At 61.8% G+C, this 54,727-nt stretch carries 58 protein-coding genes and 1 pseudogene (1 of these 59 cut by a window edge); 33 read left to right on the forward strand and 26 right to left on the reverse strand.

Annotated features, from left to right (window positions below; all coding sequences use genetic code 11):
• Window positions 1-597: LysR substrate-binding domain-containing protein (locus tag PMI03_RS28885; RefSeq protein ID WP_007702676.1), on the forward strand; the 597-nt coding region annotated here is incomplete at its 5' end.
• 5 nt (window positions 598-602) lie between these two features.
• On the opposite strand, the gene PMI03_RS28890 is transcribed toward PMI03_RS28885, so the two are convergent.
• From PMI03_RS28890 to mutM, 5 genes are all read right to left on the reverse strand, one after another.
• Window positions 603-1,685 carry a saccharopine dehydrogenase family protein gene (locus tag PMI03_RS28890; RefSeq protein ID WP_007702679.1) on the reverse strand — a complete coding sequence of 361 codons (1,083 nt, stop codon included), beginning with the start codon at window positions 1,683-1,685 and terminating at the stop codon, window positions 603-605.
• A gap of 142 nt (window positions 1,686-1,827) precedes the next feature.
• Complete coding sequence (gene dnaA / locus PMI03_RS28895; protein ID WP_007702681.1) at window positions 1,828-3,378, reverse strand: chromosomal replication initiator protein DnaA; 1,551 nt, start codon at window positions 3,376-3,378, stop codon at window positions 1,828-1,830.
• A gap of 874 nt (window positions 3,379-4,252) precedes the next feature.
• On the reverse strand, window positions 4,253-4,528 hold the full coding sequence (rpsT, locus tag PMI03_RS28900) for a 30S ribosomal protein S20 (protein ID WP_007702696.1): 276 nt from the start codon (window positions 4,526-4,528) through the stop codon (window positions 4,253-4,255).
• Between the two features lie 192 nt (window positions 4,529-4,720).
• Window positions 4,721-5,494, reverse strand: coding sequence for an enoyl-CoA hydratase (locus PMI03_RS28905; protein ID WP_007702699.1), 774 nt, complete (start codon window positions 5,492-5,494; stop codon window positions 4,721-4,723).
• A gap of 33 nt (window positions 5,495-5,527) precedes the next feature.
• Window positions 5,528-6,418 (reverse strand): bifunctional DNA-formamidopyrimidine glycosylase/DNA-(apurinic or apyrimidinic site) lyase, encoded by an 891-nt coding sequence (gene mutM / locus PMI03_RS28910; RefSeq protein ID WP_007702702.1) that lies wholly within the window; start codon window positions 6,416-6,418, stop codon window positions 5,528-5,530.
• A 247-nt stretch (window positions 6,419-6,665) separates the two neighbouring features.
• Between mutM and ubiE the strand changes: the two genes are divergently transcribed.
• Together ubiE and ubiB are read left to right on the forward strand one after the other, a co-directional pair.
• On the forward strand, window positions 6,666-7,442 hold the full coding sequence (gene ubiE, locus PMI03_RS28915; RefSeq protein ID WP_007702705.1) for a bifunctional demethylmenaquinone methyltransferase/2-methoxy-6-polyprenyl-1,4-benzoquinol methylase UbiE: 777 nt from the start codon (window positions 6,666-6,668) through the stop codon (window positions 7,440-7,442).
• A 62-nt stretch (window positions 7,443-7,504) separates the two neighbouring features.
• The gene (gene ubiB, locus PMI03_RS28920; RefSeq protein WP_007702710.1) at window positions 7,505-9,079 is read left to right on the forward strand and encodes a 2-polyprenylphenol 6-hydroxylase; all 1,575 of its coding nucleotides are present in this window, start codon (window positions 7,505-7,507) and stop codon (window positions 9,077-9,079) included.
• A gap of 61 nt (window positions 9,080-9,140) precedes the next feature.
• Here ubiB and PMI03_RS28925 read toward each other — a convergent pair whose 3' ends face one another.
• Window positions 9,141-9,473 (reverse strand): DHCW motif cupin fold protein, encoded by a 333-nt coding sequence (locus PMI03_RS28925; protein WP_007702712.1) that lies wholly within the window; start codon window positions 9,471-9,473, stop codon window positions 9,141-9,143.
• 223 nt (window positions 9,474-9,696) lie between these two features.
• On the opposite strand from PMI03_RS28925, the gene PMI03_RS28930 reads away from it, so the two are divergent.
• From PMI03_RS28930 to PMI03_RS28970, 9 genes are all read left to right on the forward strand, one after another.
• Window positions 9,697-11,280 (forward strand): aromatic amino acid lyase, encoded by a 1,584-nt coding sequence (locus PMI03_RS28930; RefSeq protein WP_007702715.1) that lies wholly within the window; start codon window positions 9,697-9,699, stop codon window positions 11,278-11,280.
• Window positions 11,281-11,295: 15 nt separating this feature from the next.
• Window positions 11,296-12,693, forward strand: a complete 1,398-nt coding sequence (locus tag PMI03_RS28935) for a dihydroorotase family protein (RefSeq protein WP_007702719.1) — start codon at window positions 11,296-11,298, stop codon at window positions 12,691-12,693.
• On the forward strand, window positions 12,693-13,967 hold the full coding sequence (locus PMI03_RS28940) for a Zn-dependent hydrolase (protein WP_007702722.1): 1,275 nt from the start codon (window positions 12,693-12,695) through the stop codon (window positions 13,965-13,967). The genes PMI03_RS28935 and PMI03_RS28940 overlap by 1 nt, the downstream gene beginning before the upstream one ends.
• Before the next feature lie 4 nt (window positions 13,968-13,971).
• Window positions 13,972-15,072, forward strand: coding sequence for a DUF917 domain-containing protein (locus PMI03_RS28945; RefSeq protein WP_007702725.1), 1,101 nt, complete (start codon window positions 13,972-13,974; stop codon window positions 15,070-15,072).
• A gap of 15 nt (window positions 15,073-15,087) precedes the next feature.
• Window positions 15,088-15,417 (forward strand): TfoX/Sxy family protein, encoded by a 330-nt coding sequence (locus tag PMI03_RS28950; protein WP_007702728.1) that lies wholly within the window; start codon window positions 15,088-15,090, stop codon window positions 15,415-15,417.
• Between the two features lie 23 nt (window positions 15,418-15,440).
• The gene (locus tag PMI03_RS28955) at window positions 15,441-17,102 is read left to right on the forward strand and encodes a urocanate hydratase (protein ID WP_007702732.1); all 1,662 of its coding nucleotides are present in this window, start codon (window positions 15,441-15,443) and stop codon (window positions 17,100-17,102) included.
• A gap of 70 nt (window positions 17,103-17,172) precedes the next feature.
• Window positions 17,173-17,850 carry a spermidine synthase gene (locus PMI03_RS28960; protein WP_007702735.1) on the forward strand — a complete coding sequence of 226 codons (678 nt, stop codon included), beginning with the start codon at window positions 17,173-17,175 and terminating at the stop codon, window positions 17,848-17,850.
• A 68-nt stretch (window positions 17,851-17,918) separates the two neighbouring features.
• Window positions 17,919-18,161, forward strand: a complete 243-nt coding sequence (locus PMI03_RS28965; RefSeq protein ID WP_007702738.1) for an AbrB/MazE/SpoVT family DNA-binding domain-containing protein — start codon at window positions 17,919-17,921, stop codon at window positions 18,159-18,161.
• Entirely contained in the window at window positions 18,158-18,553 is a 396-nt protein-coding gene (locus PMI03_RS28970; RefSeq protein ID WP_007702741.1) for a type II toxin-antitoxin system VapC family toxin, read from the forward strand. The genes PMI03_RS28965 and PMI03_RS28970 overlap by 4 nt, the downstream gene beginning before the upstream one ends.
• Here PMI03_RS28970 and PMI03_RS28975 read toward each other — a convergent pair.
• Both PMI03_RS28975 and PMI03_RS28980 read right to left on the reverse strand, forming a co-directional pair.
• Window positions 18,550-18,951, reverse strand: a complete 402-nt coding sequence (locus PMI03_RS28975) for a VOC family protein (protein WP_007702743.1) — start codon at window positions 18,949-18,951, stop codon at window positions 18,550-18,552. The genes PMI03_RS28970 and PMI03_RS28975 overlap by 4 nt on opposite strands.
• Before the next feature lie 23 nt (window positions 18,952-18,974).
• Window positions 18,975-20,258 carry an MFS transporter gene (locus PMI03_RS28980; RefSeq protein ID WP_007702745.1) on the reverse strand — a complete coding sequence of 428 codons (1,284 nt, stop codon included), beginning with the start codon at window positions 20,256-20,258 and terminating at the stop codon, window positions 18,975-18,977.
• 97 nt (window positions 20,259-20,355) lie between these two features.
• On the opposite strand from PMI03_RS28980, the gene PMI03_RS28985 reads away from it, so the two are divergent.
• The gene (locus PMI03_RS28985) at window positions 20,356-21,231 is read left to right on the forward strand and encodes a LysR family transcriptional regulator (protein ID WP_007702747.1); all 876 of its coding nucleotides are present in this window, start codon (window positions 20,356-20,358) and stop codon (window positions 21,229-21,231) included.
• Here the strand turns inward: PMI03_RS28985 and PMI03_RS28990 are convergent, their stop codons facing one another.
• Complete coding sequence (locus PMI03_RS28990; RefSeq protein ID WP_007702748.1) at window positions 21,232-22,137, reverse strand: LysR family transcriptional regulator; 906 nt, start codon at window positions 22,135-22,137, stop codon at window positions 21,232-21,234.
• 119 nt (window positions 22,138-22,256) lie between these two features.
• Between PMI03_RS28990 and PMI03_RS28995 the strand changes: the two genes are divergently transcribed.
• Window positions 22,257-23,021 (forward strand): SDR family oxidoreductase, encoded by a 765-nt coding sequence (locus tag PMI03_RS28995; RefSeq protein ID WP_007702749.1) that lies wholly within the window; start codon window positions 22,257-22,259, stop codon window positions 23,019-23,021.
• Between the two features lie 62 nt (window positions 23,022-23,083).
• Here the strand turns inward: PMI03_RS28995 and PMI03_RS29000 are convergent, their stop codons facing one another.
• Entirely contained in the window at window positions 23,084-23,530 is a 447-nt protein-coding gene (locus tag PMI03_RS29000; protein WP_012650855.1) for an ester cyclase, read from the reverse strand.
• Between the two features lie 169 nt (window positions 23,531-23,699).
• Here PMI03_RS29000 and coaBC point away from each other — a divergent pair, with 169 nt between their 5' ends.
• Window positions 23,700-24,911 (forward strand): bifunctional phosphopantothenoylcysteine decarboxylase/phosphopantothenate--cysteine ligase CoaBC, encoded by a 1,212-nt coding sequence (gene coaBC / locus PMI03_RS29005; RefSeq protein ID WP_007702751.1) that lies wholly within the window; start codon window positions 23,700-23,702, stop codon window positions 24,909-24,911.
• Here coaBC and PMI03_RS29010 read toward each other — a convergent pair.
• Window positions 24,898-25,713 carry a class II glutamine amidotransferase gene (locus PMI03_RS29010; protein ID WP_007702753.1) on the reverse strand — a complete coding sequence of 272 codons (816 nt, stop codon included), beginning with the start codon at window positions 25,711-25,713 and terminating at the stop codon, window positions 24,898-24,900. The two genes, coaBC and PMI03_RS29010, sit on opposite strands and share 14 nt — an antisense overlap.
• A 620-nt stretch (window positions 25,714-26,333) precedes the next feature.
• Between PMI03_RS29010 and otsB the strand changes: the two genes are divergently transcribed.
• Together otsB and otsA are read left to right on the forward strand one after the other, a co-directional pair.
• Entirely contained in the window at window positions 26,334-27,128 is a 795-nt protein-coding gene (gene otsB, locus PMI03_RS29015) for a trehalose-phosphatase (protein ID WP_007702754.1), read from the forward strand.
• Window positions 27,129-27,173: 45 nt separating this feature from the next.
• Window positions 27,174-28,589, forward strand: a complete 1,416-nt coding sequence (gene otsA / locus PMI03_RS29020) for an alpha,alpha-trehalose-phosphate synthase (UDP-forming) (protein ID WP_007702755.1) — start codon at window positions 27,174-27,176, stop codon at window positions 28,587-28,589.
• Here otsA and PMI03_RS29025 read toward each other — a convergent pair.
• Complete coding sequence (locus PMI03_RS29025) at window positions 28,567-29,469, reverse strand: choline sulfate utilization transcriptional regulator (protein WP_007702756.1); 903 nt, start codon at window positions 29,467-29,469, stop codon at window positions 28,567-28,569. The genes otsA and PMI03_RS29025 overlap by 23 nt on opposite strands.
• A 139-nt stretch (window positions 29,470-29,608) precedes the next feature.
• On the opposite strand from PMI03_RS29025, the gene betC reads away from it, so the two are divergent.
• Complete coding sequence (betC, locus tag PMI03_RS29030) at window positions 29,609-31,123, forward strand: choline-sulfatase (RefSeq protein ID WP_007702757.1); 1,515 nt, start codon at window positions 29,609-29,611, stop codon at window positions 31,121-31,123.
• A gap of 65 nt (window positions 31,124-31,188) precedes the next feature.
• Entirely contained in the window at window positions 31,189-31,398 is a 210-nt protein-coding gene (locus PMI03_RS29035) for a molybdopterin-binding protein (RefSeq protein WP_007702758.1), read from the forward strand.
• On the opposite strand, the gene tsaA is transcribed toward PMI03_RS29035, so the two are convergent.
• Together tsaA and PMI03_RS29045 are read right to left on the reverse strand one after the other, a co-directional pair.
• Window positions 31,395-31,925, reverse strand: a complete 531-nt coding sequence (gene tsaA / locus PMI03_RS29040; RefSeq protein ID WP_007702762.1) for a tRNA (N6-threonylcarbamoyladenosine(37)-N6)-methyltransferase TrmO — start codon at window positions 31,923-31,925, stop codon at window positions 31,395-31,397. The genes PMI03_RS29035 and tsaA overlap by 4 nt on opposite strands.
• Window positions 31,909-32,859 carry a LysR family transcriptional regulator gene (locus tag PMI03_RS29045; protein WP_007702765.1) on the reverse strand — a complete coding sequence of 317 codons (951 nt, stop codon included), beginning with the start codon at window positions 32,857-32,859 and terminating at the stop codon, window positions 31,909-31,911. The genes tsaA and PMI03_RS29045 overlap by 17 nt, the downstream gene beginning before the upstream one ends.
• 96 nt (window positions 32,860-32,955) lie before the next feature.
• On the opposite strand from PMI03_RS29045, the gene PMI03_RS29050 reads away from it, so the two are divergent.
• Complete coding sequence (locus PMI03_RS29050) at window positions 32,956-33,834, forward strand: aldo/keto reductase family oxidoreductase (RefSeq protein WP_007702769.1); 879 nt, start codon at window positions 32,956-32,958, stop codon at window positions 33,832-33,834.
• 253 nt (window positions 33,835-34,087) lie between these two features.
• Here the strand turns inward: PMI03_RS29050 and PMI03_RS29055 are convergent, their stop codons facing one another.
• The gene (locus PMI03_RS29055) at window positions 34,088-34,546 is read right to left on the reverse strand and encodes an Rrf2 family transcriptional regulator (protein WP_007702772.1); all 459 of its coding nucleotides are present in this window, start codon (window positions 34,544-34,546) and stop codon (window positions 34,088-34,090) included.
• Window positions 34,547-34,719: 173 nt separating this feature from the next.
• Between PMI03_RS29055 and PMI03_RS29060 the strand changes: the two genes are divergently transcribed.
• The 3 genes from PMI03_RS29060 to PMI03_RS29070 all read left to right on the forward strand — a co-directional run bounded on the left by PMI03_RS29060 (window position 34,720) and on the right by PMI03_RS29070 (window position 37,091).
• Window positions 34,720-35,613 (forward strand): NAD(P)/FAD-dependent oxidoreductase, encoded by an 894-nt coding sequence (locus PMI03_RS29060; RefSeq protein ID WP_007702774.1) that lies wholly within the window; start codon window positions 34,720-34,722, stop codon window positions 35,611-35,613.
• A gap of 192 nt (window positions 35,614-35,805) precedes the next feature.
• Window positions 35,806-36,195 (forward strand): nuclear transport factor 2 family protein, encoded by a 390-nt coding sequence (locus PMI03_RS29065; RefSeq protein ID WP_007702775.1) that lies wholly within the window; start codon window positions 35,806-35,808, stop codon window positions 36,193-36,195.
• A gap of 98 nt (window positions 36,196-36,293) precedes the next feature.
• Entirely contained in the window at window positions 36,294-37,091 is a 798-nt protein-coding gene (locus PMI03_RS29070) for a helix-turn-helix domain-containing protein (protein ID WP_012650852.1), read from the forward strand.
• Window positions 37,092-37,122: 31 nt separating this feature from the next.
• On the opposite strand, the gene PMI03_RS29075 is transcribed toward PMI03_RS29070, so the two are convergent.
• Window positions 37,123-38,706: a peptide chain release factor 3 gene (locus PMI03_RS29075; protein ID WP_007702777.1), complete on the reverse strand. Its 1,584-nt coding sequence runs from the start codon at window positions 38,704-38,706 to the stop codon at window positions 37,123-37,125.
• Window positions 38,707-38,797: 91 nt separating this feature from the next.
• On the opposite strand from PMI03_RS29075, the gene dut reads away from it, so the two are divergent.
• Complete coding sequence (dut, locus tag PMI03_RS29080; RefSeq protein WP_007702778.1) at window positions 38,798-39,268, forward strand: dUTP diphosphatase; 471 nt, start codon at window positions 38,798-38,800, stop codon at window positions 39,266-39,268.
• A complete protein-coding gene (locus PMI03_RS29085; protein WP_007702779.1) occupies window positions 39,268-40,161 on the forward strand; it encodes a GNAT family N-acetyltransferase in 894 nt (297 codons plus the stop codon). The genes dut and PMI03_RS29085 overlap by 1 nt, the downstream gene beginning before the upstream one ends.
• On the opposite strand, the gene PMI03_RS29090 is transcribed toward PMI03_RS29085, so the two are convergent.
• On the reverse strand, window positions 40,158-40,622 hold the full coding sequence (locus PMI03_RS29090; RefSeq protein WP_007702781.1) for an Lrp/AsnC family transcriptional regulator: 465 nt from the start codon (window positions 40,620-40,622) through the stop codon (window positions 40,158-40,160). The two genes, PMI03_RS29085 and PMI03_RS29090, sit on opposite strands and share 4 nt — an antisense overlap.
• A gap of 108 nt (window positions 40,623-40,730) precedes the next feature.
• Between PMI03_RS29090 and PMI03_RS29095 the strand changes: the two genes are divergently transcribed.
• Together PMI03_RS29095 and PMI03_RS29100 are read left to right on the forward strand one after the other, a co-directional pair.
• Window positions 40,731-41,645: a DMT family transporter gene (locus PMI03_RS29095; protein ID WP_007702784.1), complete on the forward strand. Its 915-nt coding sequence runs from the start codon at window positions 40,731-40,733 to the stop codon at window positions 41,643-41,645.
• Window positions 41,642-41,944 (forward strand): NIPSNAP family protein, encoded by a 303-nt coding sequence (locus tag PMI03_RS29100; protein WP_007702785.1) that lies wholly within the window; start codon window positions 41,642-41,644, stop codon window positions 41,942-41,944. The genes PMI03_RS29095 and PMI03_RS29100 overlap by 4 nt, the downstream gene beginning before the upstream one ends.
• Before the next feature lie 115 nt (window positions 41,945-42,059).
• Here the strand turns inward: PMI03_RS29100 and PMI03_RS29105 are convergent, their stop codons facing one another.
• Genes PMI03_RS29105 through PMI03_RS29115 form a run of 3 tightly spaced genes read right to left on the reverse strand, consistent with a single transcriptional unit; the run spans window position 42,060 to window position 43,899 of the window.
• The gene (locus PMI03_RS29105) at window positions 42,060-42,686 is read right to left on the reverse strand and encodes a hypothetical protein (RefSeq protein ID WP_007702787.1); all 627 of its coding nucleotides are present in this window, start codon (window positions 42,684-42,686) and stop codon (window positions 42,060-42,062) included.
• Window positions 42,686-43,318, reverse strand: coding sequence for a LysE family translocator (locus PMI03_RS29110; protein WP_007702789.1), 633 nt, complete (start codon window positions 43,316-43,318; stop codon window positions 42,686-42,688). Before PMI03_RS29110 ends, PMI03_RS29105 begins: the two co-directional genes overlap by 1 nt.
• A 23-nt stretch (window positions 43,319-43,341) precedes the next feature.
• Window positions 43,342-43,899: a cysteine hydrolase family protein gene (locus PMI03_RS29115; RefSeq protein ID WP_007702790.1), complete on the reverse strand. Its 558-nt coding sequence runs from the start codon at window positions 43,897-43,899 to the stop codon at window positions 43,342-43,344.
• Window positions 43,900-44,043: 144 nt separating this feature from the next.
• Between PMI03_RS29115 and PMI03_RS29120 the strand changes: the two genes are divergently transcribed.
• Both PMI03_RS29120 and cysK read left to right on the forward strand, forming a co-directional pair.
• Window positions 44,044-44,661 (forward strand): LysE family translocator, encoded by a 618-nt coding sequence (locus tag PMI03_RS29120; protein ID WP_007702794.1) that lies wholly within the window; start codon window positions 44,044-44,046, stop codon window positions 44,659-44,661.
• A gap of 136 nt (window positions 44,662-44,797) precedes the next feature.
• Complete coding sequence (cysK, locus tag PMI03_RS29125) at window positions 44,798-45,766, forward strand: cysteine synthase A (protein WP_007702797.1); 969 nt, start codon at window positions 44,798-44,800, stop codon at window positions 45,764-45,766.
• 70 nt (window positions 45,767-45,836) lie between these two features.
• On the opposite strand, the pseudogene PMI03_RS29130 reads toward cysK, so the two are convergent.
• The 6 genes and pseudogenes from PMI03_RS29130 to rsmI form a co-directional block, all read right to left on the reverse strand.
• A pseudogene (locus PMI03_RS29130) lies at window positions 45,837-47,368 on the reverse strand (YifB family Mg chelatase-like AAA ATPase).
• 184 nt (window positions 47,369-47,552) lie between these two features.
• The gene (gene gshB / locus PMI03_RS29135) at window positions 47,553-48,500 is read right to left on the reverse strand and encodes a glutathione synthase (protein WP_007702805.1); all 948 of its coding nucleotides are present in this window, start codon (window positions 48,498-48,500) and stop codon (window positions 47,553-47,555) included.
• 72 nt (window positions 48,501-48,572) lie between these two features.
• On the reverse strand, window positions 48,573-49,076 hold the full coding sequence (locus PMI03_RS29140) for a cupin domain-containing protein (protein ID WP_174005621.1): 504 nt from the start codon (window positions 49,074-49,076) through the stop codon (window positions 48,573-48,575).
• A 96-nt stretch (window positions 49,077-49,172) separates the two neighbouring features.
• Complete coding sequence (locus PMI03_RS29145) at window positions 49,173-50,168, reverse strand: endonuclease/exonuclease/phosphatase family protein (RefSeq protein ID WP_007702810.1); 996 nt, start codon at window positions 50,166-50,168, stop codon at window positions 49,173-49,175.
• Between the two features lie 104 nt (window positions 50,169-50,272).
• Window positions 50,273-50,644: a YraN family protein gene (locus tag PMI03_RS29150; protein WP_007702813.1), complete on the reverse strand. Its 372-nt coding sequence runs from the start codon at window positions 50,642-50,644 to the stop codon at window positions 50,273-50,275.
• Window positions 50,645-50,650: 6 nt separating this feature from the next.
• Entirely contained in the window at window positions 50,651-51,559 is a 909-nt protein-coding gene (gene rsmI, locus PMI03_RS29155; protein WP_007702816.1) for a 16S rRNA (cytidine(1402)-2'-O)-methyltransferase, read from the reverse strand.
• A gap of 262 nt (window positions 51,560-51,821) precedes the next feature.
• Between rsmI and dnaN the strand changes: the two genes are divergently transcribed.
• From dnaN to pyrF, 4 genes are all read left to right on the forward strand, one after another.
• Window positions 51,822-52,940, forward strand: coding sequence for a DNA polymerase III subunit beta (gene dnaN, locus PMI03_RS29160; protein WP_007702819.1), 1,119 nt, complete (start codon window positions 51,822-51,824; stop codon window positions 52,938-52,940).
• Between the two features lie 164 nt (window positions 52,941-53,104).
• Window positions 53,105-53,698 carry a phospholipid N-methyltransferase PmtA gene (pmtA, locus tag PMI03_RS29165; protein WP_007702821.1) on the forward strand — a complete coding sequence of 198 codons (594 nt, stop codon included), beginning with the start codon at window positions 53,105-53,107 and terminating at the stop codon, window positions 53,696-53,698.
• Between the two features lie 89 nt (window positions 53,699-53,787).
• Window positions 53,788-54,375, forward strand: coding sequence for a histidine phosphatase family protein (locus PMI03_RS29170; RefSeq protein WP_007702831.1), 588 nt, complete (start codon window positions 53,788-53,790; stop codon window positions 54,373-54,375).
• 1 nt (window position 54,376) lies between these two features.
• Window positions 54,377-54,727, forward strand: partial view of an orotidine-5'-phosphate decarboxylase gene (pyrF, locus tag PMI03_RS29175; RefSeq protein ID WP_007702833.1) — the 5' portion only. Its footprint extends 342 nt past the window's final position; only the first 351 of its 693 coding nucleotides appear in the window; the start codon lies at window positions 54,377-54,379; the stop codon falls past the right edge of the window.

Consider the following 54,727-nt stretch of genomic DNA (forward strand, 5'->3'; position numbering starts at 1 on the left):
GCCGGCTTCCCCACCCACTGGCTGGTGCCGCGGCTCCTGCGTTTCGAGCAGGCCCATCCCGACATCGATCTGCGCATCAGCGCCTCGTATCGGACGATGGATTTCCAGCGCGACGGCATCGACATTGCCATTCGCCACGGCCTTGGCGGTTATGAAGGGCTGGCGAGCGAGAGGCTGCTCGACGACCAATATGTACCGGTGTGTACGCCCGAGATCGCAGCCGCCCTCGGCACCTCGCCTCCGGCCGATGCGCTGGCCAGCCTGACCTTGATCCATGACGTCTATCGGCGCGACTGGCAGCTCTGGCTGGAGGCGGCGGGCGCGACGAAAGTCGACGCCACGCGGGGTCCGATCTTCACCGACGGCATGGGCGCCTATCACGCCATGAAGGCCGGGCTTGGCATCGCGCTAATGCGCCGCTCCTTCATCGAACAGGAACTGGTTGACGGCACGCTTGTCGCGCCCTTCCCCATTGGGCTCGCAAGCACGCTGGCCTATCATCTGGTCTATCCGCCGGCGGCATTGGAACGGCCGGCCATCGCCGCCTTCCGCGCCTGGCTGTTTTCCGAGGTTTCGCGCACAACGCCGCCGGTATAGGCGTATCACCCGAGATGGGTGGCGCCGCCCTTGAACAAACTGCCGGTCCGCGTCTCCAAAAACATATCGAGCGGAATATGCTCCTGGTGCAGGAAGCCGGTCGAGGGCAGCCGGCCGGCACGCACCAGTTCGATAACGGCAACGACAGAGGCCGAGGTGGTCCAGGAAATGGCGGTACGGCTCTCGCCGGCGATCTCGATCGGATAATAGGCGCGCACGAACTCCTTGCGGCGCAGATTGCCGTTGATCGTGCCTTCCGCCGAGACGTGGACATAGACGACATCGTCATCGACCGGCGGCTTCGCCTCGGTCAGGATCTCGCCGGCAAGCTTGCGGCGGTCACGCATCAGCAGCTCGTGGAAGAAGAAATTCATCAGCTCCATATGGCCGGGATAGCGGATAGTCTTGTAATCGAGGTTTTCCACGCGACCGAGCATGGTGGCGCACATGGTCCCAAGGCCGCCCGAGGTGGTGAAGGCTTCAAGCTTGACGCCGTTGACATAGAGCGTCTCGTGCCACTCCATCGGCGAGACCAGCTTGCGCACGCCGCCCTCGATGACCTCGCAATCGTTCAGATATTCGTTGACCACGCCTTCCGGCGACCAGTTGAAGGCGTAGCCCAGCAATCCCGTCGGATTCTGCGGAAGCGCGCCGACCCGCATGCGGATCGAGCGGCAGCGATCGAAGCCATCGGCAAGGCTCGCGCCGACGATACCAATGAAACCGGGCGCGAGGCCACATTGCGGCGCCATCAGGCCACGAGCGCTCTTTGCAAGCTCGATGATGCCATTCGTGGTCGGCACGTCCTCTGTCAGGTCAAAATAGTGAATGCCAGCGTCATGGGCCAGCTTCGCCAACGCGGCGTTCAGGTGAAAGGGCAGGCAGGAGAGCACGGCATCGACGCGGGAAAAGAGATTGCCGATCAGTGCCGGATCGGAGACATCGCCGGTTTCGCAGGCAAAAGGCAGAGTTTCCGCAGGCAGGCGCGCATCGACACCGGTGACGGCAAAGCCGCTTTCATGCAGCAATGTGGCGGCAAGCCGCCCAACCTTGCCGAGACCGAGAACGGCAATTCTGTCAAAGCCCATCGATACGCTCCCCCTTGGCATCGCCGGCCGCCGGAAGCCGGGCATCCGACTCAGCATTTCAGATATTTATAGAATAAAGGCCGCATAAATGAAAACGGCCGGCGATGAAGCCGGCCGTCTATCAATCGCTCGATATCGCGAACTATTCGTTGATCAGGCGCTTCAGCAGCTCGATCTCATGCGACAGCTTGCTGTCGCCCGAAATCAGCTCCTCGATCTTGCGCACGGCATGCAGAACCGTCGTGTGGTCGCGACCGCCGAAGCGACGGCCAATCTCCGGGAAGGAGCGCGGCGTCAGCGTCTTCGACAGATACATGGCGATCTGGCGCGGCTTGACGATGACGCGGGTACGGCGGTTGGAAACCAGCTCCTGGCGCGAGACGTTGTAGTGACGTGCCACGATGCGCTGGATGTCCTCGATGCGGACGCGACGCGGCTCGCCGGAGCCGACCAGATGGGCCAGCAGCTCGTCGACGCGCTCGACCGTCAGGTTGGGCTCGAAAGAGCGGCGGAAGATCAGCTGGTTGAAGGCGCCTTCCAGCTCACGACCGCTTGCCGTGACGTTGCGGGCGACATGCGAGAGGAGTTCGGCCGGGATTTCCAGCGACGGATCCTCCAGACGGGCAGCCTCCAGACGGCGCTTGAGGATTTCAAGACGCATCTCATAGTCCGGCGCCTCGACTTCGATGGCGACGCCGCCTTGAAGGCGCGAGCGAACGCGCGGATCGAGCGATTCCAGCTCCCAAGGCGCACGGTCGGCGGCAACGACGACCTGCTTGGCGCTGTCGAGCAGCATGTTCAGCAGATGGCAGAACTCATGCTGGATCATCTTGCCCTGCAGGAACTGCATGTCGTCGATGATCAGAAGATCGATGTTACGCAGCGAATCCTTCAGCGTCAGCGCGTCGTTGTCGCGAATGGCGGTGGCAAAGCGCCACATGAAGTATTCCGCAGTCAGATAGACAACGCGCAGGTTGCGCGGGTTCTGCACGGCCGCATTGGCAATCGCCTGCAGCAGATGCGTCTTGCCGAGACCGACCGTCGAGTGAACGAAGAGCGGATTGAACCGCACGGCGCCGGAACCGGCTTCCGCGATGGTCTTGGCGGCGGCAAGGCTTACCCGGTTCGAGCTGCCCTCGACATAGGTGTCGAAGGTAAAGCGGGAATCGAGCGGCGAGCCGAACAGCGGCGAGCCCATCGTCGCCGGCCGGGCAGCGGCAGCCGCGCTCACAGCATGCGCCACGATCTGACCGGCGGGCTGGGCCGTCGTGCGACGGATTGGCGCCACGGCGGTCGAGTCTGGAACGACGACCTGCTCATCCGCGCAAGGCTTTGCAGCGTGACGGGTCGCGGTGCGAACCAGAATTTCAACCTTCAGGACTTCCGCATCTTCGGCCTGGAACAGGCTGGTGATGAGATCAAGATAACGATTGTTGATCCAGGACTTCAGAAATGTTGTCGGAACGGTCAGCCTAACGACGCTCTTCGATACCGAATGCAGCTTAAGCCGTGCAAACCAACTGGCATAAACATCCGGACCGACCTGAGCCTTCAAGCGCGCACTGACACGCTCGAACAATACGTTATGCTGCATCTCCCCTTTTTCCCCCGCTTCAAGGCAAACCGCACTGAACGCCTGCGGTGCATTGTCCCCATTCTCCAACGCACCCGTCGTCCTCGTATTTATCTGCATAATGCCGCCTTCCACAGTTTCTTTTTATAGGGCGGAAATTCCGCCGCCGCCCTTGGGTCTATGCCATGATATGACAATCGCGCTCGTTGTTGTGAGCTTCGCCGCATACCGGTTCATCAGCCGGGTCCAGCCAAACGGACCTGACGCAAATGCCCTGACGAAAACGACTGCTTGAGCAGTTCCCGTCCTGGCATCTTTATCTGGAGCAGTCGTGCGGTCCTCGTATTCCGACCGGCTGCGCCAAAACGGCTGTCAATTTTTCTCCCCTCCCCTGCAGTCACGCTTGGGACTTAGACTGCAAAGGCAGACAAGCTTCCTCGTTCCGCCGGCGTTACCGCTTGCGGCCTCAACTCATCAACTGTTTGAAAAAACGGAACTGAACCGCTCCGTCACAAGAGACAAAAACCACCCACGCCGCCTTTAGTGGCAGTGTTCGCCGAAGCCGTTGAAGGTGATGTCCGCGCCCCTTGTTGAAAGCCATTTAGGCAGGATCGAAGGCGGATATCAACGATGAATTTTACACAAAATTAAGAGGCAGCCATTGACTCGGGAGGCCGTTTTTGACTGTCACAAGCCCGTCAAAAAAGAATCGCTTTTGAATCAAGGAGATTCCCGTTCAGTGCGATTCCCTGGGGTTTAAAAACAAAAAAAATAAAAAATCCCTTGACTCACTCATGAGCCGGCAACGTATCACGCAGATCACCCGGCGTTGGGATAACCTGCTGTAACCCACTGTTTTAAAATGTATATTTCTGTCATGTCATTGACATGGTCAGCCGGCTACATTTTAGCAAAATGAAGCAATTTGGCAGAATCCAAAAAGCCCGGCACAAAGGCCGGGCTTAAGTCTAACGACTGAATCTTTAACGAAATATTACGCGGTCGGAGCCGAAAGCGCCTTCACACGCTTGGCAAGACGCGAAACTTTGCGCGAAGCGGTGTTGGCATGCAGGACGCCCTTGGTGGCGGCGCGAGCCAGTTCCGGCTGCGCTGCGAGGAAGGCTTCCTTCGCCAGGGTAGCGTCACCCGATGCGATGGCTTCTTCGACCTGACGGACGAAAGTGCGAACGCGCGAGCGACGAGCCTTGTTGACTTCGGTGCGGCGGGCGATCTTGCGGGTCGCTTTTTTCGCCGAGCTGGTATTGGCCATGTATGCCTCTCTTAGAATTCGAACATAACTCCGTCAGTGCAGCGCGGGCCCTGCGGCCACTTCATCCAGCAATGCGGGAGCAATTGCGGAAAACCAGATCGGCTTTCCAAACTGTGGCGGGCATATAGCTGGAATGAGCGACGACGTCAACGCGGATTCTTGCAGAACCCGTGCAATTCCGGAATCTTGCCTTCACCTGTTCTTGAAGACGGGTTTGCGCTTCTCGATGAAAGCCGCCATGCCTTCCTTCTGATCCTCGGTGGCAAACAGGCTGTGGAAGAGCCGGCGCTCGAAGCGCAGCCCCTCTTCCAGCGTCGTCTCCAGCGCCCGGTTGACGGCCTCCTTGGCCATCAGCACCGAGGGGCGCGACAGCGAAGCGATCTTGGCGGCGGCGGCGAGCGCCTCATCGATCAGCTTGTCGGCCGGCACAATGCAGGACACCAGGCCGGAACGCTCCGCTTCGGCCGCATCCATCATCCGGCCGGTCAAAACCAGGTCCATCGCCTTGGCCTTGCCGACAGCGCGCGTCAGGCGCTGCGAGCCGCCCATGCCGGGGATGATGCCGAGCGTGATCTCCGGCTGGCCGAACTTCGCCGTATCGGCGGCAATGATGAAGTCGCACATCATGGCGAGTTCGCAGCCGCCGCCGAGCGCGAAACCGCTGACGGCGGCGATGACGGGCTTGCGGGCCTTGGCGATCTCGTCCCAGCCGCTCATCAAATCGCCCTTGTAGACATCGGCGAAGTCGAGCGGCTGCATCTCCTTGATATCGGCGCCGGCGGCAAAGGCCTTTTCCGAGCCGGTGAGCACGATCGCGCCGATGGCATCATCGGCGTGAAAGGCGGCATAGGCCTGCCTCAACTCGGTCAATACGGTCGAATTCAGCGCATTCAGCGCCTGCGGCCGGTTCAACCGGATGAGACCGACCGCTCCATGCGTTTCGACGATCAGGGTTTCGTAGGCCATCTGTCTCTCCTCCGTTCAATCAGCTCTGGTCAATCAGGTCTGGCAGGACGCGCAATAGAAAGAAGAGCGGCCCGACTGGACGATGCGGGCGACCGTACCGCCGCAGCCGGGCGTGCCGCAAGGCTGGGCTTCGCGGTCGTAGACGGAAAAAGAATGCTGGAAATAGCCAAGTGAACCATCCGTCTGGATATGGTCGCGCAGGGACGAACCGCCCGCCGCGATCGCGTCTGCAATGACCTCGCGAATCGCCTCGACCAACCGGAGCAATTCCTCGCTCGGTCTGCCGGCCTGGGTGACCAAACTGCCGGCGGCGCGCACCGGCGACAGATGCGAGCGCCACAGCGCCTCGCACACATATATATTGCCGAGACCGGCGATGTTCTTCTGGTCAAGCAGTGCGCTTTTCAGCGGCTGCGCCTTGCCTGAGAAGCGCTCGGCCAGATAATCGGCACTCAATGTATTGCCGGTCGGCTCCGGGCCGAGATCGCGAAAAGACGGGTGGCTGCCGAGATCGGCGCGCCTGGCAATATCCATGAAGCCGAAGCGGCGGGGATCGTTATAGATGACACGCGCGGGTCCGTTGGCACCCGTCAGATGGAAGATGACGTGATCGTGCTTTTCGTCCTTGGAGCGCGGGTGATGAAACTCGCCCGGGGTCTCTGCGACCGCGCCGGTTTCGACGCGAAAGGAGCCGGACATGCCGAGATGCGCGATGATCGTCATGCCGTCATCGAGATCGATCAGCAGATATTTCGCGCGGCGCGACAGCGACGTGATGCCGCGACCGGAGGCGAGGCGTGAAAACTCGGCCGGAAAGGGAAAGCGCAGGTCGTTGCGCCGCAGTTCCAGCGCGGCAAGCACCGCCCCTTCCATGGACGGAGCAAGCCCACGCCTGACGGTTTCGACCTCTGGTAATTCCGGCATCTCTATCCATCTTTATGTTTCAACCGCTTATGATCTGGGCTATAGCCCAAGGGCATTGCGGCCGGTGACCTGGCTGATGAGATAGCGTGGCAAACGCGATTTCGCTATGGTCCGTCGCTGAATACTGCATAATTCCTGAAATCGGGATCGATTTAGGGATAAAATTATGCAGCAGATTTAAAGTGCTAAGGCGACCTTTGCGCGTCACATATGACGCGCGGCGCTGTAGTGTAACGGAGTTGAGCTGATGGCAGAAAGCCGCACCTCCGCCGATGGCGGCATGGAAACATCCTATGGCTTCCGCGAGGTCGCCGATGGCGAGAAGCAGGGCCTCGTCAACGAGGTGTTCCACAAGGTTGCCAAGCGCTACGACATCATGAATGACGTCATGTCCATGGGCCTGCACCGGGCCTGGAAGGACGCGATGATCTCGGCGCTCAATCCGCGCAAGGATCCGAGCTACAAGGTCCTAGACGTTGCCGGCGGCACGGGCGATATCGCCTTCCGCATCGTCGAAGCCTCGAACCGGTTGGCGCATGCGACCGTGCTCGACATCAACGGCTCGATGCTCGGCGTCGGCGCCGAACGCGCGGCGAAGAAGAAGCTGACCGACAACCTCACCTTCGTCGAGGCCAATGCCGAGGAATTGCCTTTCGAGCCCAACTCCTTCGACGCCTATACGATCGCCTTCGGCATCCGCAATGTGCCGCGCATCGATGTGGCGCTGAAGGAAGCCTATCGCGTGCTGAAGCGCGGCGGCCGGCTGCTGGTGCTGGAATTTTCCGAGGTCGACCTGCCGCTACTAGACCGCGTCTACGAGGCCTGGTCCTTCAATGCCATTCCGCAATTCGGCAAGGCGATCACCGGCGACGCCGAGCCCTACCAGTATCTGGTGGAATCGATCCGCAAATTCCCGAACCAGCAGGATTTCGCGACGATGATCCGCGAGGCCGGCTTTTCGCGCGTGAACTTCACCAATTATACCGGCGGTATTGCCGCCCTGCACTCCGGCTGGAAGCTCTGACGCATGATACCGAAAGATGTGACGCGGTTTTCGGCTGGCAGCCTGCGAGATTTTGAGACCCGATGAGTGCTTTCAACGCATATTTCAGCCTTCTCCGGGTCGGCTGGGTGCTGGTGCGCGAAGGCGTGGTGATTTCGCTTCCCTCGGAAGGCCTGCCGCCCTCCGTCAGCCTTGCCAAATCCTTCGTCGGCATGTTTGCCCGTAAGCGCGCCAAGAGCCAGGCGCGCAGCGACCGGCTTGCCAAGGCCGTCGAGCGGCTGGGGCCTTCCTATGTGAAGATCGGCCAGTTTCTGGCCACGCGACCCGATGTCGTCGGCGTCGACATGGCCAACGACCTGTCGCAGCTGCAGGACAGCATGGCGTTCTTTCCGCACGCCGCGGCAAAGTCATCGATCGAGGGCTCTCTCGGCCGCACGATCGATGAGCTTTATGTAAGTTTTGGCGAACCAATTGCAGCCGCGTCCATCGCCCAGGTGCATCCGGCAGAAGTCGAAACACCGGAGGGCCGCAAGCGCGTGGCCGTCAAGGTGATCCGCCCTGGCGTCCGCCAGCGCTTCGTCAATGATATCCAGGCGATGTATCTCGTTTCCCATCTGCAGGAGCGTTTCCTGCCGTCGAGTCGACGACTCAGGCCCGTCGAGGTAACGCGGACGCTGGAGCAGACGACGAAGGTCGAGATGGATCTGCGGCTGGAGGCGGCAGCGCTTTCCGAGATCGCCGAGAACACCGAGAAGGATCCGGGCTTCCGCGTCCCCAAGGTCGATTGGGAGCGCACCGGCCGCGACGTCATCACCATGGAGTGGATCGACGGGGTCAAAATGTCCGATGTCGAGGGCCTGAAGGCCGCCGGACACGATCTCAATACGCTTGCCGACACGCTGATCCAGTCGTTCCTGAGGCACACGCTGCGCGACGGCTTCTTCCATGCCGACATGCATCCCGGCAATCTCTTTGTCGATGCCACCGGCATGATCGTCGCCGTCGATATGGGCATCGTCGGGCGGCTCGGGAAGAAGGAACGCCGCTTCCTCGCCGAAATCCTCTACGGCTTCATCACCCGCGATTATATCCGCGTTGCCGAAGTGCATTTCGAGGCTGGCTACGTGCCGGCGCATCACAATACCGAGAGCTTCGCGCAGGCGATCCGTGCCATCGGCGAACCGATCCACGGCCAGCCGGCCGAGACGATCTCCATGGGCAAGCTCCTGACGCTGCTCTTCGAGGTGACCGAACTCTTCGACATGGAGACGCGGCCGGAACTGGTGATGCTGCAAAAGACCATGGTCGTGGTCGAGGGCGTGTCACGCATGCTGAACCCACGCTTCAACATGTGGAAGGCGTCCGAACCTGTCGTCGGCGACTGGATCCGCACCAATCTCGGACCCAAGCGCATCGTAACCGACCTCAAGGACGGTTTGAAAGCGGCCGTGAAGCTTGCGGAGGCTATCCCCGAAATCGCCGCCAAGACCGAGAAGTTCCATCACGAACTGCTGCATATGAGCGAGAACGGCGTGCGTTTCGACCCGCAAACGGCCGAGGCGATCGGCAAGGCGGAGGCCAAGCACAGCCGGTCCGGCCGCCTGGCGCTCTGGATCATCGCGCTTTCGCTGCTCTATCTGGCCTGGCACCTGAGCTGACCTGTTTCAGCGGCACCGGACTGGGGCCGCACGCATCCGGCTCGGGTTGCAAAGCTGCGTGTTAGTCGACGATGAACAGTTTGGCACCTGTCTCTGTCGACGAGCGATGCGCGGCATCGCCGAAATCGGACACCTGATAGCCCATGCCCTTCGTCAGGACCGAGACCCGCCCGTCCTTCAGCTCCGAAATCAATTCTCCCTCAAGCACATAGATGACATGGCCGCGATCGCACCAGTGGTCGGCGACATAGCCGGGCGTGTATTCGACGACCCGTATGCGGATGTCTCCGATATTCAATGTGCGCCAGAGCGCGTGGCCGCTCTCGCCCTCATGTCTGGTCGCGGGAACCTCATCCCAATTCGTTGTGGTGAAAGCCAGTTCCGGAATTTTCATCTTGATGATCTTCTGAAGTTAGACGGATGGTTCGGTATGAAAACGGTTGCGGAACCTATTGGTCAATCCTGCGCGCCCGCTTTCAGCTATAATGTGTCCTTGATGATGCCGCAGCCTGTATTGCGTGTGCATTTTCACGCGTGGCGCGACAGGTGTTCGCTATTTGGGATATCCCACTCGCGATCGTGCTCGCATAGTTTTGCGGAAAAGGAGAACAGTGAAGATGGAGCGTCAGAAGGCCAGCATCGAACTCACCGGGCACCCCCTGGGGTTCAGCGATCTGGTGCGGATCGGCGCGGGCGTCGCGATGCCCACCGCATCGGAAAGCGGCATGGCGCGGGTGCATGCGGCACGCGAAGTTCTCGAAAGCACGATCCAGTCCGGCATGCCCGTCTATGGCTCCACCACCGGCGTCGGGGCGATGAAGGATGTGGAATGGTCGCCGGAAGACCTAGACACCTTCAATCTCGGCCTGGTGCGTGCCCATCATTTCGGCACCGGCGCGCCTTTTTCCATGTCCGTCGTACGCAATGCCATGGCGATCCGCGTCAATACGGCGCTAACCGGCCAGGTAGGCTGCTCGCCGGGACTGATCGACGCCTATCTCCAGCTTCTGCATACGGATGTCATCCCTGTCGTGCGCCGCACCGGCTCGATCGGCTGCGCCGATATCGGCCTGATGGGCCAGATCGGCGCGGTGCTGACCGGGGTCGGCGAGGCCGTCTATCGCGGCCGGCGCATGCAGGCGGCCGATGCCTTTACCGCCGCCGGCATCGAGCCGGTGAAGATGCTGCCGCGCGACAGCCTCGCCTCGCTCAGCGTCAATGCCGTCAGCTTCGCCGCCGCCGCCGAGACCACCCGCAATGCCGCCTCCTCGATCCGGGTGCTGCTGGCGACCAGCATGATGGCGGCCGGCGCTCTCGGCGCCTCGCGTGATCCCTGGTATGCAGTGCGCCATGTCGGCACCGCGCGGGAAGCCCTGATCGGCGCATGGCTTTGCAATGCATCCGACGAATGGCCATGGCCGATCGCGACGCATGTACAGGATCCGCTGAGCTTGCGCATGATCGCCCAGGTCTACGGCGCGGTGATCGAGAATCTCCTGACCGCCGGCCACAAGATCCTGGCGGCAACCGGCCGCTCCGATGACAATCCCGTCATCGTCGACGGACGCGTCATGACATCCGGTGGCTCGCTGCCGCTCGACGTCACCATTCTGCTCGAAGCCGCCGTCATCTGCATGGCACATGCGGCACGCAACGCCTTCAACCACTGCGTCTTGCTCGGCAACGGCCAGCGGCGCGGCCTGCCGGTCAATCTGGTGCCGGAAGGCAAGATCGCCACTGGGTTCGGCCCGATCATCAAGCTTGCCGGCGAGATCTTTTCGCGGGTGCTGTCCATGTCCAATCCGGTCTCGGCCCAGTCTCTGGTAGTGGCCGCCGGCATGGAGGACGAGGCCGCCTTCCTGCCACTGGTCATCGAACGCTTCGATCGGCAGATGCGGGCACTGAAACGCCTTGCGGCGCTGGAGGCCCTGCTCTCGGCGCAGGCGATCGACATTCTCGGCGACAAGCCGGAAGGCGTGGCCCGCATGCTCTACGATGTCGTGCGCAAGCATGCCGACTTCTACGAGGTCGACCGGCCGCTTTCTGCCGAGGTCGAGGCGATCGAGGAGGAACTGGGCTCCGAGGCCTTCGTGTCCGAGATGATCGCTCAGCAGCCGATCCTCGCCTATGATGATTTCTTCGCCCTCGGTTCGCTGGAGCGGGTCGAAGAGCGGCTTTATCGCGATACAGTGACAATCTGAACGGAGAGAATGGGTATGGCTGACTTCGATCTCGTTCTGCAGGGCACCATGGTTCTGCCGGACCGCATCGTGGAAGAGGGCTATGTCGCCGTGCGCAACGGCAAGATTGCAGAGATCGGCATCGGCGTGCCGCCGCAAGCGCGCGAGCGGCATCTGCTCGGGAAAGCGCTGATCCTGCCCGGCGCGATCGACGCCCAAGTGCATTCGCTCTCCCAGAAGGACCAGGAAGACTTCGTCTGGTCGACGCGCTCGGCAGCAGCCGGCGGCGTTACCACCATTGTCGACATGCCCTATGACGAGGGCAATCTCGTCTGCTCGGCGGAAGCCGTGAAGAAGAAGGTCGATCATGCGTCGCCGCAGGCCCGCGTCGACTTCGCGCTCTATGGCACGGTCGACCCGGAAGAAGGCCCCGCACGCATTCGCGAAATGGTCGAGGCCGGCGTTGCCGCCTTCAAATTCTCGACCTTCGGCACGGACCCGAAGCGTTTCCCGCGCATTCCGCCTGCCTTGCTCGACGCCTGCTTCGCGGCCATTGCGCCGACCGGACTGACGGCGGGCGTGCACAATGAGGATGATGAGGCGGTTCGAACCTACATGGAGCAGGTGAAGGCGAGCGGCGTCACCGACTATCGTGCCCATGGCCTCTCACGACCGCCGATCACCGAACTCCTTGCCATGCACACGATCTTCGAGACCGGCGCCAATACCGGCTGCCCGGCACATGTGGTACATTGCTCGCTCGGCCGCGGCTACGACATCGCCCGCGCCTATCGCCGCGACGGCTTTGAGGCGACCGTGGAGTGCTGCATCCACTATCTGACGCTGGACGAGGAAAACGACGTGAAGCGTCTTGGCGGCAAGGCCAAGATCAATCCGCCGATCCGCCCGCGCGCCGAAGTCGAGACGCTGTGGCGCAAGGTGGCGGAAGGCAATGTCTGGCTGGTCTCGACCGATCACGTCAGCTGGTCGGAAAACCGCAAGACCAATCCGGATATGCTGGCGAATGCCTCTGGCGTGCCGGGGCTGGAAGTCATGGTGCCGCTCTTCGTCAAGGGCGCGTTGGAGCGCGGCGTGTCGCTCACCTGGGCGGCGAGGTTGATGGCCGAAAACCCGGCTAAGCATTTCCGCCTCGACCACATCAAGGGCGCGCTGACGCCGGGCAAGGACGCCGATATCGTGGTGCTGGAACCACGCGAAACCATCTATGACGCCGCCTCGAGCGGCAACAATATCGTCGGTTGGAGCCCTTATAACGGCATCCGCCTGCCCTGGACGGTGTCCGCCACCTATCTCAGGGGCAAGCAGATTACTGACGGAAACAAAGTGCTGGCCGAGCCGGGCAGCGGCAAATTCGTTCGCCCGCTTCCCCGTCAGATTATTGCCGGCCAGAATATTGCTGGAGAGACTGCCTGATGAACCAACCGAAGCGCAACCTGCCCGTCAACGCCGATCGTATCGCCGAGGATATCGACGCGCTAGCCAAGATTACCGAACCTGATCACCCCTGGACGCGCCGCGCCTTTTCGCCGCTGTTTCTGGAAGGCCGTGCTTACATTGACGCACGGATGAAGGCGGCAGGGCTGGAGACCCGCATGGACGCTGCCGGCAATCTGATCGGCCGGCGCGCTGGCGCAAAGCCCGGCCTCGGCACGATCCTGGTCGGCTCGCATTCCGACACCGTGCCGGATGGCGGGCGCTTCGACGGCATTGCCGGCACGATCGCGGCGCTGGAAGTCGCACGCTCCCTGAAGGATCAGGATATTCAACTGGATCACGATCTGGAGATCGTCGATTTCCTCGCCGAGGAAGTCAGCATCTTCGGCGTCTCCTGCATCGGCAGCCGCGGGATGACCGGGCAATTGCCGGAGGCGTGGCTGAGGCGCGTGAGTGGTGACCGCAATCTCGCACAGGGCATTGCCGAGGTCGGTGGCGATCCGGCGACGCTGCTCGCGCAGAAGCGTCCCGATCTTACCGGTTTTCTCGAACTGCATATCGAGCAAGGACCTATCCTCGAAGCCGAAAACAAGGATATCGGCATCGTCACCGCCATTGCCGGCATCACCCGCATCGAAATCACCGTCGAGGGCCGTGCAGACCATGCCGGCACCACGCCGATGGGCCGGCGCGCCGACGCGCTGGTGGCCGCCTCGCAACTGGTGCTCGACATCCGGAGCCAAGCGACAGAGCAGGCGAAGACGCCGGGCCATTTTGCCGCAACCGTCGGCGAATTCCGCATCGAGCCGAACGCCGCCAATGTCGTACCCTCCAAGGTCGTGCTTTTGATCGACGGCCGCGCCGAAATCCGTGGAGACATGGAACAGTTTCTGGCCTGGATCGACGGTGCAGTGCAAAAGATAGCCACGGCTTACGGCGTGACCATCAAGCCGCCTGTCCGCGTCTCCGACAATTTCCCGACGCCCGGCGATGCCGGCTTGCTGGAAACGCTGGAACGCGCCTGCGAGACGGTCGGAGCCAAGCACCGCCGCATGGCGTCCGGCGCCGGCCACGACACCGCCTGGGTCGCCAAGGTGGCCCCGGCGGCCATGATCTTCGTGCCCTGCAAGGAAGGCCGCAGCCATTGCGCCGACGAATGGGCCGAGAATAACGATATCGCCATGGGCGCTGCTGTGCTGTTCGAAGCCGTGCGCGACATGGACAAGAACCTGCAAAAAACCAGCCAGGAGTAGCCGGATGGGACGCATACTCGTAGCCAAGGATGTGGAAGCAGCCGTCAAGGGCGGCTCCGTTTATGCCGCCGGCGGCGGCGGCTGGGCCGATCACGGCCGCATGCTCGGCTATGCCGCCGTCAATGTCGGAAAGCCAGAGCTGGTGTCGATCGACGAGCTCAATGACAATGACTGGATCGCAACCGCCGCCGCCATCGGCGCGCCGGCCTCCACGACCCCCTGGGAAATGCAGGGCGTCGACTATGTGAAGGCCGTGCAGCTGCTGCAGGACGAACTCGGCGAGAAGCTTTCCGGCCTGATCATCGGCCAGAATGGCAAGTCCTCGACGCTGAACGGCTGGCTGCCCTCGGCCATTCTCGGCACCAAGGTCGTGGACGCAGTCGGCGATATCCGCGCGCATCCCACTGGCGATATGGGCTCGATCGGCATGGCGGGTTCGCCCGAACAGATGATCCAGACCGCCGTCGGCGGCAACCGCGCCGAGAACCGCTATATCGAGCTGGTAGTCAAGGGCGCGACCGCGAAAATCTCGCCGATCCTGCGCGCCGCCTCCGACCAGTCCGGCGGCTTCATCGCCTCCTGCCGCAATCCGCTACGGGCGTCCTATGTCCGCACGCATGCAGCACTCGGCGGTATCTCCATGGCGCTAGCGCTTGGCGAAGCGATCATCGACGCCGAAAAAAAGGGCGGCAGCGCCGTCATCGATGCGATCTGCAAGACGACCGGCGGGCATATCCTTGCCGAGGGCGTCATCGCCAGGAAGGATGTTATCTACACCAAGGAAGCCTTCGATATAGGCACCATCACGGTCGGCGCCGGCGACAAGGCTGTGACCATGCATGTGATGAACGAATACATGGCGGTCGAAGACACCGATGGTAAGCGCCTGGCAACATTCCCCTCGGTCATCACCACGCTGTCGCCGGAGGGTGAGCCCTTGAGCGTCGGCCAGCTGCATGAGGGCATGCATGTCTTCATCCTGCATGTGCCGATGGATATCATTCCGCTCTCGGCCAGCGTCCTTGATCCGACGGTCTATCCCTCCGTCGAAAAGGCGATGCGGATCGAGATCGCCAAATACGCCCTGGCCGGCAAGAGAGGCTGACATCGGGAGGCGCAGATGGCCCGCGACGCAGGTCTCGAGGAATTGCTGAGAGAGGATCTTGGGCAAAGGCCCGGGCTCAGCGAAAAAGCGATGTTCGGTGGCTGGGGCTTTCTGCTCAATGGCCATCTGCTTTGCGGCGCGCGCGAAGACGGGATGCTGGTACGCCTCGGCAAGGGCAATGACACCTGGGCGCTGGCACTGGCAGACATCAAGCGCATGCTGTCGCGCGAGCGCGAGATGCAAGGCTGGGTACGCGCCGGACCGGAGGCCTACGGCAACGACATGCTGCGCAAGCGGCTGCTGCTCGCCGCGCTGGACTTTGTCGAAGGCCTGCCGCCGAAATAACAATAATCAGGGAAGGGAATTCCATGCCGAAAGCCAATCCACGTCATCCGAAATTCCCGATTCCGGGCGGCCCGGTGCTGCGCGCCAAGGGCTGGCGGCAGGAAGCGCTGCTGCGGCTGCTGGAAAACGTGCTCTCCGTCGGCGAGGACCCGGACAATCTCATCGTCTATGCCGCGCTCGGCAAGGCGGCGCGCAACTGGGCGGCACACAAAGGAATCGTCAAGGCGCTGACCGAGATGGAGGAGGATCAGACGCTGCTGATCCAGTCCGGCAAGCCGATCGGCCTCGTCCGCACCCATGCCAAGGCGCCGCTGGTGATCATGGCCAACTGCAACATCGTCGGGCAATGGGCGAAGGCGGAAGTCTTCTACGAATTGCAGCGCAAGGGCCTGATCTGCTGGGGCGGGCTGACGGCCGGCGCCTGGCAATATATCGGCAGCCAGGGTGTCATCCAGGGCACCTATGAGATCTTCATGCGGATCGCCGAACGCCGCTTCGGCGGCGATCTTCTCGGTCGCTTCGTGCTGACCGCCGGGCTCGGCGGCATGGGCGGCGCGCAGCCTTTGGCCGGCCGGATGGCGGGCGCTGCTATCCTTTGTGTCGATATCGATGCGGAGCGTGCCAAGAAGCGCCAGGAGATCGGCTATCTCCAGGAGATCGCGCCAAACCTCGATGCGGCGCTGGCGATGATCGACGCGGCGGTGAAGGACAAAAGAGCACTCTCGGTCGGCCTCGTCGGCAATGCGGCGGAGATCTACCCTGAAATCGCGCGACGCGGCATCGTGCCCGATATCGTCACCGACCAGACCTCAGCGCATGACCTCGTCTACGGCTATGTGCCGAAGGGTATGAGCCTTGCCCAGGTCAAGGACCTGCGCGACGACGGACAGGGACAGTTGATGGCCGCGAGCCGCGCCTCGATCGTCGAGCATGTCAAAGCCATGCTGGATTTCCAGAAGAAGGGCGCTGAGGTCTTCGACAATGGCAATCTGATCCGCACCCAGGCGAAGGAAGGCGGCGTTGCCAACGCCTTCGATATCCCGATCTTCACCGAAGCCTATCTCAGGCCTCTGTTTGCCCGCGCCATCGGCCCCTTCCGCTGGATGGCGCTGTCGGGCGAGGAAAGTGATATCGCCCGCATCGATGACCTGCTGCTGGAAATGTTCCCCGACAACAAGATCATCACCAACTGGATCAGGCTTGCCCGCGAGCATGTACCCTTCGAGGGCCTGCCGGCGCGGATCGCCTGGCTTGGCCACGGAGAACGCACGGACCTCGCTCGTCGGGTCAACGAACTGGTGGCAAGCGGCGAACTCAAGGGCCCGGTCGCCTTCTCGCGTGACCATCTCGACGCCGGCGCCATGGCGCATCCGAACATCATGACCGAGCGCATGAAGGACGGCTCCGACGCGATTGCCGACTGGCCGCTGATCGACGCGATGATGCTCTGCGCTTCCATGGCCGATCTCGTCGTCGTCCATTCCGGCGGCGGCGGCTATGCCGGCTACATGACCAGCTGCGGCGTCACCGTGGTTGCCGATGGCACAGCCGAGGCCGACGAGCGGCTCGACCATGCGCTCACCAACGACACGGCGCTCGGCGTCATGCGCTATGCCGATGCCGGCTACGAAGAGGCATTGGACGAAGTGGCGAAGAAAGATGTGCCCTATATCCGTCTCGGATGAGGGCGACTGTCTTTCCTGACACCGACAGTCTATGGTCGCGGGCAAATCCTCCCCTCTATGAGAGTTGCCCGTGATCCCCTGGACCCTGCTTGATACCGCGAAAATCCCCAATGGCGGCGGTGAGTTACGCCTGAAACAGCGCGGCCAGGAATTTTCGATCATGCTCGGCACCAACGAGCTGATGAACAGCCGCCTGAGCGGCTCGGAACGGGCGCTTGCCACGCTGTCCTGCGAGAAGATCAAAGACCGGACCGCACCGCATATCCTGATCGGTGGCCTCGGCATGGGCTTTACCCTGCGTGCAGCCCTCGGCGAATTGGGCGGTGATGCAAAGGTCACGGTTGCGGAGCTGGTTCCGGCAGTCGTCGCCTGGGCACGCGGGCCGATGGCCGCCGTCTTCGACAATTGCTTGGACGATCCGCGTGTCGCCATCCACGAGGGCGATGTCCGCCCGCTCATCCGCGCCAGCAAGGCGGCCTACGACGCCATCCTGCTCGATGTCGACAACGGACCGGATGGCATTACCCACGAGGCCAATGACGGCCTCTACGACTTCAAGGGCCTGAGGGCCGCCCATGACGCACTGCGCCCCGGCGGCGTCCTCGCCGTCTGGTCATCCGGCCCCGACAGAGACTTCACCCGACGACTGCGCGACACCGGCTTTACCGCCGAAGAGATCAACACCCGCGCCAACGGCAAGAGCGGTGCGCGGCATGTCATCTGGCTGGCGGCGAAGGCGGGACGATAGAAATCGTCTCATTGAAATCATCGCTCAATTGCTATATATCAATGCTATATCTCAAAAGGAGCTATGGCATGGACACTGCAAAAATATTCTGGTCCGGCCGCTCGCAGGCCGTGCGCTTGCCGAAGGAATTCCGGTTCGATACGGATGCGGTCCGCATTCGGCGGCAGGGACAGGCGATCATCCTCGAGCCGATTGTCGAGGATTGGGATTGGCTGGAGACAGTCACTGGTCCCGTCGACCAGGATTTTGCCGAGGCGGCGACTGAACAGCCGGTCGAGCAGGAGCGCCCAGAGCTGGATATTTTCAAGTGAAATATCTGCTCGACAGCAACGCCGTCATCGCTCTGATGAAAGGCCATTCCGGCTTCGTAGCCGAGATCCGCAAACACAAACCTCAGGATTTCGCCATTCCGGCGATCGTTGCGCACGAGCTGTTTTACGGCGCCTATAAAGGTCAGCGCGTCGCCGACAATCTTGCGCGTGTCGATGCCCTGCAATTCGAGACATTGGATTTCGACAGGGAGGACGCGCGCAAGGCCGGGGAGATTCGGGCGGCGCTTGCCATCCTCGGCACGCCGATCGGCGCCTATAACGTGCTGATCGCGGGCCAGGCGGTGGCTCGCGATCTGATCCTGGTAACGCATAATGTGCGGGAATTTCAACGCGTCAAAAATCTGCGCTTCGAAGATTGGGAGACGGTCTAGAGCCCGTCGCTCACAGCAAGATAATTGGAAACCTCGATCAGATTATCATCCGGATCGCGGAAATAGACCGAGAGGATAGGGCCGGTTGCGCCGGTGCGGCGGACGGGGCCTTCTTCGATGGCGATGCCCTCTGCTGTCAGATGGGTGATGACATCGCTCAGCGGCGTCTCGCTGATAAAGCAGAGATCGGCGGAGCCCGGTGTCGGGCGCTTGGCCTTTGGTTCGAACTCATGCCCCGCCCGATGCAGGTTGATCTTCTGGTTGCCGAAGGTCAGCGCCTTGCGGCCCTCGCCGAAGGTTTCCACACCCATGCCAAGGACGCGGGCGTAAAAAGCGCAGCTTTCCTCGATGCTGGCGACCGTCAGCACCAGATGATCGAGATGGTCGATGCGGATCATGGCAAACCTCCAAACCCTGTTCTTTAGCGGCGAGCAAGCCTTGCCACAGCAAAGGCGCTGACGAGGCAGGCGGCCAGCATGGCGAGGATGAAGGCAACCACTGCCGACCAGCCATCGGCAAGCCAGAAATAGCCGCCGACCGAGCCGGCAATACTGGAGCCGAGGTAGTAGGCCAGCAGATAGAGCGACGAGGCATGCCCCTTGGCCCCAATTGCGAGCCGGCCGACCAAGGCGCTGGCAACGGAATGGGTGACGAAGAAGCCGATGGTCACCAGGATGATGCCGAGAATGACCAGCGGCAGCGGCGTGGCGAGCGTGACGGCAGCACCAAGGGCGGTCACCAGCACGCCGGCGGGCAGCACGACGAAATGGCCGATACGATCACCAAGGATACCCGCCGCCCAGGAGGCGACGATACCGAAGAGATAGGCGGTGAAGATCAGGCCGAGTTCGGTCTGGTTGAGATCGTAGGGATCGGCGACAAGCCTGAAACCGGCATAGTTATAGACCGTGACGAACGAGCCCATCACCAGGAAGCCGATGGCGAAGAGCAGCGGCAGCGCCGGATTGCGGAAGTGACCAGCCCAGGCGCGGATATGGAAGGCGGCATCGAAGCCCTTGCGCGGGGTGAAATTGCTCGACGGCGGCAGCAGGAACAGGAAGCCGGTGGCGGCGATCAGCCCGAGCACACCGACGGCGGCAAGCGCCGGACGCCATGTGAAGAGTTCGGCTATCGTGCCGGTGACCACACGGCCAGCCATGCCGCCAAAGGCATTGCCGGCGATATAGAGGCCCATGGCACCGCCAAGGCCGCGCGGATCGATCTCTTCGGCGAGATAGGTCATGGCAACCGCGGGAACGCCGCCGAGAAGGAAACCTTCCAGCGCACGGAACACCAGCAATGTCTGCCAGTTCGGCGCGACGGCGCAGGCAATGGTGCAAAGGGCGGCGCCGAGCAGCGAAACGAACATCAGGCTGCGGCGGCCGAGGCTTTCGGAAACGGCGGCGGCGCAGAAGATCGCAAAGGCGAGGAAGCCGGTCGAGAGCGACAACGACAGCGAGCTTGCCGCCGGCGTCACCCCGAAATCCTCGGCGAAGATCGGCATCAGCGGCTGCACGCAATAGAGCAGCGAAAATGTCGCGAAACCGGAGAGGAACAGTGCGATGGTCGCACGCCTGAATGCGGGCGTGCCGCGCGTCAGGAATTGCCGGGCCTCTGACTGCGGCTCGGTATCGACAAGTTTCAATTCGGGGCGGGAGGGAACTTCGGAGATGGTAAGATCTTCCGTCTGGACGGCGCGGGACATGAGGGCACACAACCTTTCTTGCCCACAAATCTAGCCAAGCCGACGTCATTAGTCCAATATATGGAACAGACGATTTCAATAGCTTTTGGAGATAGCGATGGAGCTGCGACATATCCGCTATTTTCTGGCGCTGGCGGATGAGGGAAATTTCACCCGCGCCGCCGCCAAGCTCGGCATCGGCCAACCGCCGCTCAGCCAGCAGATCCGCGACCTCGAGAATGAGGTTGGCGCGGCACTGTTTCACCGTGTCCCGCATGGCGCGGAGCTGACAGCGGCGGGCGAGGCTTTTCAGGTCGAGGCCAAGCTGGCCGTGGATGCGGCGGAAAAGGCCAAGCTTGCTGCCCAGCGCGCCAATCGCGGCGAGATCGGCCGCCTATCGCTCGGCTTCACCGCATCTTCCGCCTTCAACACGATCGTCACCTCGACCATCCGCGAATTCCGCAACCGCTGGCCGCAGGTGCGTCTGTCGTTAACCGAGATGAACACCAATGCCCTGACCGAGCGGCTTATGCGTGGCGAGATCGATGCCGCCTTCATCCGTCCCGGCCTGGAAGATCCGCGCAACGTCCGCCTCAAGCGTTTCGACGACGAGCCGATGCTGATCGCCCTGCCCGCCCACCATCCCCTGGCCGAGAAGGACCGCGTGCCGATCGCGGCGCTTGCACACGAGCCCTTCATCCTCTTCCCGCGCATGGTGGGGCTGAGCCTCTATGACGATATCGCCGCCGCCTGCCGCGATGCGGGCTTCGAGCTCTTGGTGACGCAGGAAGCGCCGCAAATCCCCTCGGTCGTCAACCTTGTAGCCGCCAATCTCGGCGTCTCCATCGTTCCCGCCTCGATCGCGCAGATCAAGCTCGACGGCGTCACCTACCGCCCCATCGACGGACCGCCGCTGGTGGCGCGGCTCGGGCTCGCGGTGCTGAAGGCGCAACGCTCGCCGGTGACGGCCAATCTGATGAGCCTGATTGCCTGACTATCCCAAGGTATCCCAATAGGGTGGATCGCCGAATGCCTTTTTCAGGTGATCGGCGATGGCCCGCAGCTTTGCGGAGGGATTGCGTCCTTCCGGATGCGCCATGAAAACGAATTCGGGCTCCGGCCGGCAGCCGACATCGATGTCGACAAGCAGCCCCTCGTTGACGGACGGGCCAGCAATGAAGGCCGGCAACAGTGCGATGCCCAACCCCGCGATTGCCGCATCGCGGGAGACATCGCCATTGTTGATGCCGAGCGCCAGCTTCCCCCTGACGATGACCGCGCCCTCCGGCCCCTGGAAACGCCAGTCGGCGATACCGCGATTGGTGTAGAAGATCCCCCGATGGTTCTCGAGATCGGACGGCGAGGCAGGCATGCCGTGCTGCCTCAAATAGTCAGGCGAAGCGACGAGAAGCCGGCGACTGCGGGCGAGTGGCCAGGCGACAAGACGGGAATCGGCAATCAGCCCATGACGAATGATCGCGTCATAGCCATCGGAAGCAGCATCGACGCGGCGGTCATCGAGTTCGAGCGTCAGTTCGATCTCGGGATGGGCGGCCAGAAAGGGATAGAGCACCGGGCCGAGATGCATGCGGCCGAAGGTGACGGGGGCGGCAATCCGCAGCGGTCCGGCCAGCGTGCCGCGCCGTTCGGCAAGGTCGGCTGCGGCCTCGCGCACCTCGCGCACGATCCGCGTCGCTCGCTCGAGGAATACGGTGCCGTCCTCCGTCAACGTCAGCTTGCGCGTCGTGCGATGCAGCAGCGTCGCACCCAGCGTCTTCTCCATCTCCGCCAGCCGCTCGCTGACCACGGATTTCGACAGGCGCAGCCGGCGCGCGGCCTCGCTGATCGATCCGGCCTCGGCAACCGTTACAAAAGCAGTGAGGCCTTCAATCTTGAGCATCGTTCGGCAATTCCGAATTCGAGTTCCATGATTTGAAGACTAATCCGAACGATCGAAAAAGGCCATCTTCCGTCCGTCGGATGAAACAACGGACACGTCCTCACACAGGAGATGGAACAATGAACCGCTTGAATGGAAAAGTCGCGATCGTCACCGGCGCCAGCTCCGGCATCGGCCGCGCCACCGCAAAGCTCTTCGCCGCCGAAGGCGCAAAAGTGATCGTCGGCGCTCGTCGCGGAGCCGAACTGGAAATCCTTGTCGCTGATATCAAGGCCACGGGCGGTGACGCAGCCGCATTGGCCGGCGATGTGCGCTCGGAAGACTATCACAAGGCACTGGTCGCGCTTGCGGTCGAGCGCTACGGCAGGCTCGATATTGCCTTCAACAATGCCGGTACGCTCGGCGAAGCCGGCCTCAGCACCGAGGTTTCAGAGGCAGGCTTTGCCGAAGCACTGGCGATCAACCTCACAGCCTCTTTCCTGGCCGCCAAGCATCAGATCGGCGAAATGATCAAGCACGGCGGTGGCTCGGTGATCTTCACCTCGACCTTTGTCGGCCATACCGTCGGCTTCCCGGGTGTCGCCGCCTACGCCGCCAGCAAGTCCGGCCTGATCGGCCTGACGCAGACACTTGCCGCCGAATTTGGCCCGCAGAATGTGCGCGTCAATGCCATATTGCCGGGCGCGGTCGACACCGACATGTATCGCGAGATGAACGACACGCCGGACAAGCAGGCTTTCGTGACCAATCTGCATGCACTGAAGCGCGTCTCCCGCCCCGAAGAGATTGCGCGCTCGGTACTCTACCTCGCCTCCGACGATGCGAGCTTTGTCACCGGCACGGCCTCCTTGGTCGATGGCGGTGTATCGATCACGCGCACCTGACCGCGTTCACGGCGGCATGAATGCACGAAGACAGGCCGCGGATCCTTCTCGCGGCCTGTCGCTCAGAACATCGTATTCGTGTTCATGGACTTCTCCGGGATCGGCTGGACCGAGTCCCAATGCTCCTCGATCTTGTTGTTCTCGACACGGAAAATATCGACGATGGCGCTGCCCCTGTCGCCGGGTTCGCGAATGGCATGGACCCTCAGGATTACATAGTCGCCGTCGACCATTACCCGGGTAATTTCACTCTTTGAATGCGGGTAGTTTTTCTTCAGGAACTCGATGAAACCGCGCAGGCCCTCGGGACCGTCGGCCGCCAGCGGGTTGTGCTGAATATATTTGCCGAGATATTTGGAAGCAGTATCGAAATCCTTGTCGTTCAACGCCTTCTGATAGAAATCCAGAACGATTTCCTTGTTCTTTTGCTCTTCCGGCGAATAGGCGCGCTCGGCGAAGGCCGGCATGGCGGCGGCCAGAATCGGTAGAGCGATCATTGCGACCTTCATCAGTTTCAAGGCTTTACTCCTTTGGCGAACTTTCCCTCAATGCTCGCTGACCCGGCGAAGCGTCGCAAGTGACAAAGCCGTGATTTCCGACTGACCACGACTGGCGATTGCCTATTGTCTGCCAAAGGCTTAGGTTTATGAGCATAAAAACAAGCGACGGGTTCGAGCCATGGTTCTCGCGGGAAAACGCATTCTTCTGATCATTTCCGGTGGCATCGCGGCCTATAAGAGCCTCGACCTCATCCGGCGGCTGCGCGAGCGTGGCGCCGCCGTCCGTCCGGTCATGACCTCGGGCGCCCAGCAATTCGTGACGCCGCTTGCCGTCGGTGCGCTGGCGGCCGACCATGTCTTCACCGACCTGTTCTCGCGGCAGGACGAGCAGGATGTCGGCCATATCCGGCTGGCGCGGGACTGCGACCTGGTGCTGATCGCCCCTGCCACCGCCGATCTGCTGGCGAAGATGGCGAACGGGCTGGCGGACGATCTCGCCTCAACCGTGCTGCTCGCCACCGACCGGCCCGTGCTTGTGGCGCCCGCGATGAACCCGAAAATGTGGGCGCATGCCGCGACGAAGCGCAATGTCGAGATATTGCGCGGCGACGGCATCCGCTTTGTCGGCCCCATGGTCGGCGAGATGGCGGAAAGTAAGGAGGCCGGTGCCGGCCGCATGGCCGAGCCGCTGGAGATCGTTGCCGCCGTCGAGATGCGGCTTGACGATGGGGCAAGGCCGCTTGCTGGCCGGAAAGCCGTCGTCACTTCTGGTCCGACGCATGAGCCGATCGATCCGGTGCGCTATATCGCCAACCGCTCGTCGGGCCGGCAGGGCCATGCCATCGCCTCGGCGCTCGCGGCCCTTGGCGCCGACGTCACCCTCGTCTCCGGCCCGGTCACCATTCCCGATCCAACAGGCATGCGCGTCGTCCATGTCGAGCGCGCGGACGAGATGCGCGATGCCGTGTTATCCGCTCTTCCGGCCGATATCGCCGTGATGGTCGCCGCCGTCGCCGACTGGAAGGTGGCCTCCGCCGCCGACCAGAAGATCAAGAAGCACCCGGGCGAATCCATCCCGACGCTGGCGCTCACCGAAAATCCCGACATCCTGAAAACCGTGGGACATCACACGCAGCGGCCGAAGCTCGTCATCGGCTTTGCCGCTGAAACGCAAGATGTGGAGAGCAACGCCAAGGCAAAGCTCGAGCGCAAGGGCGCCGACATCATCGTTGCCAACGACGTCTCGCCTTCAACCGGCATTATGGGCGGCACGCGCAACCGCGTGAAAATCGTTCGTCATGATGGCGTGGAGCAATGGCCGGACCTCGACAAGGACGAGGTGGCGGCGCGGCTGGCGGCGCTGATCGCCGAACAATTCAGGCAGGGATAGCGGCAGCCGTCTGGGGCGCGGCCAAGCTGCGCTTTTCCGGCTGGAAGGGCGTGATGTGAACGCCCATGTCGTCGATCAGCACGGAGCTTCCATCCGGAATTTCCGTCCAAGCATCGACATCGTCGTTCAGCGGCTCGGACACTAGGCAATAACCTGACCCGACAGGCGAGGCATAAAGCGTCGGCGCTTTGCGGTCGGTGGCGTAGCGCACCGCATGCAACGATTTTCCATCGGAAAAGGCAGCTGTGAAGCGCACCAGCGCCGAACCGGTCAGATGGACCGACAGCCCCTCGACAAAGCTGATGGTTTCTGAAATGGCCGCAACCGGGTTGGTCACGAGGCCGAACTGCAGTGCCAGCAGGAACATCAGTTCGGAATCGGTCGTGCCGCTGCGCGCCTGAAACAGGTGATCGTCGAGCATGGCTTCCATCGGCCGGCGCAAGCGGTCGAAATTGGAGATCTGGCCGTTGTGCTGGAAAGCCCAGTTTTCATGCACGAAAGGGTGGCAATTGTCACGCCGGGTGCCGCCGCCGGTCGCGGCGCGGACGTGGGCGAGAAAGAGCGGCGAGCGGATCTGCCGCGCCAGGCTCTTGAGATTGCAGTCGGACCAGGCCGGCAGGATATCGCGATAGCGGCCCGGCTCCGGCCTGTCGCCATACCAGGCGATGCCGAAGCCATCGCCGTTGGTCGCCGTCTTGGCGCGCGTGGCGCAGTGGGATTGTTCGATCAGGGAGTGGGCAGGCGAAGACACCAGCTCCTCCAGATAGAGGGGGTCTCCACGATAGGCTGCCCAGCGACACATATGTCTTTTGCTCCAATTCCCGCTGGCTTCCTGTCTCGCGGGAGAATGTCAAATCTAAGGACGATTGTTCAGCGGAATGGGTAATAAATTGTTAATTTCCAGCTGCTTCGACCATCAGGATGACAGATATTTGACGCCTCGTCCGATCACATTTTTGCGTCGCAGCATTTTTCTTTTGTGAACGAAGCGCTTCGGGAGGGCGTGATCGTCGCATGCAAAAGCTCGAAGAGGGACTGCGTTTCAATGCGAAAAGAAGCGTGAAATGCTTCTTCCACCCACCCTCTTGCATCCGATGAAATTTGAGCTACGTTAGGCATATTATCAACGTAACGAAAGGAAGGTGATCCAATGTCTAGTGAGATTTCGGTCCTCGTATCAGGCATGGAAATGGTTGTGAGCGCAGCGGGGCAGCCCTCGCTCTGATCAGAGCCTTCCGGAAGCGGTCTACGCTTCAGGCCAGTTACGGGCCAAAACTCATGGAAGGGTCGCTTCGCGCGGCCCTTTTTTGTGTCCAGCGATTACCGATATCGCGGCATCCAAGACTGCTCATCTCCAAGAAAAACCGGCTTGCGGTCGCTTTTTTACTTGCCGAATGGGACGAGCGCCTTAGCTAACCCTGTATGACTTACAAGGAACAGCCCGAACAGGGCGAAGCCGAACCGGCGCCATCGAAAGAACCGGCGCTTACTGCACTCTCATTGTATCCCGACCAATGGGCGCTGTTTCTCGACATCGACGGCACGCTGCTCGATCTCGCGGAAACGCCGGAAGCGATTGTCGTTCCTCCGTCCCTGCCCTACGCCCTGCAGGCCCTTTCCCGTAAGCTCGGCGGCGCTTTGGCGGTGGTAACAGGTCGCTCGGTTGCCTTTGTCGACCCCCTCTTTGCCCCCTTCCACTTTCCGGTCGCAGGCCTCCACGGTGCCGAACGACGCGATGCTGCGGGACGATTGCGGCGGGCGCTGATCCCGCCTGCTTTTCAGGAAATGAAGAGTGCGATTGCGCGGGAGGCGGAAGCCTGGCCCGGGGCGCTTGTCGAGGACAAGGGCGCCGCGATCGCGGTTCACTACCGACAGGCGCCGGAGCGCGAGGCCGAGATTGCCGAGGCGATGCAACGCTATCTCGAGGAAGCCGGCCCGGATTGGGCTCTGCAACGCGGTAAGTCGGTCGTCGAGATCTGCCCGGCGCGCGCCGGCAAGGGCTATGCCGTCGAAGCCTTTCTCGATGAGGAGCCCTTCATCGGGCGAAAGCCGCTTACGATCGGTGACGACGTGACCGACGAAGCCATGTTTGCCGCCGCCAACCGCCTCGGCGGCCAGTCCGTGCGCGTCGGCCCGCCAAACGGCAAAACGCTGGCGCGTGCATCCATTTCCTCGCCTGCGCGTTTAAGAGACATACTCGCGTCCCTCGCGGCATAGGCAGCTTCGCTGTCGCCTGCCGTATTAGACTTGAAAGGACCGCCCGTGAGCCGTCTCATCGTGATTTCCAACCGCGTCTCCGTTCCCGACAAAAAAGGCAACGCCGCCGGAGGCCTGGCCGTGGCCCTGCGGGCGGCACTTGAAGAACATGGTGGCATCTGGATGGGCTGGTCCGGCAATTCCAGTGGCGACAAGGAGCCGGAGCCGCTGGTGATGACGGACCACGGCAACATCACCTATGCCCTGACAGATCTCACCCAGACCGATGTCGAGGAATACTATCAGGGCTTCGCCAACCGCGTGCTCTGGCCGATCTGTCATTACCGGCTGGATCTTGCCGAGTATGGCCGCAAGGAGATGGACGGCTATTTCCGCGTCAATCGCTTCTTTGCCCATCGCCTCGCGCCGCTGATCCAGCCGGACGACGTCATCTGGGTGCATGACTATCATCTCATTCCGCTGGCAGCCGAGTTGAGGCAAATGGGCCTGAAGAACCGCATCGGCTTCTTCCTGCATATTCCATGGCCGCCGGCCGATGTGCTCGCCATCATGCCCGTGCATCAGGAGATCATGCGCAGTCTCTCCGCCTACGATCTTCTCGGCTTTCAGACGGACCACGACCTCGAAAACTTCGCCAGTTGCCTCAAGCGCGAGGAGATCGGCGACGAGATCGGTCCCGGCCTCTTCAGCGCCCATGGCCGGACATTCCGCGGCGGTGCCTATTCGATCGGCATCGAGACCGCCGCCTTCGCAGACTTCGCCCGCAAGGCGGCGAGCCATAGCATGGTGCGCAAGGCCCGGCAGAGCATCGAGGGCCGAGACCTGATCATCGGCGTCGACCGGCTCGATTACTCCAAGGGGATCACCCAGCGCATCGAGGCTTTCGAGCGTTTCCTCGGCGACAATCCCGCCTATCAGAACCGCGTGACCTATCTGCAGGTTACCCCGAAATCGCGCTCCGAGGTGCCGGAATACGAGGCGATGCAGCAAGCTGTCGCGGAACAGGCCGGCCGGGTCAACGGCGCGATCGGCACGGTCGACTGGGTGCCGATCCGCTATATCAACCGCTCGATCAGCCGCCCCGTGCTGGCCGGCCTTTATCGGTTGGGCAGGATCGGCCTGGTGACACCGCTGCGTGACGGTATGAACCTCGTCGCCAAGGAATATGTGGCCGCGCAGGATCCGGACGACCCCGGCGTGCTGGTGCTTTCGCGTTTCGCAGGCGCCGCGCGCGAGCTGAAGGGCGCGCTGCTGGTCAATCCCTACGACATCGAGGCAACCGCCAATGCCATGGCGCGCGGGCTCACCATGCCGCTGGAAGAACGGCAGCGACGCTGGCGGGGCATGATGGATCATCTTCTGGAACACGATGTCGCACGCTGGTGCAATGATTTTCTGAAGGACCTGACGGAAGAGGCGAAGCCGCCGGTCAATCAGGTCACTTTGCGGCTGGTTCCATGAGCAGCCATTCCGTCAGTCGCCCGGCATGCATGCCCGGCGACTTCGGCGGCAGAAGCCAGTAACCGCGATCCGGTGCCTCCAGCATCGGGCCGGCGGTTACCAGCATTCGTCCGGCCAACAACTGATCCACCAGCCCCATCCAGCCAAGCGCCAGCCCCTGCTCGCCGATCGCCGCCTGCACCACCAGCGAATAGGTATTGAACCGCAGATCGCCATGGCCGGCGTAGGTGTCGCGGCTGATACCAAGTTCGGCGAAATAGCTCTTCCAATCGAACCAGGGTGACGGCGTGTCCGTGTCCAGATGCACGAGCGTTGCCCGCGCCAGATGGCCTGGATCCTCAAACGGACCGTATTTATCGATGAAGCCCTGCGCGCAGACCGGCGCCACCTTCTCGGGCAATAGCAGCACCGCTTCGGGGCCAAACTCCTGACGGGTGCCGAAGACGACGGCGACATCGCCGCTGTCCGACTGGCCGCGCTCCTGCCGCTGCGTGGCGACGATCTGGATATCCAGCTCCGGATAGACCAAACGAAACCGATGCATGCGCGGGATCAACCAGAGTGCTGAGAATGCATAGTCGGTTCGGAGCCGCACCATGGGGCGTTCCGCTTCAGCGCGAAAGCCGTGCACCAGAGAATCGACGCCACCGACCGCTTTTTCGGCGATCTCTAACAGACGACGGCCTTCCGATGAGAGTTCGACACCCCGATGCTGGCGATGGAACAGGGTGACACCCATCTGCTCCTCGATCCGCCGGATCTGATAGCTGACCGCCGGCTGGGTCAGTCCGAGGCTGGCTGCGGCAGATGACAGGCTGCCTGAACGTGCCACCTCGACAAAAATTCGCAGCCACCCGAGATCTACCGGCCGTTCAGCCATAAAATTCCCTTTTGGTATCCATCGAAAAAAGCAAGCTTTACAGGCTCGATGCTACTGATGTTCAATAAAATCAGCAAATAGTAAGAGAGAATCGTAAAGACCTCTTTCGGCCTCCGATCCCGCCCAAGGAATTCCAGCAATGGCGCGCCCGAATATTCTCATCCTGATGGTCGATCAATTCAACGGAACCCTGTTTCCCGATGGCCCGGCCGATTTTCTCCACGCGCCCGTGTTGAAAGTGTTGGCGGAACGCTCCGTGCGCTTTGCCAACAGCTATACGGCAAGCCCGCTCTGTGCACCGGCACGGGCTTCCTTCATGTCCGGGCAACTGCCGAGCCGCACCCGTGTCTATGACAATGCCGCCGAATTCGCCTCCGATATCCCGACCTTCGCCCACCATCTGCGCGCCGCCGGCTATCAGACGGCGCTTTCCGGCAAGATGCATTTCGTCGGGCCGGACCAGATGCACGGCTTCGAGGAGCGGCTGACCACGGATATCTATCCCGCCGATTTCGGCTGGACGCCGGATTATACCAAGCCGGGTGAGCGCATCGACTGGTGGTATCACAATCTCGGCTCAGTGACCGGCGCCGGTGTCGCCGAGATCACCAACCAGATGGAGTATGACGACGAGGTCACCTATCACGCCACCCGCAAGCTGCTCGACCTGTCGCGCGGCCACGATGAGCGGCCCTGGTGTCTGACCGTCAGCTTCACCCATCCGCACGACCCCTATGTCGCCCGCCGCCGCTTCTGGGATCTCTATGAGGATTGCCCGGCGCTCGACCCCGAGGTCGGCGAAATCCCGTTCGACCAGCAGGACCAGCATTCGCAGCGGTTGATGAAGGCCAGCGATCACGCCGCCTTCGACATCACGCCCGAACAGGTCCGCCGGGCGCGGCGTGGCTATTTCGCCAATATCTCCTATGTCGACGAGAAGATCGGCGAAATCCTCGATGCGCTGGAGCGCGGCCGCATGGCCGACAACACCATTGTGCTGTTCGTCTCCGACCATGGCGATATGCTCGGCGAGCGCGGGCTGTGGTTCAAGATGAACTTTTTCGAAGGCTCGGCCCGCGTGCCGCTGACGATCGCTGCACCCGGCTGGCCTGCCCGTCGCATCGACCAACCAGTGTCGACGCTCGACGTGACGCCGACGCTCGCCGGCCTCGCCGGTATCGACATCGCATCGCTGCGGCAATGGACGGATGGAGAGGATCTGGCTCCGCTCGCCCTTGGGACGGGAAGCCGTGGGCCGGTGCCGATGGAATATGCGGCGGAAGGCTCCGAAGCGCCGCTCGTCGGCCTGCGCGATGGGCATTACAAGCTGATCCTCTGCGACAAGGACCTGCCCCTACTCTTCAATCTCGAGGCCGATCCCAAAGAACTGACCAATCTCGCTGGCGATCCCGGCCATGCGGAAATCCTGGCGCGGCTGACCGCGCAGGCGATGCAGCGCTGGAACCTCGCCGCCTTCGACGCCGCCGTGCGCGAGAGTCAGGCGCGGCGATGGGTGGTCTATGCAGCGCTGCGCAACGGCGCCTATTACCCCTGGGACTATCAGCCGCTGCAGAAGGCCTCCGAGCGCTATATGCGCAATCATATGGACCTGAACGTGCTGGAGGAGAACCAGCGCTTTCCGCGCGGGGAATAAGCTTTCCTGTGGTTTGGCTTTGCCGGAGACGATATGGTCTGGCCAAAGCAAGGGAGAAAATGTCCATGAAAATCAGCGCACGCAACCGCCTCAAGGGCAAGGTCGTCGAAGTCACCAAGGGTGCGACAACCGCCCATGTCCGCATCGATATCGGCAACGGCTCGATCGTCACCTCGTCGATCACCAACGAAGCGGTCGATGAACTGGGCCTGACGGTCGGCGCTGACGCCTATGCCGTCATCAAGGCATCCGACGTCATGGTCGCCGTCGACTAAGTTTCCCGCTTCTGGCAGTAATGCGCTGTTTCGCCGTCGCCGGTCTGGAAATCACCAGGCTGCGGCGGCGCAATAGGCTTGAACAAGGTCCTGTCCGGCTTCAGGTCCAGAAGCGGCGTGCCATCGAGGCAATCGAGGCCGCGCACGAGCAAGGTCGCGCCCTCTACCGCTTCCAGCTTGACGATGGAGGTGCCGATCGGGTTTGGCCGCACCGGCGAGCGCAGTGAAAATGTACCGTGCACCTTGCCGCTATTGGCCGGGCTTTGCAGCACCAGATCGCGGCGTGAGCGGTCCAGCCAATAGAGAATTTCCAGCCGCTCGAAAGCCTCCACGCCTTTCAGCGCCGGCACCCAGGGCTCGAAGAGCTCGATACGGCAAAGCGGCCCGTCATGCCGCCCCTGACGCGGCGTCTCCATCCGCGAGGTCCATGGCGTCGAGATGCGGCCGATGAAGACGAGACCGGCATCGGTCGCGGCCGGTGGCTCGACGGCCACCTCGTTTTCGCGAATTTCATTCTCGCGGACCATGGTTTCCCCCTTCCGGAGCAAGAGTGTTCGGCGGCTTGGCCGATGTGGTTATGAAATCGATGAATGCCCTGAGCGGAGCGGGCACAAGGCGCCGCCCGGGATAGTAAAGAAACGGCCCGGAGAAGGACTGCCACCATGGTTCGAGCACGGGTTCGAGCGCGCCGCTGTCGAGATGCGGGCGCAGCCATTCCTCGAAAAGATAGACGATGCCGGTGCCGGCGATCGCAGCGGCCACGACGAGATCGGTCGCGCCGCCGATGCTGACGATGAGCGGGCCTGTGGGAGTGATCCGCACGATTTCGCCGTCACGCTCGAACTCGCAGGGCGGCATCAGGCCGCTAGAGAAACGACCACGAAGACAGGCGTGATTGATCAGCTCGCTCGGATGCTCCGGCCTGCCATGAAGGTCAAGGTACGAGGGTGAAGCGGCAGTGGCGAAGCGCTGGGTACGTGGCCCGATCGGTATGGCGATCATGTCCTGCTCCAGCCGCTCGTCATAGCGGATGCCGGCATCGCAGCCGGCTGCGAGGACATCGACAAAGCTGTCCTCGGCGATGATCTCCAGCTGGATGTCGGGATAGGCGGCAAGAAACCGCGGAACGATGTCAGGCAACACAAGCCGCGCCGCGCTGATCGGCACGTTCAGCCGCAAGGTTCCCGCCGGCCTGTCGCGGAAACCGTTGACCACGTCGAAGGCCGCCTCCATCTCCGACAGTGCGGGGCCGAGCCTTTCCAGCAATCGCTCTCCCGCCTCGGTCGGCACGACGCTGCGGGTTGTCCGATTAAGTAATCGCACACCAAGCTCGGCCTCAAGGCGGCGGACCGCCTCGCTCAAGCCCGAAGGGCTTTTGCCGCTCAGGCGCGCGCCCTCGCGAAAACCCTTGGCACGCGCCACGGCGACGAATGCGCTCATGTCCAGCAGATCGATCTTCACTGTTCGCTACTCCGCACAGCCTGTGCGGATTGTACCGGATTATCACGCAAGGCAACAACGCCTATTTCTGAAGGGAAGCTAAAAAGGAGATATCCCATGTCCAGCATCGACCACTCCGGAACATTCACCCTTGGCGATCGCACCGTGAAGCGGCTCGGCTATGGAGCCATGCAGCTTGCCGGGCCTGGCGTGTTCGGACCACCCAGGGATCACGACGCGGCGGTAGCCGTCCTCAGGGAAGCCGTTGCGAGCGGCGTGAACCATATCGACACCAGCGACTTCTACGGCCCGCACGTCACCAATGAAATCATCCGGGAGGCGCTCCACCCCTATCCTGACGATCTTGTCATCGTCACCAAGATCAGCGCCCGCCGTGGAACGGACGGGTCGTGGATCCCGGCCATGTCGCGCGAGGAATTGACGCAGGCCGTGCATGACAACCTGCGCAATCTCGGCCTTGATGTGCTCGATGTGGTCAATCTTCGCAGCATGCTCGATGTTCATGGCCCGGTCGAGGGATCGCTCGAAGCGCCTTTGACGGTGCTCGCCGAACTTCAGCAAAAAGGCCTGGTGCGCCATGTAGGGCTCAGCAACGTCACGCCGACACAGATCGCCGACGGCCGCAAGATCTGCGATATCGTTTGCGTGCAGAATTTCTACAATCTGGCGCACCGCAATGACGACGCCCTCATCGACGCGCTTGCCCGCGAGGGCACCGCCTATGTGCCGTTCTTCCCCCTCGGCGGGTTCAGCCCGCTGCAATCGTCAACGCTCTCCGACGTTGCAGAACGCCTCGGTGCCACCCCCATGCAGGTTGCACTCGCCTGGCTGCTTCGCCACGCGCCCAACATTCTGCTCATCCCGGGCACCTCCTCCGTCGCCCATCTGCGGGAGAATCTGAAAGCGCCCGAGCTCCATCTGCCGGACGACGCATTGGCGCAGCTTGATGGCGTGGCAAAAGCCAGCACGACCTGAGAGCCGGAGGCTCCCGTTCCATGATCCCCAATATCACGCCGCCTAGACGGTGTGATTTTCTTTGATGGCGAGGCAGCGCTCCGCCTTGGCCGGTACCGCCCCCGACGCGCGCTTTTATGACATCGCATGTAATTGAGAGCCTTCGCCCGGCGGCATCGATGATCAGCCACGCTTCAGCGGCGGCCGGCAGAATGCCGATAAACGCAAACGCTAGAACATCACGAAACTATGTTTTCCGGCATTGCCGAAAACCCTAGAAATCCTCTATCGCCGAAGCGCAATTCGAAGCCAGAGCCCAGCGCTCCGACGACTGCTCGGCAAGTGCCGCCAAGGTGACCTTTGCGAACTTCGCCAGCAGGATCGCTTCTCCCTCGCTCATCGCCTCGGCAAGGGAAGCGTTCACCGCCTGCTCGATGACGCAATTCGGATTGTCTCCCGCCAGGCCGATCGAGAACAGCTGCGGCGCACCTAACGCATTATGGATATCGAGCAGCGTGATCTCCCGCAGCGGCTGCGCCAGCACCCAGCCGCCGCCGTGCCCCTTTTCGGAGCGGACATAACCCTGATCTCGCAACCCGGCCATGGTTCGGCGCACCACGACGGCATTGGTGCCCAGCATCGCCGCAATGGTTTCGGACGTCGCAGCGCCTTCGTGGCGATCCATGTGGATCAGCACATGCAGCATACGGGATAGGCGGGTGTCGTGTCTCATGGCGCGGTTCCGATCGTCTCCGGGTAGCACCGACATCTACCAAAGACACGATCATGCAACAACAGGAGTTGCATAACTATTGACGCAACCAATCACGTAACATAAAAAGTATCGTGATATCGAGCCGGCCTTTGCCGGCGATAAAGCAGAATGAGCACGAAAGGCTGATTTCCATGTACTTCGATGTGATCATCATCGGCGGCAGCTATGCCGGCATGTCCGCAGGCCTCCAGCTTGCCCGCGCCAGGCGGGATATTCTGGTGGTCGATGCGGACGAGCGGCGCAATCGCTTTGCTAAGAGCTCACACGGGTTCCTCGGGCAGGACGGCCGTGATCCCGGCCTGATCGCCGCGGACGCGCGCGAACAACTGCAGCGCTACCCGACCGTCCATTGGTTGAACGCCAAGGCACAATCCGCCAAGCGGATCGAAGCCGGATTTTCCGTCACGGTCGGCGCGGGAGAGTTATTGAAGGGCAAGCGCCTGATCCTCGCGACGGGTGTCGTCGATCGATTGCCGGCCATTCCCGGCCTGCAGGAACGCTGGGGAAAATCGGTCTTCCATTGCCCCTACTGCCACGGCTACGAACTCGATCAAGGGCGCATCGGTGTGATCGCATCCTCGGAGCTCTCCATGCATCATGCCTTGATGCTTCCCGACTGGGGCACGACAACGCTGTTCACGAACGGCGCCTTCGTCCCCGATGCCGATCAGTCATCGCAATTGCGCGCTCGCAGCGTGACGATCGAGACGGCGCCGGTTCGCGAGATCCGCGGCGATCGCGCCGATGTGGTGCTGGAAGACGGCAGGATCATTGCGATGGACGGCTTGTTCACCTTGACCCAGACCTCAGTGCCGGCACCATGGGCGGAACAGCTCGGCTGTGCATTCGAGGACGGTCCGGTTGGGCGCTTCATCAGCACCGACGCCATGAAGCAGACGACCGCCAAGGGCGTGTTCGCCTGCGGTGACGCGGCAAGAGCCGCCGGTTCCGTGGCGCTCTCCGTAGGCGACGGAGCCCTTGCCGGCACAGCGGCCCACCGATCCCTTATGTTCGACAATGATTGACGGTGTCCGGCGCCGACATGCGCGAGGCTTTTATTACATCGCATGTAATTGAGAGCAGCACCTCACCCGGGGTATCTGACAATCGTCTTCTTGCAGGAAGAGCATTTCAAGCCCTTCAACATAGAGAGCTTTCGCCGGGACGATGTCGGTGGCCACGATTCTTTGTTCCAACGGCAGGCTCAGGAGAACCCCATGACCACGATGTCATTTACGAAAAAAGACGCTCCCCAATGGCTGCTGTCCTTCTGGCGGGAAATCGACGACAAGACCTTCGGCGAGGGCTTCAACTGCCTTACCGAAGGCGCAACGTGCAATCTCGGCGTTGCCGACTGGAAGGGCCGCGACACCATTCGCGAAAACCTGCGCGCCTTCATCGACACAGGCTTCACCGCATTGCATGATGTCACCGAATATTGGGACGGTGGATCGCTCAAAGTGTTTCGCGGGACCGTTACCATGACGCCCGATGACCGAACACAGCCGGTGGTTAGCCCGGTCATGACCCACTTCTTCTATATGGATGAGGTCGAGCCGACCAAAGTGCGTCATTGGTACGGATCCGTCGGGCCTATCGCGTTCTGACGAAAATCTACGGTGGCGGAGTTGTCGAATGATGGCCCCGCCACCGACGAACGAAGCGAGGCTTCTGCCGGATGAGCCCTTCCCGCATCAATTTAAGAATGCCGAATGAACTCGGACCGCAGCTGCGCGCATGGCGCGGCACACGCGGCAAGAGCCAACTCGATCTTTCCCTGGACACCGGCATTTCGCAGCGTCAGATAAGTTTTATCGAAAGCGGCAGGAGTACTCCTGGCCGTCACAATCTCTTGCACCTTGCCGAGGTGTTGGACGTACCACTCCGCGAGCGCAACTCCCTGCTCCTCGCAGCCGGCTATGCCCCGATCTATGCCGAAGGAAACTTCGACGATCGCGAGATGCAGGGCCTTACCAAGGCCCTCAAACGCATGCTTCGCCAGCATGAGCCGTTTCCGGCTGTAGTAATGGACCGCTACTGGAACGTCGTCATGACCAACGACGCGACCCCGCGCTTCTTCAACTGCTTTGTCGACATGGCCGGACGCGCGGCACCGCGCAATCTCCTCCATCTCATGTTCGACCCCGAGGGTATGCGGCCCTTCATTCCGGATTGGGAGCAGACGGCGAAAAGCCTGTTGGGGAGAGTCTTCCGCGAGTCCATCGGCCGCGTTATCGATGCGCGGACGAAGGAACTCATCGATAGTCTGCTTGCCTATCCCGATGTGAACGCCGAATGGAAAACATCCGTAGCGGCTGACAATACGCCCATGATCCCTCTGTCATTTATGAAAGACGGACAGCTTCTGAGGTTTTTCTCACTGGTCACGACGGTCGGCACCGCGCAGATGATAACGGCCCAGGAATTGCGGGTCGAATGCATGTTCCCGTTGGATGAAGCCACGGAGATTCACTACGCCGAACTGATGAACGCCGCCCAATAGAAGGGCAGCGTCAGAGCAGCAGTCGCTGATATCACGCCGCCTTGAAGGCGTGATATTCCTTGATAGCGACCATTTTGATAGCCGGATAACGTTCCGCCTCGTACCGCAGCGAGAAGCCGTCCTGGGCAAGGAAGACCGGGTCGCCGTCGAGGTCGCGGGCGATGTCGCCGCGACGGGCGGTGAGGAACTTGTCGAGGTCGGCAGGCTGGTCGGCCGAAATCCAGCGGCAGACGGAGAAGCGCGACATTTCGAAGGAGACCGGCAGGCCGTATTCGGCCATCAACCGCTCCTTCAGGACGTCAAGCTGCAGCGCGCCGACGACGCCGACGATGGCGGGCGAGCCATCTTCCGGCGAGAAGAGCTGCACGACGCCCTCTTCGGCCATCTGCTGCAAGGCTTCCTTCAGCTTCTTCGCCTTCATCGCATCTTCAAGACGCACGCGGCGCAGGATTTCCGGTGAGAAGTTCGGCACGCCCTGGAACACGAGGGATTCGCCCTCGGTCAGCGTATCGCCGATGCGCAGCGTCCCATGGTTGGGGATACCGACCACGTCGCCGGCATAGGCTGTGTCCGCAAGCTGGCGCTGCGAGGCGAAGAAGAATTGCGGCGCGGTGAGGCCGAGCTGCTTGCCGGTGCGCGACAGACGCGCCTTCATGCCGCGCTCGAGCTTACCCGAGCAGATGCGGGCAAAGGCGATGCGGTCGCGGTGGTTCGGGTCCATATTGGCCTGGATCTTGAAGACGAAGGCCGTCATCTTGTCATCGGTGGCGTGAACCGTCCTGATATCGGCGACCTGGTCACGCGGCGGCGGCGCGAATTCACCGAGCGCGTTGATGAGGTCGCGGACGCCGTAATTGCGCAACGCCGAGCCGAAGAAGACCGGCGTCATGTGACCCTCCAGGAAGGACTCCCGGTCGAAGGGACGGCAGGCTTCGATCGCCAGTTCCGTCTCGTCGATGAAGCCCTGACGCTCGTTCTCCGGCAGCCTGCCGGCCACGGCCTGCGGGCCGTTGACGGGGGTTGGCGCCACTTCGGTATCCGAGCCGCGCACCGTATTGTCGGCCAGATGATAGGAGCCGCAGAAGCTTTTCGCCCGGCCGATCGGCCAGGTGATCGGCGCGGTATCCAGCGCCAGCTTCTCTTCCACTTCATCGAGAATCTCGAAGGGATCGCGGCTTTCGCGGTCCATCTTGTTGATGAAGGTGATGATCGGGATGTCGCGCATGCGGCAGACTTCGAACAGCTTCAGCGTCCGCGGCTCGATACCCTTGGCGGCGTCGATGACCATAACGGCGGCATCGACGGCGGTCAGCGTGCGATAGGTGTCGTCGGCGAAGTCTTCGTGGCCGGGCGTATCGAGAATGTTGAAGACATTGCCTTCATATTCGAAGGTCATGACAGAGGTCACGACAGAGATGCCGCGTTCGCGCTCGATCTTCATCCAGTCGGAGCGCGTCTGGATGCGATCCTTCTTCGCCTTGACTTCGCCGGCAAGCTGAATGGCGCCGCCGAACAGCAGCAGCTTTTCGGTGAGCGTCGTCTTGCCCGCGTCCGGGTGAGCGATAATAGCGAATGTGCGGCGGCGGGAGACCGCCTCGGCGAGACTTTCGGCCATGCGTGTGAATCCTGTGAATTGCGGCCGTATCTAGCGACTCAAGGCCGGGATTGCAATTGACCTTGGGCGCTCACGCGCAAACTAATGCCGCATGACCATTCACACCGATACGCGCCCGACGCTGAACCTCATCCGCCTTGCCCATGGCCGGGGCCTCGACCTGCCCGCCTACGAGACCAAGGGCGCGGCCGGCATGGACCTGCGCGCGGCAATCGAAGACGGCACCACCCTGACGCTCGCCCCCGGCAAGCGAGCGCTGGTACCATCGGGCTTCATCTTCGAAATCCCCGAGGGTTTCGAGGCCCAGATCCGCCCACGCTCGGGCCTTGCCTTCAAGAACGGCATCACCTGCCTCAATTCGCCCGGCACCGTCGACAGCGACTATCGCGGCGAAGTAAAGGTGCTGCTGATCAATCATGGCGACGAACCGTTCGAGATCACGCGCGGCATGCGTATTGCCCAGGTGGTGATCGCGCCGGTGACGCAGGTCCGTGTCGCTGAGATCACCGAAGTCAGCGACACGGCGCGCGGCGCCGGCGGCTTCGGCTCCACCGGCGTGTGATGTTGGATCTTGCCGGACAGCGTGGCCTGACCTTCCGCCAGGACTATTTCGACGATCCTTCAGCTTGGAAGGGGCTCGTTGATCTGCTGCACGATACGTTTTCCATCGACATCAGCATACAGGATCAATTCGGCGATCCTGATCCCAGCAGCATGCCGTTCGGCTATTTCGATGGCGACGGCCGCTGCGTTGCCAATTTCAGCGCCTTCTCCATGCCGATGATCATCAACGGCCGTGCCATCAAGGCAGCGGGCTATCAATCCGGTGCCGTCCGGCCGGAATGGCGCGAACGCGGCCTCTATCGCGACCTCATGCAGCGTGCCTTTGCCCGAACCTCAGCGGAAGGCTACGAACTCGATCTCCTACTCACCGACAAGCCGGCGCTCTATGAGCGTTACGGCTTTCGCAGCTTACCGCAGCATGTCTTCATTGCGCAGATGCCGAAGGTCCAGAAGTCCGACTCAATTGCCCGGCAGCTCTCCTTGGAAGCGCCTGATGATCTGCACCTGATCAAGACGCTTCTGCAAAACCGGCAGCCGGTTTCGGCCCGCTTTGCCGTTATCAGGCAGACGGAGATGTTTCTGCTGAATGCCTGTTTCAATCCTGCGATCCGCCTGACGGCACTTGGGGATGAGACGGTCATCGCATGGACGTTTGATGGTGCGACTTTCTGGCTTCTCGATGTAGCGGGAACGGCCATTCCGTCCCTGGCCACTATCTTGTGCGCGCTTGATCTCGAACCCGATCGTATCGAGATCTGCTTTTCTCCGGATCGCCTGGATTGCGACGTATCGCTGGGGCCTTATGAGGGCTACACGATGCTGATGGCGCGCGGCCAAGCGGCAGACGATATTGCCGGGCCGATCATGCTGTCGCCAATGGCGGAATTCTAGCGGGACAGCGGCGGCAGCCGGCGTTTGACCGGGGTTGCCTTGATCATCGACGTGTTGGTTTCGGCACGTTCGGTGATCTTGTCGAGGATGCCATCGAGGTCGCCCATCGACCGCACCACGAGCCGGCCGATGAAACAGTCTTCGCCAGTGACCTTGTCGCATTCGATGAATTCCGGCGTCTCTTGAATCAGGCGCTGGACCACATGCAATTGGCCGGGCAGCGGCCGGATGCGGACGATCGCCTGCAAGGAATAGCCGATCGCCTCAGGCGCGATATCCAAGGTGAACGCCGCGATGACGCCTCGCTCCTCCAACCGGCGCAGCCGCTCGGCGGCGCTCGGCGAGGACAAGCCCGCCACCTCGGCCAGTTCCTTCAGCGAAATCCGGGCATTGCGCGCGAGCGCCTCCAGCATCCGCTGGTCGATCGCATCGAGTTCTATCGCCGTATTAGGTACACCCATATCCTTGCCTCATATAATTAGGCGTTTCTGCCAATAATCTTTATCCAACCTATATCATACGTGCACTGGCGGCAATATTATCAGGCTCAGCAAACGGGAGCCCGGACGATGAACGAGATAAGACGCGGCACAGTGGAAATGACGGCGGCAATGCTGATTTCGGGGACGATCGGCTGGTTCGTGCTGATGTCGGGGCAGCCTGTCACCGGCGTCGTTTTCTGGCGCTGCCTGATCGGCGCGCTGACGCTTCTTGTCATTTGCGGCGCCATGGGCCTCTTGCGTCCCGGCATCCTCAGCCTGCGGACCTTCGCAATTGCGGTTGGCGGCGGCGTCGCCATCGTCCTCAACTGGCTGCTGCTTTTCGCCGCCTATTCGCATGCCTCCATCTCGATCGCCACAACCGTCTACAATACCCAGCCCTTCATGCTGCTCGGCCTCGGTGCGCTGTTTCTCGGTGAGAAGATCACGCTCACCAAGCTTTTCTGGCTGGGGCTCGCCTTTGCCGGCATGATTATCATCGTCGAAGGCAAATCCGCGCAGACTGGAACTGCGGGCAGCTATCTCATCGGCATCCTGCTCTCGCTCAGTGCCGCCTTCTTCTATGCGTTGGCGGCGATCGCCGCCAAATGGCTTAAGGGAACGCCGCCGCATCTGATCGCACTGATCCAGGTCTCGACCGGCATCCTGATGCTCGCGCCCTTCACGGATTTTTCCGATTTGCCGCAAGGTGCGGGCGGATGGTCCATTGTGGCGACGATGGGTATCGTCCATACCGGCCTGATGTATGTGCTGCTCTATGGCGCGATCCAGAAGCTGCCGACACATCTGACTGGCGCGCTATCCTTCATCTATCCGATCGCCGCCATCGTCGTCGACCGTTTTGCCTTCGGCCATGTGCTCGGGATCACCCAGATCGTCGGCGCAGTGATCATCCTGGCGGCGGCGGCAGGCATGAACCTCGGCTGGACGATCCCGTTGCCGCGTCCTAAAAGCGGTCATCTCCCAAAGGAAGCCGCCGAATGATCACCTGCTATCTCCGCTATACGATCGATCCCTACAAGCTCGCAGAATTCGAACATTACGCCAAGCTCTGGATCCCGCTCGTCAACCGCCTCGGCGGCACGCATCATGGCTATTTCCTGCCGCATGAGAGCGCCAACAATATTGCGCTGGCGCTCTTCAGCTTCCCGAGCCTCGCCGACTATGAGACCTATCGCCAGAGAATGGCCGAGGATGCCGAATGCCGCGCCGCCTTTGCCTATGCAGAAGAGACGCGCTGCATCCTCAGCTATGAGCGCAGCTTCATGCGGCCGGTTTTCTGATCCTACTTTGCCTAGAGCGTTTCAACGCTTCACTGAAGAGCAGAAACACTCTAGGTCTTTGTTTGTACGCAATTCCGGATGGAAAACCGCAGCGCACACTTTTCCTGGAATTTCTCTAGTTAGGGCAGCTTTCCGATTGGCCGTCGAGGCCTTCGGTCAGCCGCTCGAAGGCGATATTTGCCGATGAGCCATTGCGCGTGATGCGCACGACATAGAGTCCATCGAAATCCTTGCCATGCCATTTCGGCACCGCTTTGGCATCACCACCATTGTCGGTCATCAACCGGCGGGCGAGATCGACGATCTGCTTATGCTCCCAGGCGACGAAGACCAGCTTTCCGCGATAATCCGGCTTTTCCAACGCCGCTTTTAGGCCGTCGACGTCATCATAACCGAAGCTGGTATCGACCGGCAGGCTGAGGGCAATCGCGGTCGGCTCGATGGTCGCAAGCGGCCGGACATAATCATAGGAAGTGCCGGAATCATCCTTTTGCTTCGACGGATCGGGGGCAAAGATCGCCGCCGGCTTGCCGAAGAGGCGGGTGAGCACCGGCGGCAGCGCCAGTGCACGATTGAGCCCCTGGCAGCTTAGCTGACCGAGGCCGGCCTCAGGCTTCTCGCCGTGGCGCAGGAAGACGATCGTCTGCGTCGCCCCATCTGCCGCCATAGCCATCGACGTGGAGCCACAGAAGGAGGCGAGGCAGAGCAGCCCCACGGCAAATTGCTGCGGAGCCATCCGCATTACCGCTGCGCCTCGACCGCCATGCGTACGGCAAGGCCCGCCAGCACCGTGCCCATCAGCCAGCGCTGCACCAGCATGAAGGCCGGGCGCCGGGCGAAGAACATTGCGATGGAGCCGGCCGTCAGCGCGAAGATGGCGTTGAACGTCAGGCTGATGACGATCTGCGTGAAACCGAGAATGATGGATTGGGTGAAAACGCTGCCGGCAGCCGGGTCGATGAATTGCGGCAGCAGCGACAGATAGAGAATCGCAATTTTCGGATTCAGCAGACTGGTCACCAGCCCCATGGTGAACAGCCGGCGCTTGCTGTCTTTCGGCAGATCACGCACTTGGAAAGCCGTGCGGCCGCCGGGCTTCAGCGCATTCCAGGCAAGCCAGGCGAGATAGACGGCGCCCGCGAGACGAAGCGCGTCATAGGCAAAAGGCACGGCAAAAACGAAGGCGGTGATGCCGAACGCGGCGGACAACATGTAGAAGACGAAGCCGCCGGCGACGCCGCCGAGCGAGATCAGTCCGGCCGCCGGCCCCTGCGAGATCGATCGCGACACCAGATAGATCATGTTCGGTCCCGGCGTCAGCACCATGCCGAGAGCGATCAGGGCAAAGGCGATCATGCTGGTCAGATGGGGCATCGGGGTCTCCGGATGAGGGGACGTCAGAAGGCGATTTGAGCTGTCGGGACGAGCTTGATTTCATGCGGCCCGGCATCAAAGCCGTCAAGCAGCATATTGTGATGAGAGACAATCGCCTCGAACGATAGCTTGCCCATATCGGCGGTCGTATGGCCGTCGCTGATCAGCGTTACGTCGAAGCCGAGCGAGACCGCACGCCGGGCCGTGGTGTCGACGCAGAATTGGGTCATGCAGCCGCCGATGATGAGGCGGGTGATCCCCTTGGCACGCAGGCGCTGCTCAAGGTCGGTCCCGAAAAAAGAATCGCAACTCGTCTTGTGGACCACAACATCGCCCGCCTCCGGAGCGATTTCCCGCCGCAGCTGCCAGCCCTCGCCGCGCTTGGCCAGGCGATGAGCTCCATGGCCGTCATGCTGGACGATGAAGGACGGAATGCCGGCGGCACGCGCCACGCGCTTCAAAGCCGCAAGCTTGGAGACGACCGTCTCAAGGGCGGCATCGATTGCCGGCTGGCGCGCTGGCGTGCCAAGGCCGGTCAGGACGGCGTTCTGGAGATCGATCAGGAGCAATGCGGAGGACATGGGAGCCTTATGCAGCGTGGTTTCGACGGCGTGGTTCGGCAGACCGTTAATCCTTTGGTAGTGTATTCGCGCAGACAGCACAACCGCTTGAAAAGGCAGGAATGCTGCGATAGAGCAACCAGATGTCTTTGGAGGGAGATCACCATGACGCTGGCTGCCTTGCTCACCTATAGCGGCGCGCTTTTCATTGCGGCCGCCATCCCCGGCCCGGGTGTCATAGCGGTCGTCGCGCGTGCCCTCGGCTCCGGCTTTCGCGAGACCTTCTTCATGGGCCTCGGGCTGGTTCTCGGTGATATGATCTATCTGACAGCGATTATTCTCGGCCTCGCCTTCCTGGCGCAGACCTTTACCGAAGTCTTTGTCGTCATCAAGGTCGCCGGCGCGCTTTATCTTGCCTACATCGCCTGGAAGCTCTGGACCACCGGGCTGATCTCCACCGATGTCACGGCGAAGAAATCGACCAGCGCCGGCATGTCCTTTCTTTCCGGCCTGCTGGTGACCCTCGGCAATCCGAAGACCATGCTATTTTATGTTGCGCTGGTGCCGACGCTGATCGACATCGATAGCATCGGGCTTCACGACTATGCAGCGCTGCTGGCTGTGACCTTCGTCGTACTCTTGGCCGTATTCGTCCCCTATATGCTGCTGGCTTCGCGGGCTCGCGGCTTCCTGAAAAATCCGAAAGCATTGCAGGTTTTGAACCGGGCCGCCGCGGGCGTCCTGGCCGGCACGGCAGCCTTCATCGCCACTCGCGCAGCTTAAAAAAACCTTCCTCAATAATGCCGCTTGGGAGAATCTTTTCCCAGTCGCCACCAGCGCCCAGAGTGGGATCACTCTGGTTTCCGCCGCCGTTTGATCCTATTGTGCCTTCACAATTCCAATAAAGGGAGAGCTACCCATGTCCGACACCCGCAAACCAGGCCGCGGCCGCGTCTATGCCTCGATCACCGAGACCATCGGCGACACGCCGCTCGTGCGTCTCGACAAGCTGGCCAAGGAGAAGGGCGTCAAGGCCAACCTCTTGGCAAAGCTCGAATTCTTCAACCCCATCGCCTCCGTCAAGGATCGTATCGGCGTCGCCATGATCGAGAGCCTGGAAGCCCAGGGCAAGATCACCCCCGGCCGCAGCGTGCTGATCGAGCCGACCTCGGGCAATACCGGCATCGCACTCGCCTTTGCCGCCGCCGCCAAGGGCTACAAGCTGATCCTCACCATGCCGGAAACCATGTCGATCGAGCGCCGCAAAATGCTGGCGCTGCTCGGCGCCGAACTGGTGCTGACTGAAGGGGCGAAGGGCATGAAAGGCGCCATCGCCAAGGCCGAGGAACTGGCCTCGACGCTGCCCGACGCTGTCATCCCGCAGCAGTTCGAAAACCCGGCCAACCCCGAAATCCATCGCAAGACGACGGCCGAGGAAATCTGGAACGACACAGACGGCAAGGTCGACATCTTCGTCTCCGGTATCGGCACCGGCGGCACGATCACCGGCGTCGGCCAGGTGCTGAAGGCCCGCAATCCCGGCATCAAGGTCATCGCCGTCGAGCCGGCCGATTCACCGGTTCTGTCCGGCGGCAATCCCGGCCCGCACAAGATCCAGGGCATCGGCGCCGGCTTCGCCCCGAAGATCCTCGACACCCATGTCTATGACGAAGTCGTCACCGTCACCAATGACGAAGCTTTCCAGCTCGCCCGCCTCGTCGCCAGGCTCGAAGGCGTGCCGGTCGGCATCTCCTCCGGCGCCGCTCTGACGGCTGCGATCAAGGTTGGCCAGCGGCCGGAAAACGAAGGCAAGACCATCGTCGTCATCATCCCCTCCTTCGCGGAACGTTATCTTTCGACGGTCCTGTTCGAGGGGCTGGGCGGCTGATAAAGTCTGCTACAATCATTAAATACCCAAAGGGCGCTGCGGCGCCCTTTGTTGTTTCAGCTACTTGCCCTCACGCCGCCGCCGTCAGCCGTTCGCCGGCGATGCGGTAGGAAATAGCCTCGGCGAGATGGATGCGCCCGACCGTCTGCTTGTCGTCGAGATCGGCAAGGGTGCGCGCCACCTTCAGCACACGATGATAGCCACGAGCTGAAAACTTCATCTTCTCGGCGGCATCGCGCAGCAATTGCAAGCCGGCGGCGTCCGGCTCGGCGATGGTTTCGATCATCGATGTCGAGCAGCGGGCGTTGGTGGAGATGCCCTTCAGGCCGGCCGCCTCGAACCGTTCGCGCTGCCGCTCGCGGGCGCGAGCGACGCGCAGCGCGACATCGGCGCTCTTTTCCGCCGTCGCCGGCCGGATGAGATCGGCGGTGGAGACGGCGGGCACGTCGATGCGGATATCGATGCGGTCGAGCAGCGGCCCGGAAATCCGGCCCTGATAATCCGAGACGCAGCGCGGGCCTCGGGCGCAGCTATGCCCCGGCTCTCCGGCCATGCCGCAGCGGCAGGGATTCATCGCCGCGATCAGCTGGATGCTGGCGGGGTAAGAAACACGATGATTGGCGCGGGCGATGATGCATTCGCCTGTTTCCAATGGCTGGCGCAGCGCGTCCAGTGCCTGCGGTGAAAACTCCGGAAGTTCGTCGAGAAAGAGAACGCCGTGATGGGCAAGCGAGGCCTCGGCTGGCCGGGCACGCAGCCCACCACCGACCAGCGCCGCCATGGTGGCGGAATGATGCGGCGTGCGATAGGGCCGTCGATCGGAGAGCTTGCCGCCGGACAGCTGACCGGCGACCGAATGGATCATCGACACTTCCAGCAGTTCCGCCGTCGACAGCGGCGGCAGGATGGACGGCAGGCGCGAAGCCAGCATCGACTTGCCGGAACCCGGCGGCCCGACGAAAAGCAGATTATGCCCACCGGCGGCTGCCACCTCCAGCGCCCGCTTGGCGCTCTCCTGCCCCTTGATATCGGCAAGGTCGGGGAAGTTGGCGGCGGCAGCGCGAATGGCGGGTTCCGGGCGAGACAAGACCTGGGTGCCACGAAAATGATTGGCGAGCGCGATCAGGCTGCGCGGCGCAAGAATATCGATCTCGGCGCCGGCCCAGGCGGCTTCGGGCCGCTTTCGGCCGGGCAGATCAGGCCCTTGCCCATGGCATTGGCGGCGATTGCGGCCGGCAGCGCGCCAGCGACGGGCGCGATCGTGCCGTCAAGATTGAGTTCGCCAAGGACAGCATAGGCGGATAGTGCATCCGCAGGGATAGCACCGAGTGCCGCCATCAGCCCGAGCGCAATCGGGAGATCGAAGTGACTACCCTCTTTCGGCAGATCTGCGGGCGCGAGATTGACCGTCACCTTCTTCGGCGACAGCGCCAGACCGGAAGCATGGAGTGCGGCCTGCACGCGCTCGCGGCTTTCGGCCACGGCCTTGTCGGGCAGGCCGACGATATGCATCAGCACCTTGCCGGGCGCGATCATCACCTGCACTTCGACGAGAACGCCTTCAATGCCCTGAAACGCAACCGTGCTGACACGCGCCACCATGCTCTATCCCCTGTGCCGCAAGCTTTTTACGCTAGCAACCCCATCCCTTTAGTAGGTTGCAGGTTGCAATCTTGCACGGAAAAAGGAATAAAATAAGAACAATAAACGAACAAATCTACTGCCGCACGAGATGTTACGACAGAAAGTTGTAATATAAGAACAAAATAAGACGAGAGCGCCGAAATCAGGCGCGCTTGGCCTCGATCGCATCCCAGAGCAGGCTGGCGATATCGGCACCACCGAAGCGCTTGACCTCGCGGATGCCGGTCGGCGACGTGACGTTGATCTCCGTCATATAGTCGCCGATGACATCGATGCCGACGAGGAGGAAGCCGCGTGCCTTCAGCGATGGGCCGATGCGGGCGCAGATTTCCTGTTCGCGCGCCGTCAGCTCCGTCGCCTCGGCGCGGCCGCCAACATGCATGTTGGAGCGGCTGTCATGCTCGGCCGGCACGCGATTGATGGCGCCGACCGGCTCGCCGTCGACCAGAATGATGCGCTTGTCGCCCTTGCGGACATCCGGCAGGTATTGCTGGGCAATGAAGGGCTCGCGGAAGAGCTGGCCGAACATTTCCAGCAGTGAAGACAGGTTGCGGTCGTCGCGGGTGGAGTGGAAGACGCCGGCGCCGCCATTGCCGTAAAGCGGCTTCAAGATGATATCGCCCATCTCTTCGCGGAAGCGGCGGATTTCGCCGGCATCGCGGGTGATCAGCGTCTTCGGCATCAGGTCGGCGAATTCGGTGACGAAGATCTTTTCCGGCGAATTGCGCACCCAGGCCGGATCGTTGACGACGAGCGTCTTCGGATGAATGCGCTCAAGCAGATGCGTCGAGGTGATATAGGCCATGTCGAAGGGCGGATCCTGGCGCAGCAGCACGACATCCATGGTCGACAGATCGACGCGCTCGGGTTCACCGAGTTCGAAATGGTCGCCCTTGACGTCGCGCAGGATCATCGGCTCGACCGAGGCATAGACCCTGCCGTCGCGCATGCTGAGACGCTCGGGCGTATAGTGGAAGAGCTTGTAGCCGCGGTTCTGGGCCTCCAGGCTCATGGCGAACGTCGAGTCGCCCGCGATGTTGATGCCCTGCACATGGTCCATCTGGACCGCAACATTCTTGATCTTTGCCATGATTTGCCCTCGCTCGAATTCGCCGACAGATTTAGGTCGGCCGGCGTTCAAACGCAACGGCTATTGAAGACTTCAGGCGGCGATACCCTGGGCGCCGCCCTGCCGCACCAGGTTGCGCAGGCGATAGGCCATGGTCAGCGGCTTCGGGAAAGGTTTGCGGCAGAAGGCGACCTTGCGCACATAGCGGTCGATGCGCCATGTCGCCCATGTGCCCCCGGCAAAATACGCGACGTCGCCGGCGCCGAGCAGGCGCTCAACGCCGTCCTCGGTGGTGATATGCACCTCGCCCTCGAGGATCATCACGGTTTCGTCCCAGCCGAAATGCCAGTGAAACTCGCCCGCCGTGCAATCCCACAATGCCGTCAGCGCGGCATCGTCCTGCCCGCGCGAATGCTCGGCAAGGCGAGCAACCGGCGCGCCAGCCACGACCCAGGACGGCTCGATCGGCGACGGCTTCATCTCCATCTCGCCGGCAGCACCTGCCACGAAGTTTTTCGACTGCGGCAATGCAGTCACGACCGGCACGGCACGGGCGGCAAAAGCCGCCATGCTCGCCAACATCAATCTCAAGACCATGCAATCCCCCAATTCCATGCGCGTCTCAGCCTTCATGACAGAGAAGGGTAACGGCACGGTTCAGGAAAAAGCTGGCATTTTATCGGTTTGCAGCAATCAGGCCGCGAAACCCTCGATGGTGCAGACGATCATGTCATGATCAGAGAGCGGCTTGCCGTCAGCGTCGAGTGATGAAACCAGATAGCTCTCGCCGATCTTCAGGCCACGGCTCAGGAACCAGTCGAGCTTCATGGTGCGGTCGGGAAAGCGGGTGATGAGGCTCGGGCGCGTGCTCGTCTGATCGAGCGGCCCGCCATGGCATTCGAAGCCACGACCCTCCGCCATTGCGAAAAGAGTATCCGTCCTGAAATCGCCGCCAGTATGATTGCCGGTGTTGAGATCGCCGCCGATCAGGATCGGCAGGCCGGGGGCATAGGCCTCGACGGCGGTGATCAGCGCCGCCATCTGGCGCTCGCGATAGGCGACGGTAGCAACACTTTCGAGATGCACGGAGACGGCGACGAAGGGACCTGCTTCGGTTTCGACGACAGCGCCAATGGCGCAGCGCTCGCCGACGCGCGGCTGCTCGTTGCTATCCTTGAACCAGACGGCCTCGCCCGGCAGGCGGAACAGGAAGACGTCTTTCAGCGCGGTCGAGGCCATCAGCGCGTTGCCATGAAAGCCCTTCTCGTTGAAATTGTCCTTGCAGAAGGAACGCTCGATCTCGGAGCCGAGACTGAGTTCGAGGAATTCGACGCCACAGGCGTAGTTCATGCCCAGTTCGCCGGCGATGGTAGCCGTGGGGTCGCCCTGCCCGGTGCGCGCCATGCCTTCATCCATCTCCGAGAGCAGCACCAAAGGCGCGTCGGTCGCCTTCAACTTGGCAGCCGATTCGATCGGGAAAAGGCAACGCTCCAGATTCCAGGCCGCCACGGTGAAGGGGAAAGCAAGCGGCCGCCCCTGGCCAGCCGTACCGCCGACGCGCACCGTGTTCATGCAGGCGAGTGACGCCAGTGTCGCGGCGTGGATGGGGGGGGTCTTTTCCAGCGAAATGAAGCTTTGGCGCTCCTCCTGTGAAGGAACGGCGAAGGCGGAAACGGTGCTGCGGATCATGATGAGGCCTGTCGAGATGAGATAAGACGCCTATGCCTTGGAGCGGCACGAGCGCGGTCGTCCCGGCAATAGGCGCGGTTTATGACGTTGCCATGATGGCCGAGTTAAAAGGCATCCTGAAAATGCCGGGGCCAGCGGCCGGGCAGGATGGCGACGATATCGTAGCGTTGCGATAGCAGGGCATAGTCCGGCTGGCGGGCAAGCCAGAGGTCGCTCGCGGCACGGATGCGTTTCTGCGCGGAAAAGGAAACGGCATCGACCGCCTCCTGCTCGCCGCGCCGAGCCTTGACCTCGACGAAGACGGCGAGATCACCCTTGCGGGCGATGATATCGATTTCGCCGAGCTTGGTGCGATGTCGGATGGCGAGGATGCGGTAGCCTTTGAACAGCAGAAAAGCGGCGGCGAGATATTCTGAGACATGGCCGCGCCGCCAGGCTTTCTGGCGCTTCAACTTTCCGCCCGTCTCACCGCTCATATCGTTTCACTCGTGCTGTGCCTTCATGTCGAGCAGACGCTGATAGAGATCCTTGCGCGGCAGGCCGGTCAGGCGCGCGGCTTCCGCCGCAGCCTTTGCGGTCGGCATGGTCTTGGAGAGATCGCGGAGCATGGCCTCGATATCGGCCTCCGGCGTAATGACTTCCTGTGGCGGGCCGGCCAGCCAGACAATCTCGCCCTTGACGTTGTCGACCGTCTCATAAAAAGCGGCGAGTTCGGCGAGCGTGCCACGACGGAATTCCTCGAAGGTCTTGGTCAGCTCGCGGCCGACGGCAGCCGGGCGCTCCGCGCCCAGCACATCGGCGGCGGCGGCCAGCGTCGCGGCGATCCTGTGCGGCGATTCAAAGAAGATCAGCGTTGCGGGGACGGTGGCAAGTTCCGCCAGCCGGTCGCGCTTGCCCTTGTCCTTGGTCGGCAGGAAGCCGGCAAAGAGGAAGGCGTCATTGGGCAGGCCGGAGCCAACGAGGGCGGCCAGCGGCGCCGAAGCGCCGGGAATGGGCACCACGCGGTATCCGGCCTCGATCGCCTGTTGCGCCAGCCGGTAACCGGGATCGGAGACCAGCGGCGTGCCGGCATCGGAGACCAGCGCCACCGAGCGGCCGGCTTCCAGCGCCTGCAGCAGTCGCGGCCCGACCTCGTCGGCATTGTACTCATGATAGGCATAGGGCCTGTTCTGGATGCCGTAGCGATCGAGCAGGACGCGGGTGACGCGCGTGTCCTCGCAGGCGAGCACATCGGCGCCCGCCAGGGTTTCCAATGCCCTGAGGGTGATATCGCCGAGATTGCCAATCGGCGTCGCGACAAGATAGAGCGCCGGCTCGAGGGGACGGGCGGGAACCGTGTGGTTATGCAAGCGGAAGCTGCGCGCTCCGCCGCTGGAATGGTCTTCGTTCATGCCTGTCCTGAATTCACCTTGGATTCATCGCCTTTATGGGCGAGGCGTCGTCTGACGGCAAGTGCACAGCAAATCCTGTGAGCTTTGCCCATCATTTACTGAAATGACGTGCAGCATATCCCGATGCCTCTTGCATTCGCATGCTGAGTTCTGTCATTTTGCCCGTCCAATCTTCGGGGCGCTCCCTTCGGGGCCGCTCGGAACCATATCCTTCGGGCGCGTCGGACCGCCCGGGCAGTCACGGTCGAAAGCGGTAGCATCCATGCGTATTACAATTGAGCGGTCGAACCTCCTGAAGTCGCTGAACCACGTCCATCGCGTGGTCGAGCGTCGCAATACGATCCCGATCCTGTCCAACGTGTTGCTGAAGGCCGAGGGCGCCAACCTCGACATGAAGGCGACCGACCTCGATCTGGAAATCACCGAGGCAACTCCCGCCAATGTCGAGCAGGCCGGCGCCACCACCGTTCCGGCACATCTTCTCTACGACATCGTGCGCAAGCTGCCGGACGGTTCGGAAGTGCTTCTTGCCACCAATCCCGACGGCGGCTCGATGACCGTCGCCTCGGGGCGCTCGAAATTCTCGCTGCAATGCCTGCCGGAATCTGATTTTCCGGATCTGACCGCCGGCAGCTTCAGCCATTCCTTCAAGCTGAAGGCAGCGGACCTGAAGATGCTGATCGACCGGACGCAGTTCGCAATCTCCACCGAAGAGACGCGCTATTATCTGAACGGCATCTTTTTCCACACGATCGAAAGCGAAGGCGACCTGAAGCTGAGAGCAGTCGCCACCGACGGTCACCGCCTCGCGCGCGCCGATGTCAGCGCGCCCTCCGGTTCGGAAGGCATGCCGGGCATCATCATCCCGCGCAAGACGGTCGGCGAGTTGCAGAAGCTGGTCGATAGCCCCGATGTCATCGTCACCGTCGAAGTGTCTGACGCCAAGATCCGCACGACGATCGGTTCGATCGTGATGACCTCGAAGCTGATCGACGGCACCTTCCCCGATTATCAGCGCGTCATCCCAACGAATAACGACAAGGAAATGCGGGTCGATTGCCAGAGCTTTGCCCAGGCCGTCGACCGCGTCTCGACCATCTCGTCTGAGCGCGGCCGCGCCGTGAAGCTGGCGCTGTCGGACGGTCAGCTGCTGCTGACGGTCAATAATCCGGACTCCGGCAGTGCGACGGAAGAAGTCGCCGTCGGCTATGACACGGATGCGATGGAAATCGGCTTCAACGCCAAATACCTGCTCGACATCACCGCGCAACTGTCCGGCGACGCCGCGATCTTCCTGCTTGCCGATGCCGGCTCGCCGACGCTGATCCGCGACACGGCCGGCGACGACGCCCTCTACGTTTTGATGCCGATGCGCGTCTAGCGAAACCAAAGCGTCCTTCCCGCGTTCTTATGGACACGGGAAGGACGCTTTTATTTTAACGCGCGTTGATTGCGACATTTTCTTTTGTTATTGCGTCACAGCATTGCAAGATTAGACATGCGCGATATGTAAGTCGTAACTGTAAGAACGGGTGGGGGGAGAGCATGGCGCTGCGTCTCAAGGAACGGCTGGGCAAGAAATTCGATGAGGAAATCCGTTTCTTCAAAGGCATGATGCAGGGGCCGAAAACAGTCGGTTCGATCGTTCCGACATCCTCGATCACCGCCCGCAAGATGGCGAGCGTCATCAACCTGCAATCCGGCCTGCCGGTGCTGGAACTTGGTCCCGGAACCGGCGCGATCACCAAGGCCATCCTGGCGCGCGGCGTCGAGCCGCAGAACCTTGTCGCCATCGAATATTCCACCGACTTCTACAATCACCTCGTCCGCCGTTATGCGGGCGTCAACTTCATCAATGGCGACGCCTTCGATCTCGACACGACACTCGGCGTGCTGCGCGGCCAGACCTTCGATTCCGTCATCTCCGGCATTCCGCTGCTGAACTTCCCGATGAAGGCGCGCGTCACCCTGCTCGAAAGCCTGCTGGACCGCATGCCGCCCGGCCGTCCCGTGGTGCAGATTTCCTACGGTCCGGTTTCGCCGATCATCGCCCGGCCGGATCGCTACCACATCCAGCATTTCGACTTCATCGTCCGCAACATCCCGCCGGCGCAGCTCTGGATCTATCGACGCGGCTGAATGGCTGCGAAAAGCCATCTTGCCATTGCCTTTCGATAGGACATATTTCGGCTCCGAAGCTCCTTCCGCAGAACAGGATCCCATCGCCGATGTTCGCTCTCTACATCACCCATCCGCAGGTGCGTATCGACCCCACTGTTCCCGTGCCGGAATGGGGGCTCTCCGAGATCGGCGCGGCGCGAGCTCAACTGGCAGCGACCCGGGACTGGGCCGGCAAGCTCGGCCTGATCGTTTCCAGCGCCGAGCGCAAGGCGATCGAGACAGCCGAGGCTTTAGCAACGGCGAGCGGCGCGGCGGTGGAAATCATCGAAGCCACGCATGAGAACGACCGCAGCGCCACCGGCTTTCTCGCCCCTCCGGAATTCGAGAAGGCGGCCGACTGGTTCTTTGCCCATCCGCACGAAAGCTTCAAAGGCTGGGAGCGCGCCATCGATGCGCAGACGCGGATCGTTTCCGAGGTGGAAGCCGTTCTGTCGCGGCATGACCCGCGCGCGCCCATCGCCTTTGTCGGCCATGGCGGCGTTGGCACGCTGCTGAAATGCCACCTCGAGGGCAAGCCGATCGCGCGACAGGGCGATCAACCGGCCGGCGGCGGCAATCTTTTCGCATTCGATCTTGCGAAGCGCGTCATCTCATGCGACTGGACGCCTATGGAAAATTGGCAGGGATGGGCTTGAGATGACCGCGCGCGACCGCTTGATCGTTGGACTGGATGTTCCAAACCTTCAGGAGGCCGAAAAGGTCGTCAGTGCCCTCGGCGACGATATTCTCTATTATAAGATCGGCTATCAGCTCGCCTTTGCCGGCGGGCTGGAATTTGCCCGCGATCTTGCCAAGGACGGTAAGAAGATCTTTCTCGACATGAAGCTGCTCGATATCGACAACACCGTCGCCTCCGGCGTCGAGAACATCGTCAAGATGGGCATGTCGATGCTGACGCTGCATGCCTATCCGAAGGCGATGAAGGCGGCCGTCGCCGCGGCCAAGGGTTCCGACCTTTGCCTGCTCGGCGTCACCGTGCTGACCTCG

This window comes from Rhizobium sp. AP16 (genome assembly GCF_000281735.1).
In the GTDB taxonomy this organism is placed as follows: Bacteria; Pseudomonadota; Alphaproteobacteria; order Rhizobiales; family Rhizobiaceae; genus Rhizobium; species Rhizobium rhizogenes.

Excerpts from the sequence above, each read along its gene's own strand:
- PMI03_RS29025 (WP_007702756.1), bottom strand. The coding sequence starts at position 29,469 with ATGGCTGAACGGCCGGTAGATCTCGGGTGGCTGCGAATTTTTGTCGAG.
- PMI03_RS29120 (WP_007702794.1), top strand. The coding sequence starts at position 44,044 with ATGACGCTGGCTGCCTTGCTCACCTATAGCGGCGCGCTTTTCATTGCG.
- betC (WP_007702757.1), top strand. The coding sequence starts at position 29,609 with ATGGCGCGCCCGAATATTCTCATCCTGATGGTCGATCAATTCAACGGA.
- PMI03_RS29055 (WP_007702772.1), bottom strand. The coding sequence starts at position 34,546 with ATGAGACACGACACCCGCCTATCCCGTATGCTGCATGTGCTGATCCAC.
- tsaA (WP_007702762.1), bottom strand. The coding sequence starts at position 31,925 with ATGGTCCGCGAGAATGAAATTCGCGAAAACGAGGTGGCCGTCGAGCCA.
- PMI03_RS29110 (WP_007702789.1), bottom strand. The coding sequence starts at position 43,318 with ATGCCCCATCTGACCAGCATGATCGCCTTTGCCCTGATCGCTCTCGGC.
- PMI03_RS28940 (WP_007702722.1), top strand. The coding sequence starts at position 12,693 with ATGAACCAACCGAAGCGCAACCTGCCCGTCAACGCCGATCGTATCGCC.
- PMI03_RS28930 (WP_007702715.1), top strand. The coding sequence starts at position 9,697 with ATGGAGCGTCAGAAGGCCAGCATCGAACTCACCGGGCACCCCCTGGGG.
- PMI03_RS28955 (WP_007702732.1), top strand. The coding sequence starts at position 15,441 with ATGCCGAAAGCCAATCCACGTCATCCGAAATTCCCGATTCCGGGCGGC.
- ubiE (WP_007702705.1), top strand. The coding sequence starts at position 6,666 with ATGGCAGAAAGCCGCACCTCCGCCGATGGCGGCATGGAAACATCCTAT.
- PMI03_RS29095 (WP_007702784.1), top strand. The coding sequence starts at position 40,731 with ATGAACGAGATAAGACGCGGCACAGTGGAAATGACGGCGGCAATGCTG.
- rpsT (WP_007702696.1), bottom strand. The coding sequence starts at position 4,528 with ATGGCCAATACCAGCTCGGCGAAAAAAGCGACCCGCAAGATCGCCCGC.
- dnaN (WP_007702819.1), top strand. The coding sequence starts at position 51,822 with ATGCGTATTACAATTGAGCGGTCGAACCTCCTGAAGTCGCTGAACCAC.
- otsB (WP_007702754.1), top strand. The coding sequence starts at position 26,334 with ATGACTTACAAGGAACAGCCCGAACAGGGCGAAGCCGAACCGGCGCCA.
- PMI03_RS28950 (WP_007702728.1), top strand. The coding sequence starts at position 15,088 with ATGGCCCGCGACGCAGGTCTCGAGGAATTGCTGAGAGAGGATCTTGGG.
- PMI03_RS29100 (WP_007702785.1), top strand. The coding sequence starts at position 41,642 with ATGATCACCTGCTATCTCCGCTATACGATCGATCCCTACAAGCTCGCA.
- PMI03_RS28890 (WP_007702679.1), bottom strand. The coding sequence starts at position 1,685 with ATGGGCTTTGACAGAATTGCCGTTCTCGGTCTCGGCAAGGTTGGGCGG.
- dut (WP_007702778.1), top strand. The coding sequence starts at position 38,798 with ATGACCATTCACACCGATACGCGCCCGACGCTGAACCTCATCCGCCTT.
- PMI03_RS29145 (WP_007702810.1), bottom strand. The coding sequence starts at position 50,168 with ATGATCCGCAGCACCGTTTCCGCCTTCGCCGTTCCTTCACAGGAGGAG.
- PMI03_RS29000 (WP_012650855.1), bottom strand. The coding sequence starts at position 23,530 with ATGAAGGTCGCAATGATCGCTCTACCGATTCTGGCCGCCGCCATGCCG.
- PMI03_RS29115 (WP_007702790.1), bottom strand. The coding sequence starts at position 43,899 with ATGTCCTCCGCATTGCTCCTGATCGATCTCCAGAACGCCGTCCTGACC.
- PMI03_RS29150 (WP_007702813.1), bottom strand. The coding sequence starts at position 50,644 with ATGAGCGGTGAGACGGGCGGAAAGTTGAAGCGCCAGAAAGCCTGGCGG.
- PMI03_RS29060 (WP_007702774.1), top strand. The coding sequence starts at position 34,720 with ATGTACTTCGATGTGATCATCATCGGCGGCAGCTATGCCGGCATGTCC.
- PMI03_RS28925 (WP_007702712.1), bottom strand. The coding sequence starts at position 9,473 with ATGAAAATTCCGGAACTGGCTTTCACCACAACGAATTGGGATGAGGTT.
- mutM (WP_007702702.1), bottom strand. The coding sequence starts at position 6,418 with ATGCCGGAATTACCAGAGGTCGAAACCGTCAGGCGTGGGCTTGCTCCG.
- PMI03_RS28975 (WP_007702743.1), bottom strand. The coding sequence starts at position 18,951 with ATGATCCGCATCGACCATCTCGATCATCTGGTGCTGACGGTCGCCAGC.
- PMI03_RS28945 (WP_007702725.1), top strand. The coding sequence starts at position 13,972 with ATGGGACGCATACTCGTAGCCAAGGATGTGGAAGCAGCCGTCAAGGGC.
- PMI03_RS29050 (WP_007702769.1), top strand. The coding sequence starts at position 32,956 with ATGTCCAGCATCGACCACTCCGGAACATTCACCCTTGGCGATCGCACC.
- PMI03_RS29085 (WP_007702779.1), top strand. The coding sequence starts at position 39,268 with ATGTTGGATCTTGCCGGACAGCGTGGCCTGACCTTCCGCCAGGACTAT.
- PMI03_RS29105 (WP_007702787.1), bottom strand. The coding sequence starts at position 42,686 with ATGCGGATGGCTCCGCAGCAATTTGCCGTGGGGCTGCTCTGCCTCGCC.
- PMI03_RS29170 (WP_007702831.1), top strand. The coding sequence starts at position 53,788 with ATGTTCGCTCTCTACATCACCCATCCGCAGGTGCGTATCGACCCCACT.
- coaBC (WP_007702751.1), top strand. The coding sequence starts at position 23,700 with ATGGTTCTCGCGGGAAAACGCATTCTTCTGATCATTTCCGGTGGCATC.
- PMI03_RS29075 (WP_007702777.1), bottom strand. The coding sequence starts at position 38,706 with ATGGCCGAAAGTCTCGCCGAGGCGGTCTCCCGCCGCCGCACATTCGCT.
- PMI03_RS28965 (WP_007702738.1), top strand. The coding sequence starts at position 17,919 with ATGGACACTGCAAAAATATTCTGGTCCGGCCGCTCGCAGGCCGTGCGC.
- PMI03_RS28990 (WP_007702748.1), bottom strand. The coding sequence starts at position 22,137 with ATGCTCAAGATTGAAGGCCTCACTGCTTTTGTAACGGTTGCCGAGGCC.
- PMI03_RS29090 (WP_007702781.1), bottom strand. The coding sequence starts at position 40,622 with ATGGGTGTACCTAATACGGCGATAGAACTCGATGCGATCGACCAGCGG.
- PMI03_RS29035 (WP_007702758.1), top strand. The coding sequence starts at position 31,189 with ATGAAAATCAGCGCACGCAACCGCCTCAAGGGCAAGGTCGTCGAAGTC.
- cysK (WP_007702797.1), top strand. The coding sequence starts at position 44,798 with ATGTCCGACACCCGCAAACCAGGCCGCGGCCGCGTCTATGCCTCGATC.
- dnaA (WP_007702681.1), bottom strand. The coding sequence starts at position 3,378 with ATGCAGATAAATACGAGGACGACGGGTGCGTTGGAGAATGGGGACAAT.
- PMI03_RS28935 (WP_007702719.1), top strand. The coding sequence starts at position 11,296 with ATGGCTGACTTCGATCTCGTTCTGCAGGGCACCATGGTTCTGCCGGAC.
- PMI03_RS28905 (WP_007702699.1), bottom strand. The coding sequence starts at position 5,494 with ATGGCCTACGAAACCCTGATCGTCGAAACGCATGGAGCGGTCGGTCTC.
- pmtA (WP_007702821.1), top strand. The coding sequence starts at position 53,105 with ATGGCGCTGCGTCTCAAGGAACGGCTGGGCAAGAAATTCGATGAGGAA.
- rsmI (WP_007702816.1), bottom strand. The coding sequence starts at position 51,559 with ATGAACGAAGACCATTCCAGCGGCGGAGCGCGCAGCTTCCGCTTGCAT.
- PMI03_RS28985 (WP_007702747.1), top strand. The coding sequence starts at position 20,356 with ATGGAGCTGCGACATATCCGCTATTTTCTGGCGCTGGCGGATGAGGGA.
- PMI03_RS29070 (WP_012650852.1), top strand. The coding sequence starts at position 36,294 with ATGCCGAATGAACTCGGACCGCAGCTGCGCGCATGGCGCGGCACACGC.
- PMI03_RS29010 (WP_007702753.1), bottom strand. The coding sequence starts at position 25,713 with ATGTGTCGCTGGGCAGCCTATCGTGGAGACCCCCTCTATCTGGAGGAG.
- gshB (WP_007702805.1), bottom strand. The coding sequence starts at position 48,500 with ATGGCAAAGATCAAGAATGTTGCGGTCCAGATGGACCATGTGCAGGGC.
- PMI03_RS29065 (WP_007702775.1), top strand. The coding sequence starts at position 35,806 with ATGACCACGATGTCATTTACGAAAAAAGACGCTCCCCAATGGCTGCTG.
- PMI03_RS28995 (WP_007702749.1), top strand. The coding sequence starts at position 22,257 with ATGAACCGCTTGAATGGAAAAGTCGCGATCGTCACCGGCGCCAGCTCC.
- PMI03_RS28980 (WP_007702745.1), bottom strand. The coding sequence starts at position 20,258 with ATGTCCCGCGCCGTCCAGACGGAAGATCTTACCATCTCCGAAGTTCCC.
- PMI03_RS29140 (WP_174005621.1), bottom strand. The coding sequence starts at position 49,076 with ATGGTCTTGAGATTGATGTTGGCGAGCATGGCGGCTTTTGCCGCCCGT.
- ubiB (WP_007702710.1), top strand. The coding sequence starts at position 7,505 with ATGAGTGCTTTCAACGCATATTTCAGCCTTCTCCGGGTCGGCTGGGTG.